The organism is SAR324 cluster bacterium (assembly GCA_029245725.1).
Lineage (GTDB): Bacteria > SAR324 > SAR324 > SAR324 > NAC60-12 > JCVI-SCAAA005.
Genome location: JAQWOT010000345.1, coordinates 1 through 44831 on the forward strand (window position 1 = coordinate 1; position 44831 = coordinate 44831).

Here is a 44831-nt window from a genome sequence, read left to right on the forward strand (position 1 = left end):
GCCCTGACAGCCTCAGCGATCTTTTCTGGACTTGGAATGTAGAGATCCTCCAATACATCCGAAAATGGCGGCGGACAGTGCGGTGCCGTCACCATCTTCACTGGACCCTTCAACGAACCAAAGGCCTGCTCCGTCACCTGAGCACTAATGTCCGCTGCCATGCTGCAGCGTGGGTTCGACTCATCCACCACCACCAAGCGACCCGTGTTCTCCACGCTCTCGATGATCGTCTCCAAATCCAACGGTGAGGTTGTCCTTGGATCAATCACCTCACACTGGATCCCTTCCTTGGCCAACGCCGATGCTGCTTCCATCGCCTTGTGAACCATCATCCCCATCGCCACTACCGTCACATCTCCCCCTTCCCGTACCACGTTGGCCTCATTGAACGGGATCGCATACGATCCCTCTGGTACATCTCCCTTGAGACCATAGAGCGACTTGTGCTCACAGAAAATCACCGGATCATTGTCCCGGATCGACTGGATCATCAACCCCTTGGCATCATACGGATTCGATGGAATCACCACCTTCAAACCAGGAATATGCGTGAAGACCGGATACAAGCACTGTGAGTGCTGAGAAGCTGCTCGTAAACCTGCCCCAATCATCGTACGTACCACTAGCGGCGTCTCCGCCTTGCCACCAAACATGTACTTGAACTTCGCTGCCTGGTTGAAGATCTGATCAAAACAAACCCCCATGAAGTCGATGAACATCAACTCCGCCACCGGGCGCATCCCACAGGCTGCCGCTCCCGCTGCTGCCCCAATGAAGGCCGACTCCGTGATCGGCGTGTCCATGATTCGATCCCCCACCTGGGCATGCAGACCCTTGGTCACCCCAAGCACCCCACCCCAGGCATCAATCTCTCCTTCGGCTCCCATCCCACCAACATTGTCCTCACCCATCGCAATCACCGTCTCATCGCGAGCCATCTCCTGGGCCAACGCCTCGTTGATTGCGTCCTTGAATGTTAACTCTCTGGCCATGTCTTGTTCTCCTTTGTGTTGCCGTTCATCGTTCAGGGATAGCTTACGTAGACGTCGGTCATCAGGTCGACCGAGGTCGGCTTCGCTGAAGACTTCGCATGCGCTACCGAGGCTTCAATCTCTGCAGCCACTTCCTTGTCGATGGCATCCAGCTGCGCCTGGGTCAATAGCCCCTGCTCGGTCACTCGCTTGCTGAAGAGCATCAGACAGTCCTTACTCTCCTTGACCTTCTTGACCTCATCCACCCCACGGTAGGTCTGGGCATCCCCTTCAAAGTGACCATAGTAGCGGTTGAGCTTGCACTCAATCAGCGTCGGACCTCCCCCTTCACGGGCCCGCTTGATCGCTTCACCAGCCACCTCATAGACTGCAAAAAAATCGTGACCATCGACCACAACCCCTGGCATCCCAAAGGCTGCCGCACGGTCAGCGATGTTCTCACAGGAGACGGACCACTTGCTGCCGGTTGACTCGGCATAGCCATTGTTCTCGGCCACAAAGATGCAGGGCAGGTTCCAGACAGTAGCCAGGTTCAGGGACTCCAGCGTTGTCCCCTGGTTGGAGCCACCATCGCCAACAAAGGCGATCGCTACCCCACCGTTCTTGCGGAACTTGGCAGCCAGGCCAGCACCACAGATCAGTGGAGGTCCTGCGCCAACGATCCCGTTGGCCCCCATCATCCCTTTCTCCAAGTCAGCAATGTGCATCGATCCACCCTTGCCAGCACAGGTGCCATTGCGGCGACCGTAGATCTCCGACATCATCCCTTTGATCTCTACCCCCTTGGCGATGCAGTGTCCGTGACCACGGTGGGTACTGGCGATGCGGTCTTCATCATTGAGGTGCATACAGAAGCCAACGGCAGAAGCCTCCTCGCCAGCGTAGAGGTGGACGAAGCCCGGGATCTCTCCCGTGGCAAACTCGTCGTGGACGCGGTCCTCAAAGACCCGGATTTGACGCATCTTTCGATACGCCTGCAGTAACTGTGTTTCGTTTAAGTTCATATCTTACCCCCTTGATGTTATTTGATGCCTACAGGTATCGGTGCAAAGTGAAGTGTTGAATTCATCAAGAACAAATATTAAAGATCTGATTGTCTGATAATATCAAATTTTCAAAAATATTTGCGTCCTGAAAAATTCGGCGTGATTATGGTGCAGGGCCTTGCCAAAAATCAACACTGAATTTTGAGTGCCAGGGATTTTTTTGCAATAACTAATTCAAACAGATTCTTGATTAATCTTCTTTGTGGAGTGTCTAAACATGCCTGATTTAGCAGAGGACAGCATCAATTGGTTTGAGATGAAAGGTATTGCTGTTCGACTACAGGGCAGAATTGTTTTGGAAAAAGTTGATTGGTCGTTTGAGAAAAAAGAGCACTGGGCAATCTTGGGTGGAAACGGGGCGGGAAAGTCTACAATCCTGCGGATTTTGGCGCAACAAATCTCCTATTGTAAGGGAACATTGCGCAGACATCCTGAATTGCAGGGAGTTACTCACCTCGGATGGGTTCACCTCAATCAACCTTTGAGACTACTTGCGCATGAGAAACTCAAGGATCGATGGGAAGAATATAGTGGTAAGGAGCAAAAGCAACAAACCATTCGAAGCATGTTCTCTGAGCATATGCTTGCTGAAAAGGAAAGTAAGGACTTGCTTCACCTTATGCAATTGGACTCAAAAATAGACCGTCCAATTCGTGGACTATCCAATGGGGAATGGCGGAAACTCTTACTCTTTCAATCCCTGATCCTATTACCAAAGCTATTGATGCTGGACGAACCATTTGATGGTTTGGACAAGAATTCAAGCAAGGATTTTAAATCATTGCTCAGAGAATTGGTTCAACACTCCAAATTATCACTTATTCTTGTTAGTCATCGTCAAGATGAGTTGATCCCAGAAATTACTGATGTGATGGGTTTGCGGAATGGGAAAATAGAATATTCAGGAAGGCGATCTTCTGTTCTTAATGAACCAAACTTGAAGAAACTTTACAGAAGTGAAACCAAGTCCACCAACACCAGGAAATTCCAAAGCGGAATTATTGTTTCTAAATTTAGAAATATTGAAGATTCCTCAATTTCACCCGTTAAAATGGAAAATGTTCATCTCTATTTTCAGAGTCACACTGTCTTTAAAGATTTTTCTTGGACATGGCCACCCGGAGAGCATTGGCAAGTTGCTGGACCAAATGGTTCGGGGAAGTCATCTCTTGTAAAGTTGATAGTAGGGGAGCACCTTCAGGCTTACAGCAACAAAGTTTGGATTTTTGGAAAACGTAGGGGTTCTGGGGAGAACATTTGGGATCTGCGCAAACGAATTGGGATGGTCACTCCCGAACTACAGATGAACTATCATAAAAAAATTACTGGCCGGAAAGTTGTTTATTCAGGTTTTAATGATTCAATTGGCTATTATGGAGCTATTTCGGAACAACAAAAAGAGACGGCTGAGAATTGGTTAAACCAATTTGATCTTTTCGAAATTGCGGAAAATTCCTTTTTGAACATGTCCTATGGCCAACAACGGTTGTTTTTATTGGCCCGTGCTATGGTCAAATCCCCAGAAATTCTATTACTTGATGAACCCTGCCAAGGACTTGATCCTTATCAAAGATCAGAATTAATTAATAATATCAATTTATTGGGTAAATCAAAGGCTACACAAATTCTTTACATCAGCCATCAGGTTGAGGACAAGTTAGACTGTATTGGCGCAACAATTTTTTTACCTGATGGAAGAATCGAAAGGAATTTGTCAGCTTTTCAGAAATTTTAGTTTCATAATAGTTACAAATTTATCTAATTTTGTCTTGACTGACAGCCAGGCTTGTTATTACAACTTTTTAAAAAAGAGACTTAATGATTTAAATTAGCCCTAATAATAAAAATGAATTCAAAAGTTGATCGCCCAGAAAACTTTGATGAGTCGGTCTCACATATTCCAATTGAAACTTGGTTTCAACTCTTACAAATGGGGAGTTGGAAATTAAACCTCCGCAACAAAAAACTCATTTGTTCCCTTGAAACTCTAGATCTCCTTGGCTTCCCGAAAAGTCATCAGATAACTTTGGACGTATGGCTGGGCCTTGTTCATTCAGACGACCTCCAGCGATTCAAGCAATTTATGAAACCGGAAGAAGGATCTTCAAAGAGAGAGTTGGATTTTCAGATTCATCATCCTAAGAAATCAATCATCTGGCTCCGTGCAGTTGCTGAATTGAGCTTCGATCTGGAAGCAAAACCCTTTGAATTCCTTGGGGTTGTTTCTGATATTACTGCTCAGAAAGAAAAGGTACTGAAAGCTACTGATTCACTGCGTGAAGAATTAACCCACGCACACAAGGCCATAAAATCATCAAACAGATTAGCAACGATTGGAGAAGCCAGTGCATCATTGGCGCACGAACTTAAGACACCATTGAGTGTTTTAATGACACAACTGCATAATCTGAACATCCAGCGTCAGCTTAACAGACTAGGAGAAAAAGAACTTGATGAGCATATTTTATCAATGACAACTGTCACTGAGGGATTACTCAATAGGTTAAGGCTGATGCAGGAAATGACTCATGTTGGAAAAACTGGATTGGGACCTTGTTGTGTGGGGGAAGTTCTGAAGGGTGTTAAATCTTTGATTGGACCTACCCTAGAAGACAGGGGATTCAAAATGATGGTAGATTTGCCCAAGCAGTTACCATTGATCAGGACAAACAGGAGCCAACTTGAGCAGGTCCTTCTAATTCTCTGCAACAATGCGGTTGACGCACTGAAGCATGCACCCAAGCCGTCTCTTGTATTGATTTTCTCTATGGAAGAACAATTCGCAAAAATAGAAGTCATAGATAATGGCCTTGGCATGAATGAAACCACCATATCCAATATTTTCAGCCCATTCTTTACAACAAAAAAACGAGGTCAAGGAACAGGACTCGGCCTTTCAATCGCCAAGAAAATCATAGAAGAACACAATGGACAAATATCTGTCAAAAGTTCACTTGGGTTGGGAACCACTTTCACGATCAGATTACGCTTAGCAGAAAAAATTTCTAGGAAAGTGGCCTGCTAACCATACCCCCCGGTTGAATCATCCTTTCTCTCAAAAATCCTCCACACACTGGTTTTCAGAACCATCGAAACATTCCAATTATTCCAGCTGAAGCGTAAAATAATTGGAGTATCAAGATCCCACGATGGCCTCCCCAATAAGCCCAGACGCCAATCAAGAATGAAGAAATCAACAACAATGCAAACCCAACGAATTCAGCACCAATATTCAAAGCCACCAAAAGCGAATACAAAATTGCGGTGATCACACCCAACCATTCGAAGAGTTTTGATCGATCCATGTTTTTAAATCTTAAATTTTTGTGATGACTTCCAGCAAACTTCTACAGGATTGATTCATTTAGATAGACCCCTACCGCTACAGATTTCTTCTAGGTAATCCTTTTTCCTGCCAAAGCACTTGCCCCAATAAAGCCAATCTGGCAACGTGAACTAATCGAGCTTAAACAGAGCAACTTACAATTTCCCAATCTAAAGCTAGGACAAAATGGGGCTGCTGATCAATGGACAATGGCATGACCAATGGTACGAAACAAAATCCAACAAGGGTCACTTTATTAGGGAGGATACCCAATTCCGAAACTGGGTTACCAGTGATGGAAGACCCAGTCCCAACAGAACAAAAGGTTTTCCAGCGCAGGCAGGAAGGTATCATCTTTACGTTTCAGGTGCATGTCCTTGGGCACATCGAACATTGATTTTTCGACAATTAAAACACCTAGAGAAATTGATTGGGGTTTCAGTGGTTCATCCACATATGCTTCAAAGTGGTTGGGAGTTTCGGAAAGCAGCTGAAGATTATAGATTTATGGATCATCTATATGGATTGCCTTGCTTGCACAGTCTATATACGAAATGTGATCCTGAATATACTGGGCGGGTGACAGTCCCAGTTTTATGGGATAAAGAGACCCAGCAGATTGTCAGCAACGAATCCTCTGAAATTATTCGAATGTTCAACTCTTCTTTCAATGAGTTGACAGGAAATCATGAGGACTACTACCCGATCGAGAATCAACAAGAAATCGATGAGTGGAATGATTTAATCTATAGAACTTTCAATAACGGAGTCTACAGGTGTGGATTTGCCACCACTCAGACTGCTTATGCAGAGTCCTTCGTTGAACTTTTTGAAACACTCGACCACATTGAAGAGCACTTGGCAGACAATACTTACCTTTGTGGAAGCAAACTAACTGAAGCTGACTGGCGCTTATTCCCTACACTGATCAGATTTGATCCTGTCTATCACGGCCATTTCAAATGCAACCAACGCAGGATAAAAGACTATCCACGTTTGTTTGGCTACACTCGAAGATTATTACATTATCCTGGAATTCTTGAGACAGTAGACCTCTGGCAAATTCAACAACACTATTACTTCAGTCATGAAACAATAAATCCCAGTCGAGTAGTACCGCTCGGTCCAGATATGCAAGCCTATGCTAAGCCCACAGTAGATGAGTCTGCAGCTTCAGAAGAAAACCCTAGCCAGTAATCTCTGCAAAATGACGAATCAATTTAATTTATTGAAAAAAATCTTAAATTCTGTGACCCCTTCGATCGCGATTGCTTGTGTCATAGCAACCATCTTTGCTGAAGAAAATGTATTTGCTCAGTCAACCGACTGCGACTTCCGCCAATCACAACTGCAGCAATCGATGCCTCCAAGGGGAAAACGTTTGGTGTTAAATGCCTTGGAAGAGTGGCCACAGGAAATAGCGGGAAGAGGTACCGATACTGAGGAGGCAATTCGAAGGGCACAGGAACGAATTGCTGAAGCTATTTTTCTCAGAGTCGAGTCAATCACTAGCAATCAGATGAAACTGAAAGTCAACGATGGTGATGAGAATTTCATAGAAGAATCGACTCAACGAATCCGCACCTCTAGTAGAATCGATATACCACTACCACCACCAGAGATCTTACGTTGCACTGATGAAACAATTTTAGTGATCTACCCACTGACGATTGGCCAGTTAGCCGAGCCTTCGGTTCAATACTCAAAGGATGTAGCAGCTTTAATGGATGAAGCTTCCAAAGCATCATCTGGCCAAACCCTACTTGAAAGATTATTTGGCCAATCTGGTCCTGATGCAGTCGATTTCAGCCGACTCTTAAGAGCATATCGTAGCGCATTGCTGGTTGAACAGCGATCACGATATAGTGATGCTGCGCTGCAGCTAGCAAAATTAAAAAGCATACCCGCCAGCAGTGAAATTCGCAGTGAATTGGATCCGCTACTTTCAAAATTGAATCTAACCTACAGACCTAATCCAGTTCGCTTAATTCCAGCCTCCAGTAATGCAAGTTATCGCTTTGAGAGCCCTCTGCAATTAGATTTAACCTTCAAAGAGGAACCGCTTCCCGATGTTCCTTTGAGACTCAGATTCACATCCAGAAAAAGAGAGCTTGAACAACTGAACACTATTTCAACAAGTGGAAATCTTCGCTTGAGTGAGATTCCTATTCAGGTAACTCAAGGTGGAAAGGGACTTAAGCAACAATCCCAATTGGATGAAACCTGCCCATCTACGTTGAATGTCCAATTGGATTTGGGACCCGAGGCCCAAACACCGCTAGAGTTGGCAAACATTGAACTAGATTGCGTTCCCTTATCTAAGCTGGAATTCAATAAATCAGCTCGGATCAATACTATGGATGCATGGAAGAATTACCTAGAGCGTTTTCCTGATTCTCCTCAACAGATTGAAGCAGTTCAAGGGTTGGCTAAAATCCAGCTAATCTTAGTAGAAGATCAATTAGCAGAGAAGGAGTTCAAGAAAAGAGAGTTGATGGCACTCCGTGAGTATCAGATGGTTGCAACTTTAAACGAACAAGTCGAAGAAACCATTAACCGTCTGAGTAGAGAAATTGAGGAACTAACAGCAATTCTTTTGGACGACCCTTTGGCTGAGGACATATTTGTATTGGAAATGAGAAGCGTGGCTAATCCGCGTTTTTACATTCATCCTGAATTACGAATTGCAACAGACGAAGGTCGTGAAGAGCGCTTCAGTCTGAGGCGTCTGGTCTTGGGAATGGGCCAAGAAGAGGGAGCATTTGGGGGCCTCATTGACCTTCGTTATGACCCATCATGGAAGCAGCCAGTCAGGGAGCTTCAATTCAGTGGCCAATTTAGGGCATGGGGAAACCGAAGTACTCCATTGGCCCTAGCCCTTGGGGGAACTTACCTGAGCTATGCCGAAGACTATGAACTCCTTAGCGAAGGTCCCTACAAAGGAGTTGAAAAAGATGGTGAAAGTAAATTTTCACCAATCGTTGATGAATGGGAGATCTACGCAGTTGGAATTGTAAAATTTCCCAGCAGAAATAGTTTCATCCATGTTTTTCTGGGTTCAACACAAATTCAGGGAGCATTTCAGTATTTCCTGAAAGCTCCAAGCTTTGCGCTAATCTCGGAAGCTAAGTGGAGATACAAGGATTACAAGATTGATCCTCGTCCCACTGACTCAACTGTCAACAACGATTTAAAGGAGCGCGAAAAACAGGTTGAGCTCCAACAACGTGATTTTCGTTTTGGCTTCAAGTTTGGCAATACCATCGCTAACCGAGTCAATGTACAAACTCGTGTCTGGTACAGCACCCAAGAAGAAAAACTTTTGCTTGGCATTGGATCAAGTTTCTAAAATCAGAATATGTGACGGTCAGTGGGATCAAAAAGATAATTTCAATTCTGGGAAATCGAGGATCGATACCTTTAAAAACCTGAATAATTGATCCTGAAAATTAAATCGGTCTATCAATCATAATTTTATACAGAATCTCTATGCCCCGCTTTAATGCTAATTTGTCAATGATGTTCCATGAACATGATTTTCTTGATCGTTTTGGAGCTGCAGCAAACGCAGGTTTCCAGGGAGTTGAGTTCCTCTTTCCCTACGCATATTCACCTTCTGATCTAAAAGAAGCCCTTGAAGCGAATCAATTAACTCAAGTGCTCTTTAATCTTCCTCCAGGAGATTGGGAGAAAGGGGAGAGAGGAATGTGTTGTCACCCAAATCGTCAAAACGAATTTCGTGAAAGTGTTGAGATCGCTCTTGAATACGCTAAAGGTCTTGGATGCCAGCAAATTCATGCTATGGCTGGTATCAAGCCAGAAGATGTTCCTTGGGAAGCTCTTTTAGAAACCTATGCAGAAAATCTCAAATACGCTTCTCAACTTTGTGAACAAAAGAATGTTAGATTGCTGATTGAAGCAATCAATTCTCGAGACATGCCTGGATATTTCTTGAACAAATCTGCTCAAGCAATCTCAGTGATTGAGAAAGTGGCATCTGCGAATCTTTGGTTTCAGTATGATATTTACCACATGCAAATCATGGAAGGAGATTTATCACCCACAATCACTGAACTCCTTCCCAGGATCGCTCACTTTCAAATTGCTGATACTCCAGGGCGTCATGAACCAGGCACTGGTGAGATCAACTACCCATTCCTCTTTTCAAAACTTGATGAACTGGGATATGAAGGTTGGGTTGGTTGCGAATATAGGCCGATCTCGGGAACTCTTGAGGGACTGAGTTGGGCATCATGTTGGTTAAGCAAATGAATAATTTCAAAGATCACACTGATTCCTTGATCTTCCACGAGATGAAAAATGAGTTCCCTTCCTAAGATTCTTGATCAAACGTTACGGGCAGCTCTTCAACGCTCTCAACCCAAAATTTGCCTACCAGAGTACTTAAAAGAAATTCAAGAAACAGAAAAATTGCCAGAGCGGATCATAGTTTTGGGAGCCGGAAAGGCATCAGCCGAGATGGCCAATTCGTTAGAAGATCATTGGCAGGGGAAAGATTGGGGAGCAAAATTGTGTGGTCTGGTGCTGACACGCTATGGCTATGGAGTACCCTGTAAATCCATTGAAATTGTCGAAGCAGATCATCCAGTACCTGACGAAATTGGCCTAATCACGGCTCAAAGAATTCTGAATCTAGCTGAATCTGCTACTGATCAAGATTTGGTAATCTGTCTGATTTCTGGTGGTGGTTCTGCTTTGTTGGCTCTACCTGGTAAGGGTCTTACCCTTCAAGACAAGCAAGCACTCAACAGATCTCTTCTCAATTCTGGGGCTACGATTGGAGAAATGAATTGCGTACGCAAACATCTTTCTGCAATCAAAGGTGGGCGTCTCGCTCAAGCAGTTCAACCAGCAAGACTCTGGACTCTAGCAATCTCAGATGTTCCCGGAGACGATCTCTCTGTAATTGCTTCTGGCCCGACTGTTCCAGACCCTACTACTTTTTCAGATGCGCTAGAGATTTTAAGAAGGTATCAAATACAACCGACCCCAGCGATTCAAGCACTTTTAGAAGCAGCTGAGGAAGAAACTCCAAAACCTGGGGAAGACATTTTTTCAAGAAATCAAGTAAGGTTGGTTGCCACCCCGCAATTGATGCTCGAAGCTGCTGCAAAAGAAGCTGAGCAGCTTGGGATTACACCAATCATCCTAAGCGATCGTATTGAGGGTGAAGCCAGGGAGGTAGCCAAGGTTCATGCAGCGATTGCCAAGCAGATCAAGCATCGACATCAACCAATCAACTCCCCAGCATTGATTTTGTCTGGGGGTGAAACCACTGTGACGGTTCGCGGTAAAGGTAAGGGAGGTAGGAATACGGAGTTTATCTTGTCTTTGCTTGAAGCCTTGCAGGGCGAAGAGAGAATTTCAGCAATTTCTGTCGACACTGACGGTATTGATGGCACAGAGGACAACGCTGGTGCTTGGATAGATCAGAACAGCTTTCTAAAAGCAAAACAGTTGAACCTCAAACCAAATGATTTCCTCGCTAATAATGATACCTACAGTTTCTTTCAGCAATTGGAGCAACTTGTATTGACTGGTCCAACCATGACAAATGTGAATGACTTTCGGGCTATCTTCGTTAGTCAGCCGTAAGTCCTGAATTCCATGATGGTTGCTGCTGAGGAATCAAAATATTTTTTGATGAACTGGTTTTGGTGCGTTTCCCTTCAAACATCTGGTTTTTAAGAACAGGCCAAAGTGCTCTTCCAGTATGACTCGCTTCACAAGCCATGACTTGTTCAGGGGTTCCAGTGACGACTACCTCTCCTCCGTGAATACCCCCTTCTGGTCCAAGATCAATAACCCAATCAGCTGATTTGATGACTTCCAAATTGTGCTCAATGATCACCATTGTTCCCCCATCATCCACAATTCTATGCAGTACTTCTAATAAACGCCTCACATCATCAATGTGCAGACCCGTGGTTGGTTCATCAAGAATATAAAGTGTTTCTCCTTTTGATCTGCGAGAGAGTTCAGCCGAGAGCTTCAGCCGCTGTGCTTCCCCTCCTGACAGAGTATTCCCTGCCTGACCCAACTTCATATAGCCAAGGCCCACATCTCTCATGGTCTGCAGAATTCTTAAAATCTTGTGCTGAGCTGCAAACAGTTGACAAGCCTGTTCAATTTCAAGGTTGAGTACATCTGCGATTGTGTGTCCCTTGTACTCTACACTCAAAGTTTCTCGATTGTATCTCTTGCCCTGACATTGATCACAAGTTACCCAAACATCGGAGAGAAAGTGCATTTCAATCAGATGATATCCCAGACCATCGCAGGCCGCACATCTTCCTTCGACAGAATTAAAAGAAAAACGCCTAGGAGCAAATCCTCTTTGCCTTGCTGCAGGAAGTTTTGAAAAAAGATCCCGGATTGGTGACAGTGCGCCTGTATACGTTGAGGGATTACTTCTGGGTGTACGCCCTATCGGCTCTTGATCAATGATTCTGAGATATTTTAATTGCTCTAGTCCCTTGATCGTCTTGTGTTCTCCGATTTCACCAACATACCCAGAAAGCTTCTTTGCGACAGCTTTCTGCAGGACATCAATGATCAGAGAAGATTTGCCTGAACCACTCACGCCAGTCACAACAGTCAGACAACCCTTTGGGATGTCAACGGAAATGTCCTTGAGGTTATTTACCTTGGCGTTTGAGATCGTGATCTGTCGTGCTGGATTGGGAAGTCTCCTGTGTGGGATCAGAATTCTTTGTCGATGACTCAAGTATTGCCCTGTGAGGGATTCTGAATCCAAGGCTAGGTCTCCTGGTGTTCCAGATGCGATGATTTTTCCACCATAGTGTCCAGCCCCTGGACCAATATCAATCAGATGATCCGCACGATTGATAACATCAAGATCATGTTCAACTAGCAGGACCGTGTTTCCAAGGTCACGTAGCTGTAGCAAAGTTTTCAATAATCGCTCGGTATCTCTCGGGTGTAGGCCAATGGTAGGTTCATCCAAGACATACAGCACCCCGGTCAACCCTGAGCCGATTTGAGATGCCAGACGAATGCGTTGAGCCTCGCCACCTGAGAGCGTGTTGGATCGCTGATCTAATGTGAGGTATCCAAGACCTACATTGTGAAGGAATTTCAAACGACTGAGGATTTCATGAAGCGCTTGTTCAGCGATCGCCTGTTCGGTTGCGCTGAGTTCCCAAGTACTCACTTCTCGCAGGGCCTCGTCTACTCGCAATCTGCACAACTGGAGGATATTCCTCTGTCGAATGAGAACAGATCGATACTCGGGCTTTAACCTTTCACCATCACATGTTTTACAAGCACGAAAAACTAGTGAATCCAAATCTGTGTCTTCATCAAAATCCAAATTTCCAGTCAGTTCAATTTCACCAAGTCCATCACAATCTGGACATGCTCCAACGTGAGAATTGAAGGAAAACATTCTTGGGTTGAGTTCTTGAGTCAAGTAGTAGTCGCTTTGAACATTGCCCGGGACTTCAGAAAACCAGATCATCTTTTGGTCGTCCGGACGACGAGCGCAGAACAAGCCAATTCCCTGTTCGTAAGCGATGCTAGCGCTTTCAGCTAATCTTTGCTGTTCATCGACACTCACTCTGATCCTATCCACAACCAACCAAACCGCTACGGACTTGGTAAGTTTAAGTTTTTTTGATTCGGACTCCCAATCATCAAACAAAATTAATTTATCCCCCACGTAAACTCTCAGGAATCCAGATTGTTGAAGCGCTGCCTGATGTTCTGGAAATTCCTTTGGATGTTTTAGTAAGGTGGGATGCTTGGAATCAGACCTAAACAATGGAGCCAGAATTTCAAGCCGATCTCCATCATAATGATCTATAAGGAATCTGGCAGCCCGAGTTGCCGTGAAGCTTTTCAGAGGCAACCCTGTCTTTGGGCAATGAGCAACTCCAATTCTTGCGTATAAAAGACGGAGATAGTCAAAAATCTCCGTGGTGGTTGCAACAATGGAGCGGGGATTACGACTGGAAGCTTTCTGATTAATCGCAATCGCTGGAGCAAGTCCATCAATGCTATCAACAGGGGCCTTGTCCATTCTGCCGAGAAACCTTCTTGCATAAGTGGAGAGGGATTCAACATATCGAGCCTGCCCCTCCGCGAAGATGGTATCAAAAGCAAGGGAAGTCTTACCCGATCCGCTGACCCCTGTAATGACCGTAAACTGATGCTTTGGGATTTCAACATCCACATGGCGCAGGTTGTTTTTGCTGGCACCCCGAACAACTAGATCTCGCTCTTTTTTTTCGCTCCGAAAACCATTTATTGCATTGTGTTCGTTGACTTCCTCAGCTCTAGGAGATTCTTCACTTAACTGCGTCTCCAATAGTGGTTTTAAGAATCCGCCTGTTAAAGTATTTAATTCAGCCAATTCCTCTGGGGTACCATTGCCCACCAATTTACCACCAAATTTGCCCCCACCTGGTCCCAATTCAATGACTTGATCGGCAAAGCGCAAAACATCGAGATTGTGTTCAATGACCAGCACACTATTACCCTGTTCAGCCAAGCGATCCAAAGTCTGTAGCAGCGTGCGAATGTCTTGAAAGTGAAGTCCTGTCGTAGGTTCATCAAAGAGATACAGTGTCCGACCTGTGGATTTTTTTCGTAATTCTGAAGCTAACTTTACACGTTGAGCCTCACCCCCACTGAGGGTCGTAGATGGCTGCCCAAGCTTGACATACCCCAAGCCGACATCCAGCAGAGTCTGAAGGATGTGAAGGATTTTTGGTTGGTTTTCAAAAAGTTCAGCAGCTTCTGAGATTGTCAGTTCAAGAATTTCAAAGATCGTTTTGTGCTTGTAACGGATCTGTAGAGTTTCGGCATTGAATCGCTTGCCATCACAGGTTTCACAGGGAATTTGGACATCACTCAGAAACTGCATTTCAATGGTTTTCAACCCAGCCCCCTTGCAGTCTTCGCATCGCCCTCCTTTGACGTTGAAGGAAAATCTCCCCTTGTTGTATCCACGAATCCTTGACTCTGGAAGCATGGTGAAGAGATCACGAATCAGGTCAAAAACTTTGGTGTAGGTAGCCGGATTACTTCTTGGAGTTCGACCAATGGGGGACTGATTGATTTCAATCAGTCGATCCAGATGTTCCAGACCAGTAACATGATCCCACTTCCCTTTGATTTCTTTTGATGTTTCCTCCTCGGTCGGTTCATTAGAGTCATCTTTTCCGTTTCCTTGCAGATGTTGCAATAAGGCTGGCCTCAGGATTCCATGCACTAGGCTCGATTTTCCGGAGCCACTGACTCCCGCCAAAACAACAAATAGTCCCAGGGGAATTTCGACATCCAAGCCCAACAGATTATGCAAACGGGCATTTCTAATTGATAAACATCTTCCATCTGGAGTTCTTCGTTCAGTAGGAACTGGCATTTTTTCTTTTCCTACTAAGAACTGGGCTGTAACAGATTCAGGAGAGTCCAGAATCTCTTGAAAGCCACCTTGCGCAGTAATGTTTCCCCCATCTCGACCCGCTGTTGGTCCGATATCTATAATATGATCAGCAGCACGGATGGTTTCTTCATCATGTTCCACCACAAAAACCGTGTTTCCACGGTCTCGTAGCATTTCCAAAGTTTTGATCAATCTCTGATTGTCACTTTGATGCAGACCGATACTTGGTTCATCGAGGACGTAGAGCACTCCCTGAAGACCAGAACCAAGTTGACTTGCTAAGCGAATACGCTGGCCTTCGCCTCCAGAAAGCGTAGCAGCTGAACGTTGAAGGCTGAGGTAGCCGAGTCCCACCTCACTTAAGAAAGAAAGGCGCGCACGAATTTCCCGAAAAAGATCCCGACCAATCAATTCCTCTCTGTAGGTTAGTTCCAAACCTTCAAAAAAAGTGAGCGCTTCAGTGACTGAACAATCACCTAGGTCAACAATGTTTTGATCTCGGAAAGTTACAGCCCTTGCCATAGCATTCAGTCGGCTTCCACTACAATCCGGGCAAACAGCCCGCATTTGAAAGCGCTCCAAGGGTCCTTTTGCAAACCTGTAAACAAATTCCAAAATCGGAATCACACCAGCCCATTTACCTGCTTTGATTTGTTTCTTTAGATGGGAGGGGAATCGAAATACGTTGCCCACATAGAGAGAAACTTGTGCATTTCCTTTGAGAAACTGCTCTCTCTGCTGCTCAGGTAGTTCACCCCAAGATGAATTCAGATCGAGACCGAGCATCTTGGCCGCTGCATGTAGGTGGGATTTGTCAATTTTTGTGAAATGAATATTCCCGTTAGCAGTCACACATTGGACCGCACCATCTGTAAGAGTTTTTTCTGAATCACAGAGTCTGTCTTCAAGAAACTGTCGGGTCTCACCTAAGCCATTGCAGGTTGGACACGCGCCTTGGGGAGCATTGAAAGAGAAAAGTCGTGGTTCCTGTTCCGGTAGTGAAATCTGGCAGGTTGGACACGCACTCAATTGACTGAAGAGATGATCTTCTCCCTCGAAGTTCAGAATGACTAAGCCCTCACTCATTTTCAGCGCTTTTTCAATGCCTTCTGTTAGGCGACTTTTTTCATCTAAGCTTAAGACAAGTCGGTCGAGAACCAGCTCAATACTGTGTTTTTCATATCTTTTAAGTTCAATTTCCTCGTCAAGCCTACGAATCTCTCCATCAATCCGGGCCCTGACAAATCCATCTTGTACCCACTGTTGAATTTCCTTTCGATACTCTCCTTTTCGCTCTCGAACCATCGGAGCTAAAAGCGAGCAAGCCTCATCAAGAGCTACTGCATAAGCATGATCCGTAATCTGTTCTGGGGTTTGACTGGAAATTGGCGTTTTGCATTCAGGACAATGTGGTTGCCCTAAACGAGCAAAAAGTAGTCGAAGATGGTCATAGATTTCAGTTACCGTTCCAACTGTCGAGCGTGGATTTCGGTTAACAGTTTTCTGATCAACTGAGATGGTTGGACTCAAGCCTTCAATATGTTCAACCTTGGGTTTTTCCAACTGGCCCAGAAATTGTCGAGCATAAGCTGATAGTGATTCAACAAATCTTCTTTGTCCTTCTTGAAAAATTGTGTCAAAAGCAAGTGATGATTTACCAGAACCACTCACACCCGTAAAAACGGTCAAAGTGTCTTTTGGAATATCAAGACTCAGATTCTTCAGATTGTGTTCACAAGCACCGGTTACCCGAATCATGTCATTTATTTTACTACTATGTTCAGAATTTAAATTGCTGTTTGGCTCTTCGGACATCAGGTGCTTTTTGGTGGGTATTGAAGGGAAAATAAAATTTCATTCCCAACAGTTTCAAATCTTTAGCTTACCTCTGCAAGTATTTCCTCAATTGGAATTTTGAAATAGCCTTCTACATGGGGAAAATACTGAATTGTTAGAGTTTTGTTAGACAATTGAAATGTGATCTAGGCTACTGTATTTCAAGAGTATCAACTTTTTTTGAAAAAATTGATGATTCGATAATCACTTTGGAGCACCCCAATGATGAAAAAACTTCTCTACGGCAGCGCTGTGTTCAGCATAGTAATGTCCACAGTTGGTTGTACACAATAGGCCGCTCAACCTAGGCAGACGTCATTAGATGATTTTTGCAAACAGTTTCCTTTGTCACCAAGTTTTCCAGATGGAAAAAATGCAATCGCTAAGCAGGATACCTTTTGCGCAGAATTTCCATTATGAGTGACCAGTCCAGAAGGAAGAGCATCCATTCAGGAACAAAACGCATTCTGCTTACAGTTCCCAATGTCCGAAAGTTGCCCAGAGGGAAAATAAGTGATTGAGAAAAAGACAAAATGGTGTGCTGATTTTCCAACCTCCGCTGTTTGCAGTTGAGTACCAACCCGTAAATTTTTGCCTAAGTCAATCAAATTGAATTAGGCAAACTTCTCCTAAATTAATTCCCTGAATTCTAGTTTTCTTGGTACCAGTTCGCCTTAAGTAATCAAATCTCTCAGTCCTTTCTAGTTTTAAAGAAAACCTCAGAAACTATTTTCTATTCTCCTTGAATATTTTGTCTTTTACTTTAAAAATTAGGTTTTAAATCTAGCTTTTTTCTATTTTATTAAAGGATATGTGAACGTGGCATCAATAAAATCTGCAGACTCAAATTTTTCATCAAAAATTAAAGAATTAAAAGAAATTTTACCAGGTTTTCTACTTGCTGTTTTAGTTGGTTACTTCAGTTTCCTTCTCAGTGAAATAATTGGTGAAAATATTTTGAGTTTTGAGAAATCACCCATCTCTCCAGTAATGCTCGCAATCATCATTGGAATTTTAGCCAGCAATCTAATCTCAATTCCAAAATCATGTGATTCAGGGTTGATATTTTCTGGAAAAAAAGTGTTAAGTTTTGGGATTGTCCTTCTTGGATTTCAATTGAGTCTTCCTAATATTTTTGACTCTGGCTTAGAGGCTATCCCAGTTGTTTTAGGTTGCATTATCACCGGGATCATTTTTACGATTTTCCTATCTAGGATGCTTGGTCTTCCAAGGAATCTGGGGATTTTGATAGCGGTAGGTACTTCAATCTGCGGAGTTACTGCGATTGTGGCAACTGGTCCAATCATTCGGGCCAAGAAGGAAGAGATTGCTTATGCTGTTTCAGTGATTACAGTCTTTGGGATATTAGCCACTATTGGGTATCCGTATTTAGCAAATCATCTTTTTGAAAATGATCCCACGAAAGTTGGTTACTTCTTGGGTACAGCTGTTCATGACACATCACAAGTGACTGGTTCAGCCTTACTTTATGCTGATCTTTTTAATCAACCTCTAGCTTTAGAAATTGCTGTCATCACAAAATTATTCAGAAATATATGCATGATTTTTGTCTTACCTTTAATTGCATATTTCTCTTCAGTTTATGGAAATAATTTTGAGTATGAATATACAACTGAATCACAACCAAAACTCAAACTTCAAAGGTATTTTCCTCTATTTATAATTTGGTTTTTATTGATGGCAGGTGTTAGGTCACTAGGAGATTTTAGTTTAGAATCTACTGAGAAAGTTGTTGGAGTGATTTCTAAAGAAAATTGGAAGGGATTTGGTGAGATTCTTAAGTCGTTTACAGTTCAGGTATTAGTTATTGCCTTGGCTGCAATTGGATTGAATACCAGATTTGCAAATCTTAAAGAGTTGGGTTTAAAACCTTTTGCAGTTGGTTGCTTTGCTGCTTCAACAGTTGGGCTAGTGAGCTATCTCTTGGTTGGGTGATCAACACTTAATATTGATTGATCACCCAATCATCATTTACGCACTTCGATAAAGCTTTGTCATTGAAAATTCTCGATGTCCAAGTGCTTCTGCTGCTGTGTTTCTACCATTTGCAGTTCGGCAGATCATTTCGATCAAAACGTCACCCGCCTGATCAATTGTCATTTCCCTTCTTAGAATTCCTGAAACATCGACATCAATGTGTTCACTCATTGTCCGGATAGTTCTCGGATTCGCTGTAATTTTTATCACAGGCACGATTGGGTGGCCAATCACGTTACCTTGCCCAGTTGGGAAGGTGTGGATCACAAATCCACCAGCCGCCATGATCGTCACACACTCAGCGGCAGCGGATGAAGAATCCATAAAGTAAAGCCCCTCACCTGAGTTTGGTGTCTCAGCAGGTCCAAGAATTTCCTTATACATTGAAGTACGTCCAATTTTCTCAAGATTTCCGAGAGCTTTTTCTTCAATCGTAGTAAGACCACCTGCGATATTGCCTTTAGTTGGCTGGCTATCAGAAAGATCATCGGTTTGATGTGCAAAGATCACTTCGTCTTGGTATGCTTTCCACATCTTATACCAGCGATCTCCAACTTCTTCATTGACTGCACGCCGCCGGCAGATGTGCTCAGCTCCGGTAATCTCAGAGGTTTCACCGAAGCAACCAGTTATTCCAACAGGTAGCAGCTTGTCATACATGTTTCCTACAGTGGGATTAGCACCCAACCCAGTTGTCGTGTCGCTTTCGCCACATTTTGTTGAGATCCACAACTCAGAAATATCACATTCCTCCCGTTGAATTTCTGTAGCATAATGTACCATTTCTTTAGCAGCACGGCTTGCATTCATAATGGTTTTCAAATCACCATTTTGCTCTATAGAGAACCCTTCTACTGGTTTTCCTGTTGTGGCAATTCCATCTACCACTCTTTGAGTCCAACCCGGCTCAATCCCTATGACTACACAAGCAGCAATGTTAGGGTTTGATCCAGTTCCAATGATTGTTTTGAAGTGTAGCTCAAGATCTTCTCCGAACTGGAGTCGACCATATGCATGAGGTATCGCTATTGTCCCCTTGATGTTATTTGCAACGGCCTCACAAGCTGCGTTGGAAATATCATCCAAAGGAAGAATAAGCACATGGTTTCTGACGCCAACCCTGCCGTTTTCACGGCGATAGCCAATTATTTTCCTGCCTTCATAACCTAATGACATGTTCAATTCTCCCTACCAGCGCTTGGTTTTGCAATTGTGCGTGTGAACATGGTCGCCTTGAGCAACGTCAGTCACGATTTTACCAATGTCTTCCCCATATTTAGTTGCAGTTTCGCCACTCTTCAGATCCAAGAGCGCGATTTTATGACCAATTGGGACGTCCATCTTAGAGGTCAAGCGAAAGGTGGAATTATCTTCTGTAATGCAACAAAGCATGTCGGTATTGGCTTCCAAGTTCTCAACTACAACCACACCAACATTGTCTCTGCGGTTATGCACCAACAAATGTGGAATTTCAGCCACGGATTACTCCTTTCTAGTTAGGTTTTAAAATGGTTTTTGGAGCAGCAATGCTCCCGGATCGAATTTCTTCAAAAGCCTGCTGTCCCTCCCAAAGAGGACGTTGGATAGCCCAATTCAGAGAGCCCAGCCTACCACCAAACATTGCTTGAGCAGCCTCTCTGAAGTCTTGGTGGGTGTAAGTGTAACTGCCAATGAAAGTGATTTCTTGAAGCGTTAGTCGGCGAATATCTAATCCTCCCTTGGCTGATCCTAAACCAATGTGAACGATAGTCCCACCTGGTTGGACTTTCGCTGATGCCAGTTCACGGCTTGACTCAAAGCCCGCTCCGTCAATGATCACGTCAAAATATGTATTTACATCCAGTTCATCTGAATGAACCATCTGAAGTCCACATTTTTCAGTGAGATAATTTCTGCGAATCTCATTGGGTTCACAAACTACAACATCTGAAATTCCAAGTGCTTTTAGACTCAAGGCGCTACTGACTCCGATTGATCCCCCTCCAATCACAAGCGCATTAGCTGAACCCAAATCGATTGAAATACTTCTTTGGCTTAATTTTGCAGCGTGCCAGCCACAAGCGATGGGTTCTGCCAGAGCAGCCTGATTTAGATCAATTTGATCAGGGACTGCAACCAAATTGATCTGAGGAATGGCTACAAGTTCTGCAAACGCGCCTTGTCGGGGTTGCATCGAAATGATCTGTCGACTTGGACAAATATTATCCTGACCACGTTGACAAGCTTTGCATTTTCCACACGTGGCAAGCGGGTTAAAAGTCACACGTTTGCCTTCCATTTCCCCCTGCACTACAATCCCAGCAGCCTCATGACCCAGGATAAGTGGGGCTGGTCTTCTTTCATCATGACCTAGAAATGCGTGCATGTCTGAACCACAAATCCCCACACTATCCACTCGAACAAGCGCTTCTTCTGGTCGCGGTTCTGGATCCGATGCGTCCGTGTAGATCACCTTTTCAGGACCAGTGTAAATCAAAGCTTTCATTTTGCGGTAAATCCTCCATCTACCATTAGAATTTGGCCAGTTACGTATCGAGAGGCTTCCGAACAAAAGAATAACAGTGGGCCATCTAAATCTTCCAAGTTGCCGTTTCGTCCAATGCACGTCTGCTTTGCGTTTCTTGATGATCTTTCTGAATCTTCAAAAACCACCTTGGTCAGTTCAGTAAGAAAAAAACCGGGGCCGATTGCATTGACATTGATTCCATCTCTGGACCAGGCTTCTGCCATTGCACGCGTCAATTGCCCAACCCCCCCCTTTGAAGTACCGTAGGCAATCCCTGCTGGGAAGGCTCTGGTGGTCTGTAGGGAAGCAAAATTAACGATTCTACCCCAACCTTTCTGCTTCATAGATTCAACAAACAATTCACTCAGGAAAAAAGGCAGAGAGAGGTTTAACCAAAGGGTTAACTCCCATTGATCTGAAGTGACTTGGTCTGCAGTCTGACGCGGATTTATTCCGGCTGCATGGACCAAAATGTCTGGACTTCCATAAGATTTGGTAATTTCCTCAGCAAGTGCGGGTAATTTCGTTCTATCTGATAAATCATGAACGATATATCCAGTTTTTGGTCCAGCTAAACTTTGCCAATCTCGTAACTCTGCTTCTCTTCGAGCCACTCCAATTACAGTTGCTCCAGCTTGTGCTAACACTGTAGCTGCCCGCTTGCCTAAACCTGAACTGGCACCTGTCACACAAGCAACCTTACCCGACACATCGAAAAGCTGACTAGCAATCCCACCCATACCTCAGTTTCCAGCTGTCAGATCAAATTGTTCTGTTGGAAAATACTTGGCCAAACGAATGTCTGCTGTTCTGGCATGAGCTTCCATGCCTTCAAGACGAGAGATTCTAGCTGTAGCCTCGGCGATGTCCTTCATTCCATCTCTGGTTGACTTTTGCCAAGTCACAATTTTCATGTACTTGTGCACAGAAAGCCCCCCAGTGTAAGTCGCGGCACCTGAGGTTGGCAACACATGGTTTGGGCCAGACGCTTTATCTCCGAAGGCCACTGTTGTCTCTTCACCTAGAAAGAGAGATCCATAGCACTTGAGACGATCCAGCCACCAATCTAAATCATTGGCCTGGACGGTGAGGTGCTCAGGAGCATATTCGTCTGAGGTTACTGCCATCTCTTCCCGGTCTTCGCAGAGAATGACTTCAGCATAATCTCGCCAGGCAGCCTCTGCATTCACACGATTAACCTTGGGTAGGGAATCAATCAGTTTTGGAACAATTTGGATGACCTGTTTAGCAAGATCACGTGAATTGGTCACCAGCCAAACAGGTGAGTTATAACCATGCTCTGCTTGCCCAACAAGATCAGCTGCCACAATTTCAGCATCAGCAAACTCATCGGCTAGAATTAAGCTATTGGTTGGGCCGGCAATCATATCAATACCGACTCTTCCAAAAAGAATTCGCTTCGCTTCAGCAACAAACTGATTTCCAGGCCCTACCAGAATATTAGCCTTTGGCAAACCGAATAAACCAAAAGTCATTGCCGCCACACCTTGTACCCCACCCATCGCAAGAATAGTATCCGCCCCACATTGGTCTGCCGCAAAAATAATTGCTGGAGCAATCCCTTCACCTGGCCGAGGTGGGGAGCAGGCAATGATGTTCTGGCACCCAGCAACCTTTGCGGTGGTGACAGTCATGATCGCACTAGCAATATGACTGTATCGCCCACCTGGAATGTAGCAACCAGCGGTGGTGACAGGAATACTCTTTTGCCCTGCAATCAAGCCAGGCACCACCTCCAGTTCAACATCCTGCATGGTTGATAGCTGAGCTTCCGCGAATCGTTTCACATTATCGTGTGCGAAAATAATGTCTTTCTTCACCTTCTCAGGAACAAGGGTAGCAGCCTTATTTATTTCTTCCTGATCAAGCAGAATATGCCCATCGTACTTGTCAAACTTAGCAGCAAATTCGAGGGCTTTTTGGTCTCCACCTTCTTCAATTTCACTGAGAATATTTTGGACAGTTTGGTGGACATTTGAGGCATCTGTTTGAGCAGTGAAGCTAGCTTTCTTCAAATAGATTTTCGACATCTCTCAAGTTTACTTATAGATTTCAGGGAGCATCGTTGTGGAAATTTCTGGCACGAATGCGATCAGTAGAACTACGAGCATCATAAAGAAGACAAATGGAATAGCGCGCCAGGCAATGTTGAGGATTGATTCTCCTGTCAATCCTGAAACGACGAAGAGATTGAGCCCTAGCGGTGGGGTGATAAATCCTACCCCAAGAGCTGTGATCATCATCACGCAAAACTGAATCTCATTCATTCCAATATTGTCAGCAAGGGGCTTCAGAATAGGAGCCAAAATAACAATATTTGGGGTGGCCTCCATCACACACCCTGCAATCACAAGCATTGCCACCATCATCAAAATGAGGATAGCGGGTGATTCTGTGAGTGATGTCACCGAGTAGACAAAACCTTGGGGTACTCCAAGAATCGCTAGAACCTGAGCCAAAGGTAGTGAAAATGCGATGATTGGTAAGATCACCCCATTGACCTTGGCTGAACTCAACAACATGTCTGGGAAGTCAGACAATTTCAGGGTGCCAAGAATAAAGCCGATGATAATGGTCACGACGACGGCAGTAGCACCCGCCTCCGTAGGCGTCAAGGAACCAGAGAAAATCCCATAGAAGATGATTCCGGGAACAATAAAAGCGTACCAACCAGATTTCAAAGCCTTGGTAAGATTCTGCCACCACTTAATAACTGTAATATTTTCACCTAATTCATAGGAATTCAAACGATTCATCACAATATTTGTGATTAAAATTGACAACAATATCGTTAGACCAGGAATAACAGCTGCCAAGAAGAGAATGGAAGCTGAAATCCCGAGAACAAGTCCGATGATGATGTAAGAGATCGATGGTGGGATGAGTATACCTGTACAAGAACCAGCGGCCACAAGTGCACAAGCATAAGGCCTGGGATAACCACTTTCGACCAGACGGCTGATAGTCATCCGGCCCACAGCAGCAGCTCCCGCTGCATCTGAACCAGAGATGGAGGAAAACATCCCACAAACCAAAACCGTTGCAGAACCGAATCCCCCCTTTGTCCAACAAGTCAAAGCGTCTGCAATATCCAGAAACTTGCGACTCAAGCCTGTTCGAACAAGGACATCACCTGTTAAAATGAACAAAGGGACTGCTGTTAGAGCGAAAGCGTCAATTCCATCAAAGAGGCTTTCTCCGATCAAAGATAGCGGCAGAGCTTCTGACATGATCAGCATCAGGATTGCTGCTGAACCGATGGAAACCCAAACAGGAACTGCCAAGGCACAGAGCACCACGAACATGATCACTGGTAGGTAAAAGTCCCAACCCAATGTTACAGCCTGATCCTGTAATTGACTCCATAGCATGATGATTCCTCAGCTACTCAAACAACGCCGAGCCTTCAAAGACTTCACGGCCTTCTCTGAAAGCTTTAAAATCATGAATCAGGGACTGGATCAAGCGAATGGTGATCAGACTAAAGCCAATTGGAATCGCACAAAGAAACCAGACCATAGAGATACGTAAACCATGGCTCACAGAGCCAAACTTTGCCGAGACTAGAACAGTTTCAAAAGACCAGTACAGGGCAATGCAAGCAACAGCGAGTGAGATCAAGTCTCCCAACATGTACAGCAAGGATTTCCACTTTGGAGCCAAGTAGTGCATGATGACATCGATTCTGATATGAGCTCTGTCCCGAAATGCTGCTGCAGCTCCGATCCAAGCTAAATATATGAAAGAATACCTAACAATTTCTTCACCCCAAATCGATGAATAAGAAAAAACTTCGCGCCTCAAGACTTCGATTGCCATTGTTGAAACTAACATAATGTAAAACACCAATAGCAACCACTTCTCAATATTTTTATTCAGGACTTTTAAAAAGTTCTGCATGCAGATTTCACTAAATCAAAAATTTTAATTTTTTTTAAATATTAGACGGTACAAGTCTTTTAAGTTTACTGATCTAAAATGTTTAGTAAGACTCATTCTGGAAAAGATCAAACCTCCAAGAATTCAGAAAAGCATCGAATTTGAAGATTTGATCCAATTCAGCTTCAAAACAAAGGGGCGGAATCAAGCATCATGAACGTAGTAGCGACTCATGGTTCCTGCAGCCTCCTCTAATCTGTCAAAGGCCTCCATTGACCCAGCCAATTCAACCTTGAATTGGTCCCATTCAGATCGTTGATATCCACCAGCAGCTTTCCACTCAGCAAGTTGATCCTGTGTCAAAGAATGAAATTCTACTCCAGATTTGACCAATTCAGCCATTGCATAGCTTCTTGCAGAAGGCACCTTTGCCAGGTTTTGTTGTGCGGTAACCTCACTCGCAAACTCAATTCCGTCCTGAACATCGGATGGAAGGGATTTAAACCATTCCAGATTACAAGAATACACTTGGCTGTCTGGAACTGCCTGAGTGAATGTTACATGGCTCAGGATATCCTTGAAGCCAAACACGAAGAGTGCTCCCACCGAAGGATCTAGAGCGTCAGCAACACCTTGTTTAATCGCTGATGGTGTTTCACCCCATGCCACAGGGGTTGGATTGGCCCCTACCATTCGGTAATACTGCTGCAGCATTTTTGAACCGGGAACACGGAATTTCACTCCATCAAGATCTTTTGGAGTAATTACCGGACCAGGACCACCCTTACGAATGGCAACAACTCTAGGATCAATGACAATGTAGAAAAGTGCCTTGAATCCACTGGCCTCTACCTTAGGATGAACCTCATTCTTCCAAGCGTTCGAAGTCACCAAATTAGTGAAGCGCTGATTCGATCCACAAAAATATGGCATGTTGATTAAGTCAACAGCAGAGGCGAAGGGGGCAAAGTTTGAGAGGGAATGTTGGGCGGCCTGAATAGTGCCGCCTTGTACTTTTTGAGCAAGCGCACCTCCAGCTCCCAATTGCCCACCTGGAGCCAGCTTTACGTAAATTTTGCCGTTGGTGGAGTTTTGAATATTTTCTTTGAGATCCAGCTGTAGAATTGGGTAGCTTCTAGATGCTCCTAAGACGTATGCGGTTGCTACTGTCATTACATGAGCAGCTTCCTTTTCACGTTTGCGTTCTTCAGCTGCTGTTTGCGCCACAGCCTCACTAGAAGAGAGAGCACCTGCGGCTCCGGCCACCATGGCTGCTGTAAAACTGCCCTTGCCTACCAGTTGCAGAAAATTCCGGCGACTGACTGACTGTAGTTCTTTTGCTTCATCACTCATGTTTGGACTCCTTTGCTTAAGCGCCATTTACGTTGGACTTGTTTCGTTCTATCCTCTCAACCTGCTCACGTTTCAATATGGTGATTGTGAAAATTATGGAGGCTACCAATAACAGCAACATTTCACCGACGTCACCCAAAAAAGGTTGTCCTCCCATAGTTCCAATCAAAACATTTGTAAAGAAAATAACGAGCAGAATGATCGTCAGAAACATCTACCTTCTCATTCGTAATTACCACACAATTATGGCTTCAGTAAGCATTATGTAAACGCTTACATGGCAAATCAATTAACCGAATATAAATTTTGATGCAAGCGCTTTCATAGACTAGTATTTGGAAAAAATTGACTATATATTATTAACTCTTTGAATTGATAGATTTTCTTCAGGATAGAAAAAATTGAATTCCAACAAAAAAAAGTCGAACAATAGCTTAGAGAAACTCGCGACTCTCGCAGATGTTGCTGAACAGGCTCAGGTTTCGACTGCGACGGTATCACGTTGCCTGAATAGTCCCGAAAGAGTTAACCCCAACACTAGAGAAAGAGTTTTTAAAGCTATCGATGCTCTGTCCTACACACCAAATTTTGGTGCCCGGGCCATGGCAGCACGCAGAACTCAAACAGTGGGTGCAGTGATTCCTACAATAGAGAATTCGATATTTGCTAGAGGCATCCAAGCTTTTCAAGAGGAGCTAAGCAACCATGGCTTTACCTTGTTGGTAGCTAGTTCCTCTTATAAGCAAGCGAGAGAGGAGGAGCAGATCAAAAACCTGATTGCCCGAGGTGCGGAAGGATTACTGCTGATTGGTTACGACCGCAATCCGGTTATCTATGAGTTTTTGAGAAATCGTAAAATTCCAGTCTTGGTAACTTGGGCTTTCGATCCGTCTGAATCTCGGCCAGCAATCGGCTTTAATAACGTTGAGGCCATGAGTAACTTGACCAAAAAGATAATAGAGCTTGGTCATCGCCAAATTGGCTTTATTACCGCGTCGCTTCAGAATAATGATCGAGCAAGAAATCGCTTCAAGGGAATTCAGGAGGCTATGAAAAAGGCTGATCTGCCAGAAAAGAATCTTCAATTGGTGCAGACCAGCTACTCAATTGAAAATGGTTCAAAGGCTTTCGAGAAAATCATGGGTGGAAAACAGAGACCCACTGTTGTGATTGGAGGTAATGACGTCTTGGCAGTCGGGGCTCTGAGGAAAGCCATAGAGATGGGATTTAGAATTCCCGATGATGTTTCTGTCACAGGATTTGATGATATTGAATTAGCACAAGTGGTTGATCCACCACTAACCACTGTACATGTGCCTCACCGTAGAATGGGTACCCGAGCTGCCCAAATTCTTGTTTCATTGATTAACGGTGAAAAATTTGAGAATAGCGAAAAACTTCAAACCACTATTCAATTTAGAGGAACCCTTGGGCAAGCCCCCCAATGATTTTTTTAAGAAATAGAATAATCCTAAAAGGCCAACAAAAAAACCAACTACTGATTTACTTTTCTACTAAGAATGTTAGTTTTACTTTCAAAATCAACTGATCTATTTTGATAAACTTTTCTTTATAAACAATTACTTAATAGGTTTCTTTGAAAGTTAAACTCAAAGTTAACATCATCGTCGCTTTCTCTGCACTTTTGATAGCGACGGTATCAATCATCTTCTTTTATACCCAGAAACAGACATCTACTGGTGTAGACCAAATCACTCAAGATCTAGTTTCTACTGTCACGAAAAATGTCAGTGACGAAGCGATCTCTTTCCTGAAGCCTGCAGTACAGATCGCAACCAATCTCACTCAAAATCCCAGCAGACTCAAAAGTTCTCTCAAGCATAGCGACTCCCTTGAAACTCATTTTGAAGTCCACGCTTTGGACATGTTGAAGATGCACCCTCAGATTTCAGGAATCTTTGTAGGAGACGAACAAGGACGGTTCCTATTTGCAAAGCAAATGCGAGAAGGAAAAACTGGAATCAAAGTGATTGATCCGACAGGTGAACTGTTAACCAAATTTATGAACCTTCTTGAAGAAAAGGGTTTACAAGATTTGAATATAATTGGGGATGAGAACACAGGTACTATCGTGAATAGCTTTTGGAAAAATCTTAACGCTGCAGGTGAACTCAGTGAAATTAGACTCAATAAAGATGACAACTACGATCCGAGGCTCAGACCTTGGTATCAGGGTGCTCAAAAAGCCGAGAAGATCTTCTGGACCAATACCTATATTTTTTTCACAGCACAGAAACCAGGAATTACCGTAGCCGAACCCTATTTCAATGCATTTGGAGATCTGATTGGTGTTGTGGGTGTTGATATCGAGTTAGATCAACTGTCGGTGTTTCTTGAGGATCAACAAGTTGGGAAAGGAGGCCTTGTCTTCATTTTCGATAAAGAAGGAAATGTCATAGCCTTTCCAAAAATCAAGCTGATGAAAATGGAAAATGAGAAGATGAGACCACTACAATTCGCTGAGCTAGATTTTCCTTCTGTTCAGAAAGCTATCAATAACTATTTCGAGACCGGAGAGCACTCCTTCACAGTAACTGAAAATGGGATCAATTATTTTTCGGTCTTCACTCCTTTTCCAAGCAACTTTGGTAAGGACTGGCTGATCGGAATCGTTGTTCCTGAAGATGATTTTATCGGTTTTTTTAAGGAGATGCAGACAGGAATTGTCCTCATCTCTCTTTGCGTTTTGTTAGTTTCAATTGGTATAGCCTGGTGGTTATCCAACAGCATTTCTCGACCAATCGAAAGAATCACAGAGGAACAAAAAAGGATTGAAGGGATGAATCTTGATGGAGAATTTAATATTGATTCATCCATCACGGAAGTAGAGGCACTAAGCCATGGTATGGTCGCAATGCGCAATAGTCTGAAAGCCTTCCAATCCTACATTCCAGCTGAACTTGTTCGTCAGCTAATCCAGCAAGGAGAAGGCGCAACTCTTGGTGGAAGAGAGCGAACCTTGAGCATTTTGTTTGCGGACATTTCTAACTTCACCACGATCTCAGAAAATATGGCCCCCGAACCCCTGATGCTTCAACTGTCAGAGTATCTTGGCATGTTGGCGGACACAATAAGATTTAATCATGGTACCGTCGACAAGTATCTTGGAGATGGAGTCATGGCATTTTGGGGAGCGCCAGTACCTTCTGAACAACACGCAATTCATGCCTGTCAAGCAGCATTGAACTGCAGCAAGGGAATCCAGGAAATGAATCGGTCATGGGAGTTGAAAGGCAAGAGGCCTTTTTGGTCACGATTTGGGATTCATACTGGTGTAACTCTGGTTGGCAACCTGGGTTCGCAGAGTCGAATGAATTACACAGTTGTTGGAGACTGTGTGAATCTGGCTAGTCGTCTTGAGGGCGTCAACAAGATCTATAAGACCGAAATCATTGTCAGCAGTGACACTCGTGATGCTGCAGAAAAGGCATTTCTTTTCAGGCCGCTTGGTTCCGTAGCCGTAAAGGGGAAGAAACAAGAGGTGGAAATCTATGAATTGATTGAATCCATAACCCAGGCAACGGAAGAACAAATCCAATTCTCAGGAGATTTTACGGCGGCACTTAGCCTGTTTCAGAATGGAGATTTCTTTGAAGCTAAGAAACTCTTCTCAAAGATTGGGGACCAAAACCCTACAGATCATTCTACCAAAATTTACATTGAAAAATGCTTAGAAAAGGAGGGACCTGGGATCTCCAGAAATTGAATTTTCCAAATTTGAGACTTTTCTTGGAACGTTGCTTTCTAAAAGCATCTCACAAAACCGTCAAGCAGACTCGTTTTAGGTAATTAAACCCCTGGATTAAAGAGAAAAATGGAACGTAAGCAAATTGGAAAATCAGGATTGTTTGTCTCAGAACTTTGTCTTGGTTGCATGACCTTTGGAGAACCCACGCGCGGAAATCATGCTTGGACCCTCCCTGAAGAGCAATCAAAACCCTTGATTCGGCAGGCGCTTGATGCGGGCATTGATTTTTTTGATACTGCCAATGTTTACTCAGACGGCTCTTCAGAAGAAATTCTTGGAAGAGTGCTATGGAGCTGGGTTAGACGGGATCAGATTGTTTTGGCAACCAAGGTCTTTGGAGATGAGGATCCAAATTGGCGAGGATTGTCTCGAAGAATTATCATGCGACAAATTGATAACTCATTGAAGCGGCTTCAGACTGATTACGTGGATCTCTATCAGATTCACCGCTGGGATCCAGTTACCCCGATCGAGGAGACAATGGAGGCTTTGAATGATGTAGTTCGAGCTGGGAAAGCCAGATATATCGGTGCGTCATCAATGTACGCCTGGCAATTCGCCAAAGCCCAGCAAGTTGCAAAGGAGAATGGATGGGCTCACTTCACAAGTATGCAGAATCAGGTCAATCTGATTTATCGCGAGGAGGAACGCGAGATGATTCCACTTTGCTTGGACCAAGGCGTGGGTTTGATTCCATGGTCCCCCATCGCTCGAGGCAAATTGGCGCGCCCAGTTAGTATCTCAACAGCAAGGGCTGAAACAGACAACGTTCTCGAAAATATGTATTCCAAAACCATCGATGCGGACAACGCAGTTATCAGTAATGTTGAAGCAATTGCCAGTGAAATTGGCTGTCCGATGGTACAAGTTGCTTTGGCTTGGATTCGTCAGAAGGAAGGGGTATCAGCACCAATTATCGGCTATACGAGGTCAGAACAGTTTGAGCAGATGCTCAGTGGTTTGGATTTAGTGCTGGATCTAGAGATGATTGACCGGTTGGAAGCTCCCTATATTCCTCATGTGCCAGTGGGGTTCTGAAGTCTTTCGTTTAATGAAGGACTACTTGATTCCAGAATGCATGAAGGACTGGATGAACTGTCTTTGAAACAGCAGGAATGCTATCATTAATGGTGCTACCGAAAGCAGGGTTGCTGCCGAAACAATGGACCAATCGACTCCAGATTCTGGTGCTCCAAAAACCCCTAATCCAACCGTAAGAGGTCTTGTCTCCACAGAATTACTAACAATCAAAGGCCACAAAAAATTATTCCAGTGGTGACTGATTGAGACCAACCCGTAGGCAAGGTAGGTTGGTTTTGCTAACGGAACATAAACCCGCAAAAGAACACCGAACATCCCACATCCCTCCAATCTAGCTGCTTCCTCCAACTCTTTGGGAGTAGATTTGAAGGTCTGCCTCAACAAAAAAATCCCAAATGCACTTGCCATGTAGGGCAGTCCAATTCCGGTGATTGTGTCCACCAAACTCAAGTCTGCAAGAGTGCTGTAGTTCTCAACGATTAGGATTTCAGGGGTAATCATTAACTGAACTAGCACTAAAGAGAACGCGATGTTCTGTCCGGCAAATTGGTAACGAGAAAAGGCGTAGGCAGCCAATGTACAAATAACCATCTGTGATGCCAGAAGCATTGTTACTAGCACGAAAGTGTTTAACCCGTATTGCAGAAAAGGGGCTTGAGAAAGCGCCTCACCAAAATTATTCAGAGTGATTGGGGCAAACAGCTCAAAATTGACAGCATATTCGCTAGGGTGGAAGGCTGCCCAAAATGCATACAATAGAGGTGAGATCCAAATAAGTGCCAGCAACCACGCACCCAGGGTTTCTAATCGGATAGAATATGTCCAATATTTCTGTAAACGAAGTTGTTCAGTCATCGATAATGAATCCTTCTATCGAACAGAAAAAACTGAAGCAAAGCTAAAATTGCTAAGAGCGCCAAAAGTACTACCGTGAGTGTGGAAGCATAATTTGGATCAAAATAAGAGAAGGCGTTTTCGTAGATGTAATACAGCAAAAGATTACTTGCGTTATCAGGACCACCCTTTGTGAGAACAAAAAGATGGTCGACAAGCTTGAAGGAATTCAGAACCGCATTGATCAAAACAAAAAGAGTCGTTGGCATCAACAAAGGGAAGGTAACTCGCCAGAAGAAGTACCATCGAGAAGCACCCTCTAATTTTGCAGCCTCCTCTAACTCTTTTGGGAGATGTTGTAGTGCTGCCAGATAAAAGATCATGAAGAAACCCGCCTCTTTCCAAACTGTCATGACAATCACCGCTCCTAGGACGGTATCTGGATCTCCCAGCCAATTGTGCCCTGAAAACCCAAGTCCTTGTAAAATCTGATCAATTAAACCAATTTCTGGCGTGTAGAAAAACAACCAGATGTTGGCAACAGCGATCATTGGCAGGATCGTTGGTGTAAAATAAGCCATCCGCAAAAACCCTTGGCCAGGCAAGGAACGATTGACAAGAAGGGCCATTACAATCGCTATGGCAACTGAAGTAGGAATGGTTCCCAATGCGAACCAAAGGTTATTGAACAGAACCTTCCAAAAAATTGGATCTTCCAACATTGCTTCATAATTGCCGGCCCCAATAAATCGACTTGGTCGGATGGCCGAAGACTTGGAAAAGAAGCTGTCAATGAGGGTCGCTATGGTGGGATAGTGCGTGAATGCAATCAGCAAAATAGCAGCCGGAGTCAGCAACAACCATCCGTAAACATGTCGCATTCCCGGACTAGAAGATCGCATGAAAAGATATCTTAGTGGGAGGGATGTTGACGGTCCAAGCAATGTCAGACCGTCAATTGAAATTAGCGATAAGAACGCAGTAAACGATCAGCCGTAGATTGGGCCTCCTTCAAGGCAGTTTCAGGTGATTTTGCACCCGTTAAGGCAGCCTGAATGGCATCATCCAAGGCCTTACGGATTCTGCCTGTTTGGAATGTAGAGAGTTCCGCTGTTGCATAATTTAACTGATCTCGAGCTACAGCTGCATAGGGGAAATCAACAACATAGTCCTTTAGCTGGGAAGTCTGATAGGCAGCCGGGCTAACACCCATATAACCTGTTTTGATGGACCATTCTGCTGAACGCTCAGGACTTGTCATGAACTTGATCAGCTTCATTGCGGCAACCCTTTCTGGTTCTGATGTCTGCTTGAAAATATAAAAATTTCCTCCACCAGTTGGGGTTCCTCTCCGCTTGTTTGCTGGTAACATCGCAACACCAAAATCAAATCTAGCCTTGTTCTTGACCGTTGTTAGGTTTCCTGTTGAGTGCCACATGATCGCAGTCTTACCTTCCAAGAAATTCTGACGCAATGTACCCCATTCAATGGTTCCCTCTGGCATTACTTTGTGCTTGGAGCCAAGATCTTTCCAAAATTGAAGCGCATCCACAGTTCCTGCTGCATCAAAAAATGTTTTATCCCCAGAGCCACTCATCAAAACTTGATCGTTTTGCATGCTCAAGGCTCCAAACATCCAGTACGGATAACCTGTGGATGGAATCATCATTCCCCACTTTGATCCATCGCTTGCTGTCAATTTTTTTCCTGCTTCCACTAACTCATCCCATGTGGCTGGAGGCTTGTTTGGATCCAAGCCTGCCTCACGGAATGCATCCTTATTGTAGTACATAACAATAGTCGATCTCTGAAAAGGAATGCCCCAAGTTTTGCCAGCAGTGCGGCCATTTTCCATTAGGGTTGGATAGAAGGAGTCCAACCAAGCCTTGTCTTCTGTCGTGGAGACGATGTCATCAAATGCGATGATCGCGTCTTGTTCAATCAATTCATAAATGTCGATAGAAAACATCACAGACAACTGAGCAGGCTGCCCACTCTTCAAGGCTGCAAGAGCTTTGATTCTGGCATCATTGTAATTTCCTGCATAAATTGCGCTGACTTTGATATCAGGGTTTTCCTTCATAAAGTCATCAACGATCCCATCAACGATTTTAGTCAGTGGACCACCAACGGCCACTGGATAGTACATTGTCAACTCAGTTTGTGCATAAGCTAATGCTGAGGCAAAACAGACCCCTGCAGTCAGCGCAAAACCGGTCGCAAATTTTTTCAGTCTCTTGAACATGCTATCTCCCTTTTGACGCTGGGAATTAAAGAACCAATCTGGTTCTGAAACTCGACTCTAGCTTTGCTACAGTCGGGTGATGTGACTCACTATGAGTCACAAATTCGGTTGCCATTTCTGTCAAATCCATGGCAGTCAACAGGGTCCCAATTGACTGAGACCGATTCTCCGATGGACACTTGAGCTTTTCCATCAATGCGGGCCATCAGACGCTGATCCTGATAAAGCAATCGCAGAACAGTCTCAGCCCCCATGTAATCAATAGCATCCACACTCATTGGGATGCCATCATTTGAAAGCTTGATTTTCTCTGGTCGAATACCCATCAACTCAACAGAGTCTGGGTTTCTAGAAAAAGCAGGAACGACCTTCTTGGATAGAATATTCATAGGAGGGGTACCCAAGAATTGAGCGGCAAAGACAGAAGAAGGTGTATCATAGAGATCTGCTGGTGCTCCCACCTGAACAATCCAACCATCTTTCAGCAAAACGACCTGATCAGCCATAGACATCGCTTCTGTTTGATCATGTGTTACGTAGATCATCGTCAGATTGAGATTCCTTTGCAGTCGATGAATTTCCTCACGCATCTCAGCTCGCAGTTTTGCATCGAGATTGGACAGCGGTTCATCCATCAAGCAAACAGGCTGATTGGCTACAATCGCTCTAGCCAAAGCAACTCGTTGACGTTGCCCTCCTGAGAGTTGAGCTGGCTTTCTGGAAAGTAATTTGTCTAGTCCAACCATCTCTACTGCAGCGCGCAGACGAGCCTCTCGTTCTGCTGAGGGAATCTTTCTAACTTTCAGGCCGAAAATGATGTTTTCGCGAACATCCAGATGAGGAAAAAGTGCATAGGATTGGAAAACCATCGAAACACTGCGTTTCGCGGGATCTGTTTGAGTAACATCTTGATTATCAATTAATACTCTTCCAGATTCAGCAAACTCCAATCCCGCAATCAACCTAAGGATTGTTGATTTTCCGCAACCTGAGGGGCCTAGCAGGACTGTTAGCGTGCCTTCGGACGCCTCAAAAGAAACCCCATCGACAGCTCGAAAATCATCCCACTGCTTAACAAGATTCTCAACTCGTACACCACTCATTTGCTTCCATCTCGACCACAGAGAATCAATTCAGACCCAGATTTATCCAAAATCTCCATGATTTTGGTTGGTGGTTTTCCATCACAAAAAACTTTTGTAGCCTCACCGATCTGTCCCCCCCTGACATGTGCAGTACGTGAGAACTTGGTTTGATCTAAAACCAAGAACGTTTTTCGACTGTTTTTATGAATCAGTTGTCTAGCTTGAACCTCTTCATCTGTGAAATCCAGTAAAGTTCCGTCTTCATCTACCCCAGCGACTCCATAAATTCCAATGTCGAAAATGTAGGAGGAGAGCAGTGTTTCCATCCCTTTACCCAGCACATCACAGTCATTGTTTCGAATTCTGCCTCCTGCAATATGTACTTCAAAGCTTGGATTGGAGCAGGCCAGCATTGCAATGTTCAAATTATGTGTGAAGATTCTCAGACTTTCATGCTTGAGAAGAGTTGCTGCTACAATTTCTGGGGTTGTTCCAATGCTGAAGGCTAGGGTTGTATGATGGGGTACACAATCTCGAACTTTCTCTGCAATATTCTCTTTCGCTCCTCTTGCGAGGATTTGTCTGGATCGATACGAGAGATTGCCAGAGCCACTTATTCGCTCCACTCCTCCGTGACGACGCCTGCCCAAACCACAATCACAAATTATATTTAGGTCTCTTCTAATCGTCTGTGAGGTGACGTTATATCGATCAGCCAAACTATCTACATGAAGAAATCCTTCCTCTCGCACCAAGTCCGCAATTTGTGCCTGACGTTCGGAAAGATCCATGGGACGAAAATTAGTTATCATGATGTGGAACTTGCCAAAGAATGTTCAGATGCGCAACTAAAATGTTCATTCGAACATTATTAAAAATTATTAGTAGAAATTTCGGCTTTAATGAAATCTAAAATTAGACATCTTATAACAGTAAGTTATATTTAATTTTTCATTAGAATCATAAGATTTTTTGATTCTATTTTTTTCAAAAGAACAAATTTTCTGATTCAGATGAAAGTGAAATCAAAGTAGGAGGGGCCCTATGACAAGAAAAAGAGTTCCTTACTCTTGCCATAGAGTTGGGTCTGGAGATGTTATAAACTCAAAGGGTTTCACATTGAGTATAGAAGCTAAAGCCGTCATTTCGGATGGGTATCCGTAAGCCCAGAGGTTGGGCGTGCTTAGTTAGCTGTTCGCGAAAAGATCGCTTTGGGTCCCCGAGTTCATCGGTAGGGAGTCCCTTCAGCACTTTCACCATATCCCGATACACTGTGGGTGTGATTCCACGAATGGAGAGATAACAATCAGGAAGTTCACCGATCGGAGTTTTTAGATCTGGAACGAGTAAATGCAGTTCGTATTTATCATTCTCGTGATAGGGCCGAAGCGTAAAAAAAGTTTCAGCAAAATAGAGATGGCCTTTACTTACCGACATCCGAAACCAACCTGCATCGCTCCCTTCAACAATTGGGAGACCTGAATTTCTGAATATTTCTGCTAGCTTATTAAGCTCTTCCCGTTCTGCCTCTCTCGTTTCATCCAATTCCAACCAACCAAGCGGATGAATTTGGATCCAATCAGGAATGTCTTCAAGAGGAAAATCAGCCTGATGTAGCCTTAGCCATGCAAGCCCAATCAACCAGGACTGCTGCCTTTCGTCCAACTCGATTTCCAGTGACTGTTCTTGTCCGCTGCGTCCATAGAGCAACAGACTTTCAGGCCCATAAGGCAAATCAACTTGTTCTTCCACCAAATCAGCCATGACCATAGATTTGGGAACATCCTTGAGTTGTTGCCAAAACAATTTGCCCGCACTCTCTCGCCAAGCATCCACAAAAAACTTACGGTCACCCTGCTTTCCAATCAAAATTTCATCCGAGGTAGCCCAGACCAATTGGCCCTTTGGCATCTCGATTTGTCTCCTGCAAAGCTGTTGAAATCCTGTTTGTGTTAATTGAACTGTGAAACAGTATATCTGATATCTAGTATAAGCATGATTTGCACGGGCTCCCTCCAACTTGTCATAGCTATCAAGTGTTTGGTGTAACTCAGCCTGATAATGCTGTGATAGCAGACCCAATTCTTCGTTCAGTTCTCTAGACAAAGTATGGGGAAGTGCTTGGAGGATGTGATTTACATCCGCAGTTTGTTGCCATACTAGACGCTCTTCGATGGTTGATTCTGGGAAAGCTTTCTCCAAGTCATGTAAATTAAGACGCCCCCCGATCAGTACATGGTTTGGATTAGCTTTTCGCTCACGATCCTCCCGATGATTAAACAAGAGGCTGTTTTCAATTTTGATCAATGCCCAGGCTACCTGCACCTCACGTATCGGGGCTGGCTGATGTTCTTTATGGAAGTGAATTCTGCGATTTTCAACCTCGATCAGTAAATTTCGTTGTTGTTCTAGGTAACTTTCATTATGCCACCAGCCACTTTCAAAAAATTGGGGCCTTGGCGTTGCCAAACTATCCAAGAGGGAACGAGCCATCAGACTGGCTGGGTAACTAGTAAATTGCCACAAACCTTCTCGGAGCTTCGTTGAATCCAAGAGGCCCATCGCTTCCCAATTCTGTTGTAGCATCATGACCACTCCCTCCACAAAACCGTGTGTAATAGGCAAGTCGTCAGCAATCTCATCAATTAGTTCTTTGCATGAAACTGAAGTCAGGAATGGACCTTCCTCAGCTATTCTTGGTAATCTATTCGGTAAAAATTCCAAAATCTTATTTAATTCAGCCATTGCATTTACTTTAAAATGATAATTTTAATAGCGTCATCAATAACTTCACGCAAATTAATCACTGAGGAAGTACGTGTTGGTTGCGATTTCAATATCTTCTTTTTTAGGGAATGTATAAGTTCATCTGCAACGGATCTCTGCCATAAGAAACTTCAGTAGATGATGCTTTTGATAAATTCTTGACACAAGTTGAGTGCAAATGTAGTTTCACCAAACTACGATAGCCTATTTACTAACTACGACATCTTCATTTCTTGAAAATAATTGATTTATTCTGAGGGGAAAACATTCCGATGCAGCAATTTGAATAAAACCATCATCGTCCTAATAAGGTTTTGATGCGTTTACAAGCAATTCTTGGAGATATCACTGAACTCAGTGTCGATGCTATCGTCAATTCATGCAATAACCAAATGCATCTTGGCTATTCTGAAATTTCAAAGTGCATCCAAGAAATTACCGAAGGAAGGATTCAGCAAGCATTATTACATGATCCCAACATTGAACTTCCTGTGCCTCTTGGGACTGTCTGTGTAACAAAAGGAGATTTGTTACCCTGCCGATGGATCTTTCATTTGGCAACACATCGTTCTTGGGAAGAAATGAGTCGGGATGCTCATCTAGAGGAGGGAGATCAAGAATTTTGGGAAATCGTACAAGAACTCGTCCTAGATGCAATTCGAGTCGGTCTGAACAACCTCATTGCTACATCTGAAGAAATTCAGGCAAAGTCTCTAGCACTTCCTCTAATCGGCTCTGGATCATTAGGATTTCCCATTAGTTTGATGGCAGATGTTATTTTAGGGACCCTCCATCAAATTCTTGAGGAAACTCCTACAAATCACTTAAAGAAAATCCAAGTGGTCACATTGGATGAAAAAGTGTTTCAAGCCCTTCAAGAGAGAATAGATGGCCTTGACTGGAACTTTGCTGAAAAAAATTCTTTTGCTACAGAAGAGGACTGGGAGGAATTCTTAGCAGAAACTGGCAGTGAATCGCCAATCTCCAATGAACCAACTTTAGAGAGTGAGCCTGAAAAAAGAATACTTGAAAAAGGTCTAGAAGATTTACGAAATCAGCTTCAAACCTCTCACCAACGAGAAAAACGCTTACTACGACAAATAGAGCAGTTGGTTCGTGAAAATAAGGAACTGAAAGCAAAAGCTCATAGAGCTATTACGGGACAATCACAACCAATTGATCTTTGGGCTAGAATAGATCTACCCTCTCCTTTAGCGTATGCACAAAATTTGAGAATGGCAGAAACAGACCCGAATCGCTGCCACATCAACATGTTGAATGCTATTGGGATCGTTTCAAAATATTTTTCAGCGCTGATCTGTGCAGAGTATCTTCACGCTGGCTGCTTTTCAAAGGAATTAAATTCAGAATTACGTCATCGCTTTCGCCAAGGCCCGATGACAGATGGTAGTTGGGTTTGGGTCGGGAAACGAATCGCCAGAGCTTTTTACGATGCAGATTTGTATGGACAGCTGGTTCGGGAGGTTCCAAGAGCTTGGATTACAGAACGTGGAGAATGGGGTGGCTTTTCTGAAGCATTGCAACAATTGGTCAGCTATCGTAATCGCATCCACGATCCCGTTAATGCAGATTCAGGTCACGCTAGTGCCTGGTTAGAATTAGTTCTGCCGGTTTGGGTACAAATGTGTAAGTACAGCGAACCAATGACGTCATATGAGTTGCTCTTCATTGATCAGATCAGCGATTTCTCAGACGATCTTGGGGAGGAAGTGAGTTATTCAATCAAGCGATTACGGGGAGGATTTTTTGTACCTCCAAGTGAAACGCTCAAGCTTAGACAGCATCTTAAAAGTGGCCGTCTTTATCTACAGAGTGCGAACAGCCCGGATCTATTATCACTCCATCCATTCTTAACCTATGAGTATAGTCGAGTAACGAATAATCGTGAAACCTTCTGCTTAGATCAAATCCAGCATTCCACTTTGCACTACAAGGCTTTTCGCTACGCACACCGAAGTAGCCTTAATGACGATAAGCAGTTTCCACTGTAAATTGAGTCAGGGGCTGATTGAACATCAACCCCAATTTTTAGAGTAAAAGAGAAATTCAACATCCCTCCACGTAGTAGCCTCTCAGAAAATTGCTTCGGCAAGGATGTCGTAATTTAACAAGCGCTTGAAAAAGTAGCTGTCGGATCCGCTCCCGAGTAATTTTAAATTCCTTGCCAATTTCATCGAGTGTGTACTCCCGCTTGTGACCAATTCCAAATCGCATTTTGACAATTTTCTCCTGACGTGGCGGTAGCTGTGTCAGCATCTCCTCAATAACCTCTGAGAGGTCAGTTTTCATCATAGTTTGAAGAGGATCCACCACATTTTGATCTGGCACCACATTCTGCAGGGTGCTTCCCTCCTCACTTCCATATGGCTTGTCGATGGAAAGAGGATCATTCATGTTGTGCAACAATTCATGGACAAGTTCTTCTGGCATCCTGCTGCGCTCGACTACCTCAACCAGTGTCGGCTGACGTCCCAATTCCATCCCCAATTGCTGAGAGGTCTTCAGTACGCGTTTCCCTTTATCAATCATGTGAACTGGGATCCGAATGGTTCTCGAATGATCTGCAATTGCTCTGGACATCGACTGGCGAATCCACCAGTTTGCGTAAGTGGATAATTTGCAACCTCGCTCGTAGTCGAACTTTTCGATAGCCCTCATCAGCCCCAAATTGCCTTCCTGAATTAGATCCTCGATCCCCAGTCCACAATGGAAGTACTTGCGGGCAATGCTAACGACAAGTCGAAGATTGGCTTCCATTAGACGGTTTTTCGCTGTCTTCATGACTTCTAGTGATTTCTGTAATTTCATCACTTGGGATAAAAATTCCTTTTCATCCTGACCAGTCTGTTCAACCAAATCTTTTTTCCACTTCATGACTGATTCCAGCAATTGATATTCCTGCAAGACGTCCTTAAATGACTGTCCTTCCAGATCCTTAATTTCCAATTGTAGGGCAGCCTCTATTGGGACATTTCCAGGTTTTTTTGCTTCCTCCCAACTTTGCATCGACTTGAAAAGCTTTTTGGATTCTACACTCTGGGATTGTTGAAGCTCGGCAATTTGCTCGCTTGCACATTCAATTTCTCGAACTCGTTGAACAAGAAATTCTGTGAATTTTTCAATCTGGCTTTGATTGAAAGAAATCCACTGAATCTGCGAATGGATTCTATTGGACAATTTATCTATCTCTTCCTTTTCCAATCGGTTTAGTTTTGAAGCTTGACCAGAATTTTTGATCATTTGCCTTGAAATGAAATCATCAGAAACCAGACGAAGTTGCTGAACTAAGGTCTCAACTCGGCTCTCTTCATCCGTCTCAAAATCATCATCATCATTAACAACAGTGATGTGACGAATGGTGATCTCTCCATTCTCCAGTCGTTGTGCCAAGTTTTGGATTTCATCAAAAACCAGTTTTGATCCGAAAAGGATCTCTTCAATCTTTTGACGATGTGATTCAATTTTTTTGGCTAGTGCTGACTCTTGTTTGCGATCAAGCAGTTCGACCCTGCTGACATCTTTTACATAAAGTTGAAAAGAATCCTGAATCGAAGATTTCTCTTTATCCACAGCAGATGAACGCGCTGATTTAGCCACAAAATTTCCTTCATCTTCACTTGAATCAGAAGCTTCTAAAACTCCAGCAAATGCGAGATGATGATTGGTTGTATTGTCTGCGTTTACAAAATTTAGAGCTTCCATAATTGCCTCCTTATTGATTTAGATATGCCATTGGTTTCCGTAGCAAACTTTCAGATTTCCTGACTAACTCATGAGAATGATAGGAACTGCGACTTTAATTCTCAAAAATATAATTAATCTGAAAAATTCAAAGAAACCTTTCGTTGATCTGTAGCTGCCTACTCCACAAGCAGTTACGATATCAATAGGATAAATAAGTTAGAGAATATGTGTGAGGAGATCGGGGGGAGAAAAAAATAGTGAAAAAAATCAATTAATTTACTTTCTTGTCACAATATTTTCAGAGATCTACTGCAGATTTTCGTGCACAAGAACCCGAATAAATCGATGAAAACATTATTTACTGAAATTTGATCATTAATTTCAGTGGTTTTGAGAACTGATCATTTTTATATATGGACGACCACTTAGTTCAATTGCAGGAGTTTGACTGGCTCTTCAGAGTCAGAAATGTCAGAGAAATCCTCTCATTCACCCCCGAAAAACCCTCAATTGGAATGATAATTTAATCAGCTTCTTTATCTTTAAAAAATAAAAGCCTGTAAAAAATAAATAATAGTTTCAAATATTTACTTGTAAATTATAGAAAAAGAAAAATGACTCTTCCTAGGAATGTACTTTTCATCATGGCAGACCAACTTCGCTGGGATTGCTTGTCCCGCTATGGAGATTCCCTAGTTTCAACTCCAAACATTGACCTACTCGCCAAGGAGGGGGTCACTTTTGACAGGGCCTATTGCCAATCTCCCATATGTGGACCTTCCCGCATGTCTTTTTACACAGGTCGTTATTCACAGTCACACGGTGCTACTTGGAATGGAATTCCTCTAAAAGTAGGAGAACTCACTCTAGGTGATTTTATGAGAGAGCAAGGCTTGGCGACCTGGCTTGTCGGCAAAACTCATTTCTATCCTGATCTCTCTGGTATAAAACGAATGGGCATTGGGCTAGACTCCCCCACTGGCCAATTACTCCAACAATGTGGTTTCCAGATTCTTGATCGGATGGAAGGACTTTATCCAGAAGGACCCAAAGGAAGATGCAATCCTCTCAAATCAACCTATGAAAAATATTTGAATAACCTCGGCTACTCTGGCCAGAACCCTTGGAATGATTGGGCAAACTCAGCGGAGGGAGAGAATGGGGCGGTATTGGAAGGTTGGTACATGCAGCACGCTCATCGACCTGCGAGGGTTGCAGAAGAGCATTCAGAAACAGCTTACACAACAAATCGTGCACTTGAATTTCTAAAACTGCATGGCCAATCTCCATGGTGTCTTCATTTATCCTACATCAAACCCCATTGGCCTTATATTGCTCCATCTCCCTACCATCGATTATTTCGAGATCTTGAACTCCCATCAGCGATTAGATCGCAAAATGAGTTGAAGAATCCCCATCCAATCTATGAAGCACTAACTAAAATACGAGTAAGTAGAGCATTCTCTAAGAGAGAAGTCCGTGATCGTGTCTTGCCAACATATCTTGGCCTCGTCAAACAGTTAGATGACCACCTCGGCAGACTATTTCAGTTCATGAAAGACCAAGGGTCATTCGATCAAACGTTAATTATTTTCACTTCAGATCACGGGGATTATCTAGGGGATCATTGGTTGGGGGAGAAAGATTGGTTTCACGAACCGTCCGTAAAGATTCCTTTGATTATTCGAGATCCTTCTCAATCGGCTAATTCCTCACGTGGGTCAAGATCCACAGAGTTAGTGGAATCAATTGACCTGATTCCAACATTCATCGAAGCCTTGGGAGGAGCTTTCCCAGATCATATTCTTGAGGGAAAATCTCTCAAACCTTTGCTGCACAGTGAATCTACTAAGTCCATTCGAGAATGCGCAATCAGCGAATACGATTACTCAGTTGCTCCAATATCTTCACTACTAAACGCAGATCCAAAAAAAGCTCGGATCTACATGGTGGCCACTCACCGTTGGAAATACATTCATACTGTCGGATATCGTCCAGTTCTGTTCGATTTGCAGGAGGATCCTATGGAGCTGAATGATCTTGGAGATGACGCTGGCTACTCCAAAATTAAACGTGAACTTAATGACCAACTCCTGGAGTGGAGTCTCCGTCATTCACAAAGAATCACGATGTCTAATTCAGGGTTGGTTTCTCGGCGGGGCCGTTCAGAGGGTTTGGGAATTAGGATAGGTTATTGGTAAAAATGATCTTTTTGGTTGATCAACTAGATGAAATATTCAAAATGTAACTAAATTAGAGATAAAATTTAAGCAAATGTGGACTCAAATTTTGATGAAAAAAATCAAAACGTAAGAAACAAAGAGTTTTTTCACTAAATGGATTCGAAACAGCTTAAGCAAAGTTGAAGAAAAAGCCGTATCACTTAGAATGAAAAGAAAAACCACATTTGCAAAATAATTTGCTTGGCAGCGAATTGACAACGGAGAAATCAATCATAGCTTAACAGATTATGGGGATGACATTGAAAGAATCGAAGATGTCAAATCTGATTAACCAAGCATGTCTGTGAAAGTGATAATATCAGAAAATTAAAGTAGATTAATTTTACCCTTCATAATTGCCCAATGACCTGGAAAAGAACAAAAATAGATAAAACTTTTGGTACTATCTAGCTTGGAAGGATCAACTGTCAAGGAAGTAGATTCTCCACCTCCAATCATATCGGATCTGAAGAGTATTTTGTCAGAAGTTGGGAGATAGCCATTTTCAATCCCGTTTTCCATGTTAATTAATTGAGCAACCAGCATAAAATTGGATTCTTCAGTAATAACAATATTGTGCCCCATTGCTGAAACAGGTAATTTCCCACCATGTTTCAACTTAATGTCAAAAGAAACACACTTTGAAGAAATGTTAATTTCCTGAAGATCATACTTCATCATATCTGAACCGATAATTTGTATAGAACAATCATCTGCAAATACCAGATTGAAAGCGAACATTATAGTCATAAAAAAGAAAAGAATTTTCATAGTATAC

Annotated in this window: 33 protein-coding genes; 12 read left to right on the forward strand and 21 right to left on the reverse strand. The window is 43.5% G+C overall.

Going from position 1 to position 44831, the window contains the following annotated elements:
* Positions 1–992, reverse strand: a 992-nt coding sequence (locus P8O70_18900) for an alpha-ketoacid dehydrogenase subunit beta (GenBank protein ID MDG2198908.1), incomplete at its 3' end; no start/stop codon positions are given.
* A gap of 32 nt (positions 993–1024) precedes the next feature.
* Positions 1025–1996: a thiamine pyrophosphate-dependent dehydrogenase E1 component subunit alpha gene (locus tag P8O70_18905; protein ID MDG2198909.1), complete on the reverse strand. Its 972-nt coding sequence runs from the start codon at positions 1994–1996 to the stop codon at positions 1025–1027.
* A 259-nt stretch (positions 1997–2255) separates the two neighbouring features.
* On the opposite strand from P8O70_18905, the gene P8O70_18910 reads away from it, so the two are divergent.
* Together P8O70_18910 and P8O70_18915 are read left to right on the forward strand one after the other, a co-directional pair.
* Positions 2256–3773: an ATP-binding cassette domain-containing protein gene (locus tag P8O70_18910; protein MDG2198910.1), complete on the forward strand. Its 1518-nt coding sequence runs from the start codon at positions 2256–2258 to the stop codon at positions 3771–3773.
* A 111-nt stretch (positions 3774–3884) separates the two neighbouring features.
* A complete protein-coding gene (locus tag P8O70_18915; protein ID MDG2198911.1) occupies positions 3885–5063 on the forward strand; it encodes an ATP-binding protein in 1179 nt (392 codons plus the stop codon).
* Between the two features lie 55 nt (positions 5064–5118).
* Here the strand turns inward: P8O70_18915 and P8O70_18920 are convergent, their stop codons facing one another.
* Positions 5119–5343, reverse strand: a complete 225-nt coding sequence (locus tag P8O70_18920) for a hypothetical protein (GenBank protein MDG2198912.1) — start codon at positions 5341–5343, stop codon at positions 5119–5121.
* A gap of 206 nt (positions 5344–5549) precedes the next feature.
* Here P8O70_18920 and P8O70_18925 point away from each other — a divergent pair, with 206 nt between their 5' ends.
* The 4 genes from P8O70_18925 to P8O70_18940 all read left to right on the forward strand — a co-directional run bounded on the left by P8O70_18925 (position 5550) and on the right by P8O70_18940 (position 10979).
* Entirely contained in the window at positions 5550–6560 is a 1011-nt protein-coding gene (locus tag P8O70_18925; GenBank protein ID MDG2198913.1) for a glutathione S-transferase family protein, read from the forward strand.
* A complete protein-coding gene (locus P8O70_18930) occupies positions 6523–8712 on the forward strand; it encodes a hypothetical protein (protein MDG2198914.1) in 2190 nt (729 codons plus the stop codon). Before P8O70_18925 ends, P8O70_18930 begins: the two co-directional genes overlap by 38 nt.
* A gap of 140 nt (positions 8713–8852) precedes the next feature.
* Entirely contained in the window at positions 8853–9635 is a 783-nt protein-coding gene (gene hyi / locus P8O70_18935) for a hydroxypyruvate isomerase (GenBank protein ID MDG2198915.1), read from the forward strand.
* 48 nt (positions 9636–9683) lie between these two features.
* Complete coding sequence (locus tag P8O70_18940) at positions 9684–10979, forward strand: glycerate kinase (GenBank protein ID MDG2198916.1); 1296 nt, start codon at positions 9684–9686, stop codon at positions 10977–10979.
* Here the strand turns inward: P8O70_18940 and uvrA are convergent.
* Positions 10966–16608: an excinuclease ABC subunit UvrA gene (gene uvrA, locus P8O70_18945; GenBank protein ID MDG2198917.1), complete on the reverse strand. Its 5643-nt coding sequence runs from the start codon at positions 16606–16608 to the stop codon at positions 10966–10968. The genes P8O70_18940 and uvrA overlap by 14 nt on opposite strands.
* An 840-nt stretch (positions 16609–17448) precedes the next feature.
* Here uvrA and P8O70_18950 point away from each other — a divergent pair.
* Complete coding sequence (locus P8O70_18950) at positions 17449–18585, forward strand: putative sulfate exporter family transporter (GenBank protein MDG2198918.1); 1137 nt, start codon at positions 17449–17451, stop codon at positions 18583–18585.
* 36 nt (positions 18586–18621) lie between these two features.
* Here P8O70_18950 and P8O70_18955 read toward each other — a convergent pair whose 3' ends face one another.
* From P8O70_18955 to P8O70_18995, 9 genes are all read right to left on the reverse strand, one after another.
* Positions 18622–19803 carry a UxaA family hydrolase gene (locus tag P8O70_18955; GenBank protein ID MDG2198919.1) on the reverse strand — a complete coding sequence of 394 codons (1182 nt, stop codon included), beginning with the start codon at positions 19801–19803 and terminating at the stop codon, positions 18622–18624.
* Between the two features lie 12 nt (positions 19804–19815).
* Positions 19816–20106 (reverse strand): UxaA family hydrolase, encoded by a 291-nt coding sequence (locus P8O70_18960; protein ID MDG2198920.1) that lies wholly within the window; start codon positions 20104–20106, stop codon positions 19816–19818.
* A gap of 13 nt (positions 20107–20119) precedes the next feature.
* Complete coding sequence (locus tag P8O70_18965) at positions 20120–21112, reverse strand: alcohol dehydrogenase catalytic domain-containing protein (protein MDG2198921.1); 993 nt, start codon at positions 21110–21112, stop codon at positions 20120–20122.
* Positions 21109–21873, reverse strand: a complete 765-nt coding sequence (locus tag P8O70_18970) for an SDR family oxidoreductase (GenBank protein ID MDG2198922.1) — start codon at positions 21871–21873, stop codon at positions 21109–21111. Before P8O70_18970 ends, P8O70_18965 begins: the two co-directional genes overlap by 4 nt.
* Before the next feature lie 3 nt (positions 21874–21876).
* A complete protein-coding gene (gene hisD / locus P8O70_18975) occupies positions 21877–23184 on the reverse strand; it encodes a histidinol dehydrogenase (GenBank protein MDG2198923.1) in 1308 nt (435 codons plus the stop codon).
* A gap of 9 nt (positions 23185–23193) precedes the next feature.
* Positions 23194–24525: a TRAP transporter large permease gene (locus tag P8O70_18980; protein ID MDG2198924.1), complete on the reverse strand. Its 1332-nt coding sequence runs from the start codon at positions 24523–24525 to the stop codon at positions 23194–23196.
* A gap of 13 nt (positions 24526–24538) precedes the next feature.
* On the reverse strand, positions 24539–25054 hold the full coding sequence (locus P8O70_18985; protein ID MDG2198925.1) for a TRAP transporter small permease: 516 nt from the start codon (positions 25052–25054) through the stop codon (positions 24539–24541).
* Between the two features lie 183 nt (positions 25055–25237).
* Positions 25238–26386, reverse strand: a complete 1149-nt coding sequence (locus P8O70_18990) for a TRAP transporter substrate-binding protein (GenBank protein ID MDG2198926.1) — start codon at positions 26384–26386, stop codon at positions 25238–25240.
* Positions 26387–26402: 16 nt separating this feature from the next.
* Complete coding sequence (locus tag P8O70_18995) at positions 26403–26600, reverse strand: hypothetical protein (protein MDG2198927.1); 198 nt, start codon at positions 26598–26600, stop codon at positions 26403–26405.
* 187 nt (positions 26601–26787) lie between these two features.
* Between P8O70_18995 and P8O70_19000 the strand changes: the two genes are divergently transcribed.
* From P8O70_19000 to P8O70_19010, 3 genes are all read left to right on the forward strand, one after another.
* Positions 26788–27834 (forward strand): LacI family DNA-binding transcriptional regulator, encoded by a 1047-nt coding sequence (locus P8O70_19000; GenBank protein MDG2198928.1) that lies wholly within the window; start codon positions 26788–26790, stop codon positions 27832–27834.
* A gap of 149 nt (positions 27835–27983) precedes the next feature.
* Positions 27984–30113, forward strand: a complete 2130-nt coding sequence (locus P8O70_19005; GenBank protein ID MDG2198929.1) for an adenylate/guanylate cyclase domain-containing protein — start codon at positions 27984–27986, stop codon at positions 30111–30113.
* 108 nt (positions 30114–30221) lie between these two features.
* Positions 30222–31193, forward strand: coding sequence for an aldo/keto reductase (locus P8O70_19010; GenBank protein MDG2198930.1), 972 nt, complete (start codon positions 30222–30224; stop codon positions 31191–31193).
* Between the two features lie 21 nt (positions 31194–31214).
* Here P8O70_19010 and P8O70_19015 read toward each other — a convergent pair whose 3' ends face one another.
* From P8O70_19015 to P8O70_19040, 6 genes are all read right to left on the reverse strand, one after another.
* Positions 31215–32051, reverse strand: a complete 837-nt coding sequence (locus tag P8O70_19015) for a carbohydrate ABC transporter permease (GenBank protein MDG2198931.1) — start codon at positions 32049–32051, stop codon at positions 31215–31217.
* Positions 32048–32932, reverse strand: coding sequence for a sugar ABC transporter permease (locus tag P8O70_19020; GenBank protein MDG2198932.1), 885 nt, complete (start codon positions 32930–32932; stop codon positions 32048–32050). The genes P8O70_19015 and P8O70_19020 overlap by 4 nt, the downstream gene beginning before the upstream one ends.
* A gap of 62 nt (positions 32933–32994) precedes the next feature.
* Entirely contained in the window at positions 32995–34275 is a 1281-nt protein-coding gene (locus tag P8O70_19025) for an ABC transporter substrate-binding protein (GenBank protein MDG2198933.1), read from the reverse strand.
* An 89-nt stretch (positions 34276–34364) separates the two neighbouring features.
* Positions 34365–35378 carry an ABC transporter ATP-binding protein gene (locus P8O70_19030; protein MDG2198934.1) on the reverse strand — a complete coding sequence of 338 codons (1014 nt, stop codon included), beginning with the start codon at positions 35376–35378 and terminating at the stop codon, positions 34365–34367.
* Positions 35375–36172 (reverse strand): DeoR/GlpR family DNA-binding transcription regulator, encoded by a 798-nt coding sequence (locus P8O70_19035; GenBank protein MDG2198935.1) that lies wholly within the window; start codon positions 36170–36172, stop codon positions 35375–35377. Before P8O70_19035 ends, P8O70_19030 begins: the two co-directional genes overlap by 4 nt.
* 292 nt (positions 36173–36464) lie before the next feature.
* Positions 36465–38105 (reverse strand): hypothetical protein, encoded by a 1641-nt coding sequence (locus P8O70_19040; GenBank protein ID MDG2198936.1) that lies wholly within the window; start codon positions 38103–38105, stop codon positions 36465–36467.
* A 338-nt stretch (positions 38106–38443) separates the two neighbouring features.
* Between P8O70_19040 and P8O70_19045 the strand changes: the two genes are divergently transcribed.
* Entirely contained in the window at positions 38444–40138 is a 1695-nt protein-coding gene (locus P8O70_19045) for a macro domain-containing protein (protein MDG2198937.1), read from the forward strand.
* A gap of 55 nt (positions 40139–40193) precedes the next feature.
* On the opposite strand, the gene P8O70_19050 is transcribed toward P8O70_19045, so the two are convergent.
* Positions 40194–41849 (reverse strand): sigma-70 family RNA polymerase sigma factor, encoded by a 1656-nt coding sequence (locus P8O70_19050; GenBank protein ID MDG2198938.1) that lies wholly within the window; start codon positions 41847–41849, stop codon positions 40194–40196.
* Between the two features lie 596 nt (positions 41850–42445).
* Here P8O70_19050 and P8O70_19055 point away from each other — a divergent pair.
* On the forward strand, positions 42446–44032 hold the full coding sequence (locus tag P8O70_19055) for a sulfatase-like hydrolase/transferase (GenBank protein ID MDG2198939.1): 1587 nt from the start codon (positions 42446–42448) through the stop codon (positions 44030–44032).
* A gap of 348 nt (positions 44033–44380) precedes the next feature.
* On the opposite strand, the gene azu is transcribed toward P8O70_19055, so the two are convergent.
* Positions 44381–44831 (reverse strand): azurin (gene azu / locus P8O70_19060; GenBank protein MDG2198940.1); only part of this gene is annotated, 451 nt, incomplete at its 5' end.

Bases quoted from the DNA above. Each gene is read 5' to 3' on its own strand.
- P8O70_18980 (MDG2198924.1), bottom strand. From the start codon at position 24,525: ATGCTATGGAGTCAATTACAGGATCAGGCTGTAACATTGGGTTGGGAC.
- P8O70_18965 (MDG2198921.1), bottom strand. From the start codon at position 21,112: ATGAAAGCTTTGATTTACACTGGTCCTGAAAAGGTGATCTACACGGAC.
- P8O70_18985 (MDG2198925.1), bottom strand. From the start codon at position 25,054: ATGCAGAACTTTTTAAAAGTCCTGAATAAAAATATTGAGAAGTGGTTG.
- P8O70_18905 (MDG2198909.1), bottom strand. From the start codon at position 1,996: ATGAACTTAAACGAAACACAGTTACTGCAGGCGTATCGAAAGATGCGT.
- P8O70_18925 (MDG2198913.1), top strand. From the start codon at position 5,550: ATGGGGCTGCTGATCAATGGACAATGGCATGACCAATGGTACGAAACA.
- P8O70_19025 (MDG2198933.1), bottom strand. From the start codon at position 34,275: ATGTTCAAGAGACTGAAAAAATTTGCGACCGGTTTTGCGCTGACTGCA.
- P8O70_18920 (MDG2198912.1), bottom strand. From the start codon at position 5,343: ATGGATCGATCAAAACTCTTCGAATGGTTGGGTGTGATCACCGCAATT.
- uvrA (MDG2198917.1), bottom strand. From the start codon at position 16,608: ATGTCCGAAGAGCCAAACAGCAATTTAAATTCTGAACATAGTAGTAAA.
- hisD (MDG2198923.1), bottom strand. From the start codon at position 23,184: ATGTCGAAAATCTATTTGAAGAAAGCTAGCTTCACTGCTCAAACAGAT.
- P8O70_19040 (MDG2198936.1), bottom strand. From the start codon at position 38,105: ATGGCTGAATTAAATAAGATTTTGGAATTTTTACCGAATAGATTACCA.
- P8O70_19035 (MDG2198935.1), bottom strand. From the start codon at position 36,172: ATGATAACTAATTTTCGTCCCATGGATCTTTCCGAACGTCAGGCACAA.
- P8O70_19030 (MDG2198934.1), bottom strand. From the start codon at position 35,378: ATGAGTGGTGTACGAGTTGAGAATCTTGTTAAGCAGTGGGATGATTTT.
- P8O70_18910 (MDG2198910.1), top strand. From the start codon at position 2,256: ATGCCTGATTTAGCAGAGGACAGCATCAATTGGTTTGAGATGAAAGGT.
- P8O70_18930 (MDG2198914.1), top strand. From the start codon at position 6,523: ATGAGTCTGCAGCTTCAGAAGAAAACCCTAGCCAGTAATCTCTGCAAA.
- P8O70_19045 (MDG2198937.1), top strand. From the start codon at position 38,444: ATGCGTTTACAAGCAATTCTTGGAGATATCACTGAACTCAGTGTCGAT.
- P8O70_18990 (MDG2198926.1), bottom strand. From the start codon at position 26,386: ATGAGTGATGAAGCAAAAGAACTACAGTCAGTCAGTCGCCGGAATTTT.
- P8O70_18995 (MDG2198927.1), bottom strand. From the start codon at position 26,600: ATGTTTCTGACGATCATTCTGCTCGTTATTTTCTTTACAAATGTTTTG.
- P8O70_19015 (MDG2198931.1), bottom strand. From the start codon at position 32,051: ATGACTGAACAACTTCGTTTACAGAAATATTGGACATATTCTATCCGA.
- P8O70_18970 (MDG2198922.1), bottom strand. From the start codon at position 21,873: ATGGGTGGGATTGCTAGTCAGCTTTTCGATGTGTCGGGTAAGGTTGCT.
- P8O70_19055 (MDG2198939.1), top strand. From the start codon at position 42,446: ATGACTCTTCCTAGGAATGTACTTTTCATCATGGCAGACCAACTTCGC.
- P8O70_18955 (MDG2198919.1), bottom strand. From the start codon at position 19,803: ATGTCATTAGGTTATGAAGGCAGGAAAATAATTGGCTATCGCCGTGAA.
- P8O70_18940 (MDG2198916.1), top strand. From the start codon at position 9,684: ATGAGTTCCCTTCCTAAGATTCTTGATCAAACGTTACGGGCAGCTCTT.
- P8O70_19050 (MDG2198938.1), bottom strand. From the start codon at position 41,849: ATGGAAGCTCTAAATTTTGTAAACGCAGACAATACAACCAATCATCAT.
- P8O70_19020 (MDG2198932.1), bottom strand. From the start codon at position 32,932: ATGCGATCTTCTAGTCCGGGAATGCGACATGTTTACGGATGGTTGTTG.
- hyi (MDG2198915.1), top strand. From the start codon at position 8,853: ATGCCCCGCTTTAATGCTAATTTGTCAATGATGTTCCATGAACATGAT.
- P8O70_19010 (MDG2198930.1), top strand. From the start codon at position 30,222: ATGGAACGTAAGCAAATTGGAAAATCAGGATTGTTTGTCTCAGAACTT.
- P8O70_18915 (MDG2198911.1), top strand. From the start codon at position 3,885: ATGAATTCAAAAGTTGATCGCCCAGAAAACTTTGATGAGTCGGTCTCA.